The following is a 57,671-nucleotide window of genomic DNA, read 5'->3' as shown; positions in this document are numbered from 1 at the left end:
CGACTGGCGGCCCCCGGCCGACTCGGAGCCCGACGGCTACCGGTACGACCCCGGCGACCCGACCCCCGCTGTCGGCGGGGTCCGGCTGGCGCTCGGCGTCAAGGGCGGAGCCGTCGACCAGGCTCCCCTGGAGTCGCGGGCGGACGTCCTGACGTACACGACCGCCGTCCTGGACGAGGACGTCGAGATCGTCGGCGAGGTCAGCGCGGAGGTGTGGTTCCGCTCCAGCCTGCCGTACGCCGACGTCTTCGTGCGGCTGTGCGACGTGGACGGCAAGGGGCGCTCGGTCAACGTCTGCGACGGGCTGACGGGGCTGACCGGGGCCGATGAAGTGACCTGCGCGCAGGTGAAGTTGTGGCCGACGGCGTACCGGTTCAGGCGGGGGCACCGGATTCGGGTGCAGGTGTCCAGCGGGGCGTTCCCCCGGTACAACCGGAATCCGGGGACGGGCGAGCCCCGGGCCACGGCGACCGCCCTGCGCGCCGCCGACCAGCTCGTCTTCCACGATCCCGGGCGCCCGTCGGCGGTCGTCCTGCCGGTCCGCGCCCTTTCGCCCGGGTCCGCCCCCGGCTAGCGTTCACCGAGTGGATCAACAGCACGCGTCCGTACGGCGTTTCGACCACTGTCCCTGGCTGTTCGCGGCGGAGGCCGACGAGAGCGAGCGGGCCGCCCAGCGGGAGCGGCAGCGCGGGCTCGGCGGGGACAGTGCCGTCGGGGAGCGGTGCTACGTCGCCGAGTCGGCGGCCGTCTTCCCGGACCGGCTGCGGCTCGGGGACGACTCGTACATCGCCGCGCACGCCTACGTCACCGGCGAGCTGACGACCGGCACGGACTGCACCGTCAATCCGTTCACGACCGTGCGGGGGCGGGTCGTCCTCGGGGACGGGGTGCGGATCGGGGCGCACACGTCGCTGCTGGGGTTCAACCACGCCATGGCGCCCGACCGGCCGGTGTTCCGGCAGCCGTTGACGAGCCGGGGGATCACGGTCGGGGACGACGTGTGGATCGGGTCGCACGTCGTCGTGGTGGACGGGGTGCGGATCGGGGACCACTGCGTGGTGGGGGCCGGGGCGGTGGTGACGAAGGATCTGCCCGCGTGGTCGGTGGCGGCGGGGAATCCGGCGCGGGTGCTGCGGGACCGGCGGGGTGGAGGGGAGGCGGGGTCGCTTCCAGTGGAGGAGCGGGAGGTCGAGCGGCGTGCGCGGGAGGCGGCGGACGCCGGGCCGGATGTGCCGGGCGCGGGGCCGGAGGCGGGGCTGGACACGCCGGACGCGGAGGCGGACACGCCGTACGCCAGGCCGAATGCGGCAGGCGCGGGGCCGGGTACGCCGCACGCCGGGCCCGATACGACGGACGCGGAGGCGGACACGCCGCACGCCGGGGCGAGGTCACCCGCCCCGGGCCGCACCGTATCGCTCCCGCAGGATCGGCGGGACGCGCAGGATGCCGTGCGGCTCCGCCAAGGCGGCCCAGGCCCCGGAGGGGCACATGTCGATCCCCTCACCCGCTTCGCCGACACCGCCCGCGCCCAGGCCGCCGCTCTCCTCGCCCGGTCCTGGGACGGTGAGCGGTACGTGGACCGGCCCGGGGCGGCGCCGACCGTGCGGGCGCACTGCGACGCCGTGGAGATCGCGGACCTGCTGCTCGGCGAGGCGCCGGGGCAGATGACCGCCGGGGAGCACGTGGAGCGGTTGTCGGTGCTCCAGGACCCGGCGACGGGGTGGGTGCCCGAGGTCGGGGAGGCGGTGCCGGTGCCGGAGGGGGACGGGCTGCTCGGGGACGGGGCAGCGCTCTACCACGTCCTGTCCGTGGGGTACGCACTCGATCTGCTGGGCTCCTCGTTCCCCCGCCCGGTGCGGGGCGTCCAGGAGACGACGGCCGAGCAGCTCGTGGCGCGGCTGGAGGGGCTGCCGTGGCGGGACGGCGCGTGGGGAGCCGGTGCCTGGATCGACGCGTGGGCGACGGCGGCCCACTGGAACCTGCGGCAGGACGCGCTGCGCCCCGGCACCCTGGAGGCCCTCTTCGGCTGGCTCCTGACCCGGGCCGACCCGTGGACCGGCCTGTGGGGCACCCCCTCCCCCACCGAGGGCCGCCTCCAGGTCGTCAACGGCTACTACCGGCTGACCCGAGGCTCCTTCGCCCAGTTCGGTCTGCCGGTCCCGCATCCGCAGCGGGTCATCGACGCGGTCCTCGACCACGCCGGGGACCCCCGCCACTTCGGCCCCGCCCGGGACAACGCCTGCAACGTCCTGGACGTGGCCCACCCCCTGTGGCTGTGCGGCCGTCAGCTCCCCGGCCATCGCGCCTCGGACATCCACGCCTGGGCGGACCGCCAGCTCACGGCGGTCCTCCCCCGCTGGCGTCCCGGCGAGGGCTTCGCCTTCGGCCCCGGCCACGCCCCCGGCCTCCAGGGCACGGAGATGTGGCTCGCCATCGTCTGGTACCTCGCCGACCTCACGGGCCGCGCGGACGCCCTCGGCTACCGCCCTCGCGGCGTCCACCGCCCGGAAGCGGCCCGCCAGTTGTAGCGGCTCACCGGCACTCCCTGCCGTGCACCTCCACATCGCCCACCGGAACCGCGCAGCACAACAGCGCCTCGCCGGGACCGAGTTGAACGGCCGGTTCGCCGAGGTGGGCGACCGTCCCGGTGACACGGTGCCGACAGGTGCCGCAGGCACCGGCACGACAGGCGGAAGCAGGCCGCAGCCCGACCGCCTCGGCGGCGTCGAGAAGGGTGCCGCTGTCGGGGGTCCAGGTGATGCGCGTGCCGGTCTCCGTGTAGTGGACGGCGAAGGGGCCCGGGGACGGCGGGAGTTGTTCCGTCTCGGTGAGGGGCACCTCGCGCGGGGTGTAGAACCGTTCGTCGGTGATCGCGGAAGGAGGAACTCCGGCCGCCAGCAGTGTCGTGCGGACGAGATCGACGAACCCCTCGGGGCCGCAGAGATACGCCTCCCCCGTCGCCTGCGGGATCAGCGCGGTGAGCTGTTCAGGGTCGGGGCGTCCGACGATCAAGTGCGCCTCGGCGTGCGGGAGTTTGCCGACGAGGGTGATGACCTCGTCCCACAGGGGTGTCTCCGTCTCGTCGCGTACGACGTTCAGGACGGTGACCGGCCGTTCCGGCGGCAGGGCGCGCAGGAGGGAGAGGACCGGGGTGATACCGATTCCGGCAACAGCCAGCAGAAGAGGGCGTGTTGAGCCGAGGCGGGTCGGCTCCTCGCCGTAGGGGCCGGAGAGCAGGACGCGGGAGCCGGTCGGGAGGGTGTGCAGGGTGGCGGACATCCGGCCGCCCGGTGTCCGCTTGACGCTGACGGAGAGTTCGCCGCTGTCGGCGCCGGTGAGGGTGTAGCAGCGCCACAACGGGCCTTTCTCGTCGGTGAGATGGAGGCGGAGGTGCTGTCCGGGGCGGGTGGCGGCCGGGTCGCGGAAGGTGAAGGTGGTGACCGTGGGGCTCTCGTCGGTGCGCCGGATCAGTTCCGCGTACCGGGGGCGGCCGGGCGCGGCGAGGCGGGCGTCCGGGGTTCCGTCGCCGGGGCCCAGGTCGTGGAGGGCGTCGCCGCTCGCGATCCGTCCGCCGCGCACGACCTTCGCGTACACCCCGCAGTACAGGTGCCCGAAGCGGGTCGCGAGGAGTGCGGGGACGTTGAGGTCGCGCACCCCGGAGCCGGGGCGGACGGAGGTGGCCCGGCAGCGTTCCGTGGGGAAGGTGACCTCCAGTTCCGCCCCGCCGATCCGCAACCGGTGCCCGGGGAGGGCGAGTTCGCGCCAGGCGCCGAGTCCGGAGACGTACAGGTTGGCCCGGAAGCGGGCGGGGTCGAGGGGGACCCCGGCCGCTTCCGACAGTGCCCGGACCGTGTCGAGGTTGACGATCGACAGGGCGGCGTCGGGCCAGTCCCACAGGGCGGCGCCGGGCCGCACCAGCCGCGCGGAACCGAACGGCTCGCCCGGCCGGACGTGCAGTTCCCGCCCGCCGGGCGCGGTCAGCCGCACCCCGTCACCCTCCGACACGCCCCGGTAGAGGGAGAGTTCGGCGCTCTGCCGCAGCCGCATCAGCTCCTCGCTGGAGATCCACCCGGAGGTGACCGGCGCCGCGCCGAGGTGCAGCGCGAACGCCCGGTCCAGCGGCAGCCCCGCCCCCGGCGCGAGGACCGCCTCCGGCAGCTCCTCCCCCGTCATCCCCTTCACGGGATACCGGTGGAGCGACCTCAGAACCGCTCCCACGCCCCGGCCTCCCCCGCCGTGCACGGCCCGCCGTCGTGGCAGCGCAACTCCCCCCGGTCCAGGTCGAGTCCGACGGTCAGCAGGGTCCGCCACTGCTGGTGGAACGGCAGCCCCGGCAGCGGATGGCAGCAGACGGCCGCCCCCTCTCGGTCTCGTGGACGTCGAGCAGCGCGGTCCACCGCGCGGGGTCGGGAGAGGTGAGCAACTCCCGGTGCGCGACGAGGTGTGCGTACCGGACGTGCGTGCTTCCCGCTTCGGCGGCCGACTCCCCTTCGGCGAGGCGGGGATCGAGGAAGTGGTTGGTGTGCAGGAGGTAGCCGTCGGCGTCGGGCGGCAGGACGGCGGTCCCGGCGGGGCTCAGCTCGACGCAGGCGCCGTCGTTGTCGCGGCTCACGACGGTCAGGACCGTGGACGCCGAGACGCGGGCGGAGCGGGCGAGGTCGACGGCTTCGGCGAGCGTGGCGGCCTCGTCGAGAATCCTGCGGGCCACGACGTGCACGGGGACGCCGATGCCGTCGCCGTCCTCGGCGTGGCTGAGGATGTTGAAGTGCAGCCCGAGCCCTGCCGAGTTGACGCCGATCTTGCCGAGGATGCCGGCCTCGGTGAAGATCCGGGCCGTGGGGTGGCTCACGAGGGTCTTGCCGTCGGTGAACTCCTCGTGCCAGTCCCAGGTCTGGAGGGTGCGCGGGGTGTCGGCGCCCAGGTAGACGGCGGTCGAGCACTCCCCTTCGGCGGTCGCGCCGACGGTGGCGAGGATCTCGGTGCGCGCGTTGAGCATCCCGAGCTGCCACGGTTCGGCCCCGGCGGCGCGGGCTGTGGCGGCCAGCTCCGTGTACAGGTCGGGCGCCCAGCCGCGTATCGCCTCGACGGCCTGTTCGCCGTAGGGGCGCAGCAGTCCCGGCGGGACCGCGACGGCCTCGAACAGCCGCCGGTAGCCGGTGATGCCGGCGTGGATGCGGTCCCGGTCGGCGGTGCCGAGGGCGTGGCCGCGTGCCGTGGGGTCGGCGGTGTCGAGGTGGTGGCGGGCGATCACCGGACGCTGCTCAGGATCGCGTCCCACATGACCTCGCCGGCGACGGAGCCGAGGCCGACGACGTTCGCGGCGGGGTCGCTGGGCAGGTCGACCTCGTCGGTGGTGAGGGTGAAGAGGGTGTCGCCGTCGAGGCTGGTGTGGAAGGGCTGGATGCCCCGGTGCATCGAGCCGTGCACCTGTCTCCCGAACTGCTCCAGCTCCCGGTCCCCGAGCCGTGCGTTGGTGACGAGCACGGAGATCGTCGTGTTCCCGGCCCGCGTCCGCGGCCCCTTCCCGGCGAGCGCGGCCTCGTAGTCGTGGTGCGGCAGCCTGCGGGTGCCGGTGGCGGGGTCGTGGTTGCCGCGTACGACGGTGCCGTCCCGGTCGACGATGACGCCGACGGCGTTGACGACGGTCGCGGCGAGGATCTTGACGTCGCCGACCTGCCGGAACGCGGCGCCCTGGCCGGCGAATTCGCAGCGCTCCCAGTCGACCTTGCCGACGGAGGCGCTGATCCCGGCGCCCGCGCGGCCGACGGGGAAGCTGCCGTGCCCGGCGCCGCGCAGGGCGGCCCGGCCGAGGGCGGCGTCGGGGACGACGGCGCTGTCGCGGGCGGCGAAGTCGTAGATGATCGCGCCGGACACGCACTTGAGGTCGTTCCAGCCGACCCGGTTGTCCACGCGGGCGCGGAGTTCGTCGGCGACCCCGGCGCAGGCACCGAGCCCGTACAGGGAGCCGCCGGCGAGGCAGACGGCGTGCGCGTACTGCTTGTCGCCGTAGAACAGGCCGATGGCGCCGCCGCGTTCGTCGATGTGCATCCGGGCGCCGGCCGGGACGTGGACGACGGTCACGCCGGTGGGGCCTTCGGCGTACTCGGCGGTGCCGACCTCGACGCCGGGGAAGTCGAAGGCGACGCTCTCGCGGCCGGGGCTGGGCCGGGGGACGAGGTCGTGGTCGTCGTTGCTGAGGGCGGGGCCGAAGGAGGGGGTGGGGACGGTGTGGTTCACAGGGCCTCCAGGAGCTGTCGGGAGTAGGGGTGCTGCGGGGTGGTGTAGAAGCGGTGGGCGTCGGCGAGTTCGACGATCCGTCCGGCGCGCATGACGGCGACGCGGTGGGCGAGGTAGCGGACGGCGGCGAGGTCGTGGGAGATGAACAGGGCGCCGAAGCGGTGTTCCGTCTGGAGGTCGTGGATCAGGTTGAGGATCTGGGCCTGGACGGAGACGTCGAGGGCGCTGACCGCCTCGTCGAGGACGACGAACTTCGGGCGGGTGATCAACGCGCGGGCGATGGCGACGCGTTGGCGCTGGCCGCCGGAGAGTTCGTGGGGCAGGCGGCCGGCGTAGTCGGCGGGGAGGCCGACCTGGTCGAGGACGGCGAGGGCGGCGGGGCGGTGGGTGCGCAGGCGTCCGCCTCGGACGGCGCTGAGGGGTTCGGCGACCGAGTCGGCCACGGTGAGGCGGGGGTCGAGGGACCAGTGGGGGTTCTGGAGGACGGCCTGGATCTCTCCGACGCCGGTGGGCCTGTGCACGGTGCCGGAGGTCGGCTTGCGCAGGCCGAGGGCGACCGCTCCGGTGGTCGTCTTGCCGGAGCCGGACTCGCCGACGAGGCCGAGGGTCTCTCCGGGGTCGATGTGGAGGCTGACGCCGTCCATCGCGGTGACGGACCTGAACGCGACGCTGACGTCGGTGAGTCGCAGGACGGGTTCGGTCATCGGGCCGTCTCCTCGGGGTGGGCGGTGACCGGGTGGTGGCACAGCAGGGTGCGCCCGCCGGCCGTGCGGGTCTGCGGGCGGACGGCCTCGCAGTCGTCCTCCCGTGCCCCGCAGCGCGCGGCGAACACGCAGCCGGGCGGCTCCCCGGCGAGGACGGGTGGCGTCCCGGCGATGGTGTGCAGTCGTGTGCCGTCCTTCACGCGCGCCGGGTCGGCGGCCAGCAGGGCTTCGGTGTACGGGTGGCGGGGTGCGGCGAGGACGTCGGCGGTGGGCCCCTCCTCGACGATCCGTCCGCCGTACATGACCGCGACGCGCTCGCAGCGGCGGCCCACTCCGCCGAGGTCGTGGCTGAGCCAGAGCACGGTGGTGCCGTGCTCGGCGGCGAGGGTGAACAGCAGGGTGAGGATCTCCTCCCGGACCTGGCTGTCGAGGGCGGCGGTCGGCTCGTCGGCGACGAGCAGGGCGGGCTTGCGGGCCATGGCCATGGCGACGGCGACCCGCTGGGCCATGCCGCCGGAGATCTGATGGGGGTACAGGCGCAGGACGTGGGGGCCGAGGCGGACCTGGTCGAGGAGGGCGGCCGGGTCGGCGCCGGTGCCCCGCAGGGCGAGCCGGAGCTGGCGGCCGATCCTGAGGGTCGGGTTCAGGGCGCCGATCGGGTCCTGGGGGACGAACGCGAGGCGTTCGCGGCGCAGGGCGGCGATCTTGTCGTCGGCGAGTTCGAGGACCGGCTGTCCGTCGACGAGGACCCGGCCGCGCGGGCAGGTCGCCGTGCGGGGCAGGAGCCGTCCGGCGAGCAGGCCCAGGGTGGACTTGCCGGAGCCGGACTCCCCGACGATCCCGACGGTCTCCCCGGCGCCCACGGCGAGGCTCGCCCCGTCGAGGGCGCGGACGGTACGGCCGCCGGTGCGGTACTCGGTGACGACGTCCTCGATCAGCAGCAGACCGGTCATACCAGCGACCTCGTCTCTCGGGGTTCGAAGCGGTCGCGCAGGCTGTCCCCGACGAGGTTGATCGCCATGACGGCGGCGACGAGCACGACCCCGGGGGCGACGATCAGCCAGGGCGCGCCGACCATGTACAGCCCGCCCTCCTGGATGAGCAGCCCGAGCGAGGCGTCGGGGAGCTGGACGCCGTAGCCGAGGAAGCTGAGGCCGCCCTCGACGAGGATGCCGACGGACAGGGCGTAGGTGCCCTGGACGGCGATGGTGCCGGCGACGTTGGGCAGGATGTGCCGGACCATGATCGTCCGGGCGGGTACGCCGCTGATCCTGGCGGCGGTGACGAACTCGCGGCGGGCGACGGCGCGGGCGGCGACGCCGACCATGCGGGTCATGAGGGGGACGGTGACGAGGACGATCGCGGCGAGGGCGGTGCCCCGGCCGGGTCCGAGGACGGCGGCGACGAGGACGGCCAGCACGATCGCGGGGAACGCGTAGAGGACGTCCCCGATCCGCAGGATCAGCTCGGCGGTGCGCCCGCCCCGGTAGCCGGCGACGATCCCCAGCGTCGTACTGATGACGGCGGTGCCCGCGACGGCCAGGGAGGACAGCAGGAGGGTGGTGCCGATGCCCTCCAGGAGGCGGGGCAGGAGGGAGCGGCCGAGGTTGTCGGTGCCGAGGAGCCAGCCGGAGCCGGGCGGGGAGAGGCGGGGTCCGGCGATGGTGTCGGGGCGTCCGCCGATGCCCGTCGCCTGGCCCAGCAGGGAGGCGAGTACGAGTGCCACGAGCACCCCTACCGCGCCGCGCATCAGGCGGTCGTACGACTTCCACGTTTTCATGCCGCCCCCTTCGCGGCCGTGGCGAGGCGGGGGTCGAGCAGGCCGCTGAGGAGGTCCACGAGGAGGTTCGCGGTGATGAAGACGGTCGCGGCGAGGAGGACCCCGGCCTGGACGACGGCGTAGTCGCGGCGGTCGAGGCCGTCGACGAGGTAGGAGCCGAGGCCGGGGACGTCGAAGAGGCGCTCGACGATGACGGCGCCGCCGAGGAGGTAGGCGCTGAGGGTGGCGACGAGGGTGAGGACGGGCACCGACGCGTTGCGCAGGACGTGGTGGCGGACGATGAAGCCCTTCGGTTCGCCCCGGGCGACGGCGGCGGCGATGTGGGGTTCGACGAGGACGCCCAGGACGGCGTCGCGGGTGGTGCGGGCGGTCGCGGCCGTGCAGAACACGGCGAGGACGCAGGCGGGCAGGAAGAGGGAGCCGGCCGAGGCGAGGGGGCCTTCGGACCAGGGGGTGTAGGTGCCGACGCTCAGGCCGAGGCGGTAGCGGGTGAAGAGGAACACGACGAGGCTGCCGAGGACGAACTCGGGCAGGCTCATCCCGAAGGCGCTGAGGAGGCGGCCCGCCGCTCCCCCGCGTCCGCCGCCCGCCCGGGTCGCGGTGTACACGCCGAGCGGGACGCCGATCAGGAGGGTGAGGGCGAGGGCGAGGACGGTCAGGGTGACGGTGACCGGGAGGCGGTCGGCGAATTCGGAGGCGACCGGGGACCTGGTGACGAGGGAGGTGCCGAAGTCGCCGGTGACGGTGTTGCGCAGCCAGTGCCCGTACTGCTCGGCGACGGGCCGGTCGAGGCCGAAGCTCGCGGCGGCGGACGCCTTCTGTTCGGGGGTGGCGAGGGGGCCGAGGACGAGTTCGGTGTAGCTGCCGGGCATGGCGCGCAGGGCGGCGAAGATCAGCACCGAGACGCCGAGGAGGGTGAGCGCGGCGGCGGTGACCCGGCCGAGGAGCCGGCGGATGTGGTCCATGGCGGGCTACTTCGCGTCCGGGAGGGTGTAGCGGACGATGTCGCGCAGGACGTTGCCGTAGCCCTCGGCGGCGCGCAGGGTCGGGCTGACCTTGTCGGTGCGGTAGCCGATGACGGTGGGGCGGCTGACGAGGGGCAGCATCTGGGCGCCGGTGTCGACGCGGGCGCACAGCTCGGCGAGGGTCTTGGTGCGGGCGGTGCCTGCGGGTTCGGTGCCGGCCCGGTCGATGAGGGCGTCGAGGGTCTTGTCGTCGGTGAGGAAGGTGCTGGAGAAGCCCGCGAGGACGGGGTTCCACCAGCGGGAGACCATCGAGGCGTCGACGTATCCGGCGTACCAGCCGAGGGCGAGGTCGAAGTCGGGTTTCGCGCCGAACACCTTGCTGGTGTAGGTCGTGTCGTCGTACTTCTGGATCTTGACGGTGACGCCGGCCCTGCCGAGCTGCTGCTGGATCACCTGGGCGATCTGGCCGACGGCGGGCTCGGAGGTGTAGACGGCGAGCCGGAGCGTGCCCGCCTTCTTGAGCGCGGCGGTGTCGGGGGCCTTGGCGCTCGCTGCGGGCAGTGTCTTCGGGTCGCAGGCGCCGGGCAGCACGCTCGGTGTGACGCCGGTCGGTTCGGCCTGTCCGCCGAGCGCGACCGAGGCGATCTCCTCGCGGTCCAGGGCGCTGTTGAGGGCGAACCTGACCTTCTCGTCGGCGAGCGGCGACGCCGCGTTCTTGGAGTTCTGGATCAGGTAGTAGAAGTCGCTGTTGGTCTGCCCGACGACCTCGGCCTTCCCTGTGCCCTTCAACTGGCCGACGGAGTCGACGTTGTTGAAGTTCACCAGCCCCGCGCTCCCGCTGCGCAGCGCCGCGAGCCGCGCGGTCTCCTGGGGCACGATCTCGATCTTCAGCTCACTGACGTGGACGTTCCCGGCGTCGCGGTATCCGGTGTTGCGGGCGAAGTTCCAGTACTGGTCCTGCTTGTGGTCCTTGACGACGAACGGGCCGGTGCCGAGCATCTCCTTCGCCGGGTCGAGGGCGCCGCTGTCGATCTCCTTCATCGGCAGGACCGCCGCCGGGGTGTTGGCGAGCGCCGCGAGGAACGGCGTGTAGGGCTTGGCGAGTCGAACGGTCACCTCGGCGGGTCCGGACGCGGTCACGGACGTCACCGGGCCGAGCTGGGCGGCGTAGGCGGCCTTGGACTTCAGGAGGCGCTGGAGGCTGCCGACGACGTCGGCCGGGGTGACGGCGCGGCCGTTGGAGAACTTCACGCCCGGGCGGAGGGTGAAGACGTAGGTGGTGGCGCTGGGCTGCTTCCAGGAGCTGGCCAGCAGGGGCTGGACGTCGAACTTCGGACCGATGGTGACGAGCGGTTCGTAGACGAGGGACTCGATGGACCAGGAGCGGGCGGTGGCGGCGGTCTGCGGGTCGAGGCCGCCGGCCTCGACGGTGTCGTAGTCGAGCTGGACGGTGAGCGGGCCGCTGCCGGTGAGGGAGGTGTCGGACTCGGTGAGGTAGCCGGTCTTCGAGGCTCTGGCGGCGGTGCCCGGGTCGGTGGTGGCGGGGGCGGAACAGGATGTGAGGGCGGCCGAGAGGGCCGCGCAGCATCCGACGGCGATCGCTGATCTTCGCATGATCGTCTCCTCCTTTTGCCGGATCGTTCCGGCAACAGTGGTGAAACGGCCCGGACACCTTGGCGGTGTCCGGGAGCTCCGGGGGTCAGCCTCGGGTCGAGGCGCGGACGTTGAGTTCGATGGGGAGGGCGCGGACCGTGCCCTTCGGGGTGTCGCCGGCCAGGATCTCGCAGAGCAGGCGCCCGCATTCGGCGCCCATGGCCCGCGGCCGGAGGTCGACCGCGGTGATCGGGGGTTCCGCCGTGCGCATGGCGGAGCTGTCGACGCAGGAGGCGAGCAGCAGGTCGTGGCCCACGCGCCGCCCGGCCGCCCGGAGTTCGGGCAGGACGGCCGCCGCGGCTCCGTCGGCCGCGCACACGATGGCGTCGATGCCGGGCGTGTCGGCGAGCATCTCGCGTACGACGGCCTGGAGGACGTCGGGCGGTGAGCCGAAGGGGGCCTTGCGGACGAGGTGCGGCAGGCCGTGTTCCTCGGACCACCGGGCGTGGGTCGTCTGGAGGGTGGTGGACCAGTCGGAGGTGGTGTCGGAGGCGATGAACGCGGGGCGGCGGGCGCCGCTCGCGTGGAGGTGGTCGAGGAGTTCGGTCATCGACGTCTCGTGGTCGGACCAGATGACGCCGGTGGGCTGCCGGTCGCCGACGTAGCGTTCGGCGGTGACGACGGGCAGGCCGCTGTTCATGAGCTGGTCGACGACCGGGTCCTCGGCGACGGGGTCGCACAGGACGAGCCCGTCGACCTGCGGGACCGCGCCGCGTTGCGGGAGGTGGCCGGAGGACAGCAGGGTGACGTTCAGCCCGGCGCGGGCCGCCTGCTCCGCGACGCCGAACACGAACGACATGTAGTACTCGGCGCTGGTCAGGAACTCGGGGATGTGCAGGGCGATCGTCTCGGTGACCGAGGTGCGCAGGCTGCGCGCGCTGCGGTTCGGCGCGTACCCGAGGCGTTCGGCGGCGGCCAGCACCGCCCTGCGGGTGGGCTCGGAGACCCGGCCGTGTCCGCGCAGGGCGTCCGAGGCGGTCGTCTTGGAGACGCGCGCCTCGCGGGCGACGTCGGCGATGGTGGCGGCGGGCATCCTCGTCACCATCCGTGTGTGAGGGCGTCGTCGAGCGCCGCGACGAACACGTCCGCGTCGTCCCGGGTCAGACAGAGCGGCGGCTTGATCTTCAGCACGCACTGGCGGTCCGACGTCGGCTGCATGATCACCCCGAGCTCCCGCAGCCGCTCGCAGATCGCGGCGGTCTCCTCCGTGGCCGGCTCCAGCGTCGTACGGTCGCGCACGAACTCCACGCCCAGGTACAGCCCGGAGCCGTGGACGGCGCCGATCAGCTCGTGCCGGTCGGCGAGTCGCACGAGCCGCTCCTTCAAGTACCCGCCCACCTCAAGGGCGTTGGCCTGGAGCCCCTCGTCCCGCAGCGCGTCCAGGACGGCCAGCCCGACCACCGAGCTGACGGGGCTCCCGCCCGCCGAGGAGAAGAAGTACCCCTGCGTGCGGTAGGCGTCCGCGATCTCCCGGCGGGTGATCACCGCGCCCAGCGGATGCCCGTTCCCCATCGCCTTGGCGACGGTGACGATGTCCGGTACGACGCCCTGCTGCTCGAAGCCCCAGAAGTGGGTGCCGAGCCTGCCGTAGCCGACCTGGACCTCGTCGGCGATGCACAGGCCGCCGTGCTCGCGGACCGCCGCGTAGACCTGCTTCAAGTAGCCGTCGGGCAGGGGCATTCCGCCCGCGTTGCCGTAGAAGGGTTCGCAGATGAACGCGCCGGGGCGCAGGGCGGCGATGCGGGCGGCGGCCTCGGGCGCGTACCGGTGCGCCTCCGTCCCTCGGTGGCGGCCCCGGTAGGAGTTGGGGGCGGCGACCGTGTGCACCCAGCTCGGGCGTGAGGTGAGGGCGTTCGGGTTGTCGGCGACGGAGGTGGAGACGGCGTCACTGGCGAACGTCCAGCCGTGGTACGCCTCCTCGACGGCGACGGTGTCCTGTCTGCCGGTTGCCGCCCAGGCGAGCCTGAGGGCGAGGTCGACCGCTTCGGAGCCGCTGTTGACGAGGAACACGGTGTCGAGTTCCCCGGGGAGCAACTCCGTGACGCGTTCCGAGAGTTCGACGACGGAGGCGTAGTGGAAGCGGGAGTTGGTGTTGAGCTTGCGCCACTGCCGGTGGACCGCGTCGGCGAGGGCGGGGTGGCCGTGGCCCAGGATGGTGACGTTGTTGAGCATGTCGAGGTAGGGGCGGGCCTCGGTGTCGAAGAGGTGGTGGCGCCAGCCGCGTTCGATACGGGGCGGGTCGGCGTAGTAGTGCTCCTGGACGGCGGCGAAGGCGTCGCCGCGACGGGCGAGCAGCGTCGTGTCCGGCGCCTCGGTGTCGGGGGTGCCCAGGAGCGGGGTCGGGTCCGGGCACAACTCCAGCCAGCCGGGGGCGAGTTCGGCGGGGGCGAAGCGGGGCGGGCGGGTGCCGGGGAGGGTGCAGAGCTGGACGTGGAGGGTGCCGGAGGCGGTGCCGAGGGGCTGTCCGGCCTCGACGGGGCCGGGTTCGCCCCGGGCGCCGTCCAGGAAGAGGGCGGGGCCGTCGGCGGTGAGGGTGAGGCCGTCGGGTGTGACGGTGACGGTGCCGGCCCAGGGGGCGCGCAACTCCCGTTCGCTGTCGGTGTGGACCTCGACGCCGAGTGCGCAGGTGTCGCCGCCCGCGCGGGTCAGGCGGTGTTCGCCGTGCCGGGTGCGGGACGTGGGGTGCTCGGCCGCCAGTGCCTGTTCGATGCCGGGTTCGCTCCAGCGGCCGGAGTGGAGGACGTCGCTGTGCACCGACAGGTCGAGGACGTGCGGGTCGCCGGGGAGGAGGCGGTGCCCGGTCACGGCGGCCGGGGTCGCGGGACGGCCCAGCCGGGCCCGGAGCACCCCGGCCATCACCTCCGCCGGCACCGACACCGCCGCCTCGAACATCGCCCACTCCCGGTCGAGCGCGGCGGAGGCGTACGCGTTGTCCGGGTCCAGCGAGGCGTCGTACTGCCCGCTCACCACCAGCACGCCGGCCCGCAGCACGACCAGCGGCCACAGCACGGCCGACTCCGCGTCGGAGAGGGGCCGTACGGCGTGGAACGCCTCGACGGCGGGGAGCACCGACACCGGTCCGGCGCCGTGGTGGTGGAGCACGGACGTACAGGTCACAGCGAGTTCGGCCACCGCCCAGCCCGGGCCCAGGTCACCGAAGTCGATGACCCCGGACGCCATGGGACGGCCGTCCGCGCCCGGGTCGCAGACGACGTTGTTGTCCGTGAGGTCGCCGTGGATCAGCTGCACCGGCAGCCGGTCCGCATACGGTTCGACGAGCGCCCAGGCGGCCCGCGCGGCCCCCAACACCCTTGCGGCACGCGCCTGGTCGGCCATCTTCGGGGCCAGCGCCTCGATCACGGCGGGCGCGTACGACAGGTCCCACAGCCGCCCCGCCTCCGCCTCGACGGGCTCCGCGCCGACCAGCGCGGCGACGATCCGGCCGGCCAGCTCGCCCAGCCGGGCGACGACCGGCGGGGCGAGGTAGCGGCTGTCCATGATCGGCTCACCGGGGACGTACTCCAGGAGCCGGCAGGCGAGCCGGGTGTCCCCCGCGTCGAGCCACTGCACGACGTCCCCGTCGACGCCGGCGCGGGCCCGGGGCAGCCGCACATCGGGCAGCGCCCGCGCGAGCCGCTCGGTCACCGCGCACTGGGCGCGCAGCGCCCCGACCCCCGTCGCCGGGTTCGCGATCTTCAGGACGTGGTCACCGACCCGGACATTGCGGTCCTGCTGGCTCCCCAGGTCCCGGAGTTCACCGCGCACCCCGTACCGCTCGGCCAGCAGCGCCGTCACGGCGGACTCGTCGATCACCGGCATGGGCCGGACCAGCCAGTCCGCGTCGGGGAGGGCCATCGCGTGCTCCGATTCTGCGCCGAGGGTGTTGCCGGAACGTTCCGGCAACCGTAGGTCCGACGCCACCGGCCGTCAATATCCCCGGCCCCGGAAATCACCGGCTCTCACGCACGCACCACGCTATTCTTGCCCGGCAGTCCGCTCGGGCTGCCCGACCCGAGGCGGGCCGGCTCAACGTACTGTGGCGGCACGATGGGTGCGGTGTGAGCGAGCAGAACAGCGTCGAGGCGGAGCTGGCCGATCTCCGGGGCGTCGGCCCGGACGAGATCCTCACCCTGGACACCCCGGTCATGACGGCCTCGATGCGACGGCTGCTGCGCCGGATCGACGACCCCGCGAGCAGCATGGGCGGCTACAACCCGCAGCGCGCCGAGGACGGCTCGCCCTCCTGAACCGGCCCCCTCCTCAAGTGACGTACCTGGAACGGGAATCGCGCGTGGACACCCCACAGCACCGGCTGGACCGGACGGACCACCGCGCCCTGCTGCGCGGCGCGGGCGGCGCCGACTCGGTCGCCCCGCTCCTCGCGGGTGAGCGCAGTTGGCGGCTCCTGCTGCTGCGGGCCCTCGCGGACGCCACCGCCCGGCTGCCGCGCGAGCCCTACCCGAACCTCGGCCACGGCTGGGAGCTGCTGTGGCGGGCCTGGCGGGCGGCGCCCGACGAGGTGGAGCCGCTGCTGCTGTACCCGGCGGTCGGGACGTGGGCGGCCCACGCGCTGCGCCGGGTGCGCGGGTCGGTCGCGAGCGAGGCACCGTTGTGGGCGGACACCGCCCATCTGCACGCGGTGGCCGCGTCGGCCGCCGTGCTCGCCGGGCTCGACTTCAGCTGCCGGATCACCGTGCTGGACGGGTGGGCGGTGCTGCCGGGGATCGGCGGGGCGCGGGTCGCGGACTCCGTCGTCCGCGTGGCCGGCGAGGGGGGCGTGGTGCACGTGGGGCCCGTCCGGGTGGGCGGGGAGGGCTGGCACGGGCTGCGGGAGCTGCGGGCGGACGGCTGCGCGGTCACGCTCGACGACCTCGACCCGTACCGGGGGCTGCGCGGCCGTGGTGTCCCCGAGCCCGTGGCGTCCGCCGACCGGTGGGCGGAGCTGTTCACCGAGGCGTGGCACATCCTGGCCGCCGACGACCCGGAGGCGGCGCGCGCGATGGCGGCCGGCCTGCGCACCGTCGTCCCCCGGCCCCGCTCCGAGCCCTACCGCCCGCACAGCGCCTCCTCCGGCGACGCCTTCGGCGCGGTCGTCGCCTCCGAGCCCGACGACCCCGAACAGCTCGCCTGCACCCTGGTCCACGAGTTCCAGCACCACAAACTCAGCGCGTTCATGCACCTGTTCACGCTGTACGACGACGGCGGCACCGAACGCTTCTACGCCCCCTGGCGCGACGACCCCCGCCCCCTCGGCGGCCTCCTCCAGGGCGTCTACGCCTTCACCGGCGTCACCGCGTTCTGGCGCCGTCGCCCCGGGCTCGTCGCGGGGTTCGAGTACGCGCTCTGGCGGGAGCAGACCCTCACCGCCCTGGACGGCGTACGCGGCGCCGGGCGGCTCACGCCCCTCGGCCGGGATCTGCTCGCCGCGCTGACTGACCGGCTGACCGCCTGGTGGGACGAGCCAGTCGAGCCGCGCGCCGCTGAGGCCGCCGCCCTGGCCGCCGCGGACCACCGCGCGACCTGGCGCGCCCACCACGTACGGCCCCCCGCCGACGCGGTGGCCGAAGCCGCCCGTGTCCTCGCCGCGTCCCCCGGTGCCCGTCCCGGTCTCCCTCCCGACGAGGGCACCGTCGTCGCGGCGCCCCTGCCACGCGGCCTGGACACCCGTGCCGTCCTGCTCCGCAGGCTCCTCGCCGACGACCTCCCGGAGTCCCTGGAATCGGTCGAGGGGGCCCGCCCGGAGGATCTCGCCCTCGTCACGGGCGACCACCGCACCGCCCGCGCCCTCTTCACGGAACGCGTCCTGCGCGGCCCCGACCCCGACGCCTGGTCCGGGCTAGGGCTGGCGCTGCGGGGGCAGGGGCATCCGGCCGCCGACGTCCTGCTGAGCCGGCCGGAGGTCGTGCTGGCCGTCCACGCGCTGCTCGGGGGCGACGCGGACCCGGTGCGGGTGGCGGCGGCGTTCGGGAGCTGACCGCTCTCCCGGGGGCCGCCCCCGTCACAGCGGCAGCGGGTCGATGAAGCAGTTGGCCCGTTCCCGCTCCCCCAGCGCGGTCGTCGCCGGATGGTCGGGGCCGAGGCGTCCGCGCATCTCCCCGAGGACCTGGTCGTGGAGCCGTTCGCCCTCCTCCTCGCGGCCGAGGGCGGCGAGGTCGAGGGCCTGGTTGGCGGCGAGGCTCAGCGTGGAGGGGTGGGCCTCGCCCAGGACCTCCGCCGAGAGGGCGAGGGTGCGGGTGCCCAGGGCGAGGGCGTCGGCGTGGCGGCCGAGGGCGGCGAGGTCGCTGGCCAGGTTCGTCGCGACGACCATCGTCAGCGGGTGGCGTTCGCCGAGGTTGTCGACGAGGGTGGCGTGGGCGGCGCGGTCGAGTGCGTGGGCGGTGTCGCACTGGTCGTCCATGCGGGAGGTGATCGCGAGGTTCGCCTGGGCGGAGACCGTGTGGGGGTGGTGGTCGCCGAAGATGCGGCGGTAGTGGTCGTAGGACGCCTCGGCGAGTTCGCGGGCGCGGTCGAGGCGGCCGGTGTAGCGCAGGTCGACGGAGAGGCCGAGGGTGGCGGCGATGGTGTCGGGGTGGGTCTGCCCGAAGCGTTCCTCCATGACGGCCAGGACCTGTTCGGAGAGTTCGAGGGCGGCCTCGTGGTCACCGGCCTTGCGGCGGGCGACGGCGAGGACCCGGCGGGCGTGCAGGACGGCCGCGTTGTCCTCCCGGAGGTGGCGCAGGTACTGGCTGACGACCTCTTCCTGCCGGTTGCGGGCGTGCTGGTAGAGGCCGAGTTCGCGTTCGTCGATGGTGAGGCCGACCCGGGTGAGGAGGGTCTGTTCGTGTTCGGCGCCCAGGAGGGTCTGCTTCAGTTCCCAGGTGGTGCGGTCGAGGTCGTACGCCTCCTGGAACCTGCCGACGAGCCTGAGGGCGACCCCGAGGTTGTGGGCGGCGTTGAGGGTGCAGGCGTCGTCCTCGCCGAACGCCTCGGTCGCCGTCTCGAAGACGCGCCGGCTCAGCTCCAGTGCCTGGGCGAACTCCCCTTTGACGCGCAGGTCGGCGGCGACGGCGCCGATCGCGTCGAGGTGGTTCTCGTCGGCACCGGCGGCCCTGGTCGGTCCGGGCCGCTCCGCGCGCTCGTGGCCGTCGAGGGTCTCCCGGTTGATCTCGGCGGCCTCCGCGTAGCGGCCCATGCTGAAGAGAATCCAGCCGAGCCAGAAGGCGAGCAGGAGGGTCTTCTCGTCCTCGGCGCCGAAGAGTTCGGTGGCGGCGGTGTGCGCTTCGCGGGTGAACTCCAGGGCGCTGTCGTGGTCCCCGAACCGCTGGAGGTACTTGGCCGTGTTGTGGACGAGGTCGCGCACCCAGGGGTCGGCGGAGTGGATCGCGTCGGAGGCGACGACGTGCGGGTACAGCTCGGAGTAGCGGTACCACTGGGCGTTGGACTCGGGGTCGCGGGGGTCGGCGGAGGCCAGCAGGGACTGGGCGCCGAGCCGCATCTGCTCCTGTTCGCGCGGGGTCATCCGCTGGAGCAGGACGAGCTGGACCAGGCGGTGCATGAGGAGCGAGTTGTTGCGGGGGTCGATGCGGGCCAGGGAGAACCGCTTGATCTCGCGGATGGCGCGGCCGAGCCGCATCGGGTCGGCGAGGGCGGCGTCCAGCTCCTGGGTGATCACGCCGCGGTGGGCGCCGGAGAACAGGGAGCGCGGGATGGGTTCGGGCGCGAGGTAGGCGCAGACCTGGAGGAGGTGCAGGGCCTCGGGGTTGGTCTGCTCGATCCGGTCGAGGGAGACGTTCCAGGCGGTGGCGACGGACTCCTGGTAGAGGTTCGGGGCGCCCTCGAAGAGGAGGTCGCTGCGCTTCTCGTCGAACAGCCGCAGGTACTCCTGCACGGTCATGCCGGTCTGTGCCCGCCAGGCCGCCGCCTGTTCGACGGCCAGCGGCAGGTCGCCGAGGGCCTCGGCGAGCAGGTCGGCGTCCTCGGGGGTCAGCGCGGGCCCGCGTTTGTTGAGCAGGGCGATGCTCTCGGACCGTTCGAAGACGTTCACCTCGATACAGCCGGCGATGTCCTCCCACTGCGGGTTGCGGGAGGTGATGAGGACGGCGCCGTGCCGGGCGTTGGGCAGGAACGGCGCGAGGCTCTGGGCGTTCTCCGCGTTGTCGAAGACCAGCAGCCACCGCGTGTACGGCACGCCGCGCCGCAGCGCGTCGAGGGCCTGGGCGACGGTTGAGGCGGCGTCGCCGCTCTCCCCGACCCCTAATCGTCCGGCCAGGTGGGAGAGGGTGTTGACGATGCCGGAGGTGCGTTCGCTGGAGATCCAGCACACGAGGTCGTAGTCGGCCTGGTGGTTGTACACGTACTCGATGGCGAGCTGGGACTTGCCGATGCCGCCGAGCCCGTACATCGCCTCGGGCAGGACGGCGGTGGGGCTGCGGCTGTCGGTGAGCCGGTGGGCGAGTTCGGCGAGGAGTTCCCTGCGGCCGATGAAGTTGGGGTTGCGCGGCGGGACGTTCTCCCAGACGGCCGGGGACGACTTCTGCGGGGTGTGCCTCGCCGGGTCACTGGCGGCCATGGGGTCCCCCTCCGTCGCGGCGGACTCGACGCGGTGTCATGACGCCTCGCCGTAGACGAGGCCGGGCAGGTTCTCCGGGGTGTCGAAGATGACGACGAACTGGCGGTTCCAGACGGACTCCGCGGCTGCCGGGCCGTCGGCGTCGTCCTGGTGGAAGTGGCGTACGTCGAGGCGCCCTTCGGCCATGATGCGCCGGGACAGGGCGGTGAAGTCGGGCTGCGCGCGGGGGTCGTGGCGCCACATGACGAGCGGTACGCCGTGCCGCAGGGCCATGCTGACCTCGTGGCGGCCGGTGTCGGAGCCGGGTTTCTGGGTCAGCAGGACCCCGGCGACGGGTTCGGCCGCGCCTCGGCCCTGCTGGTCCAGTGCGGTGATCTGGCACAGCAGGCGGCCCGAGCTGCGCCGGGTGCGCCGCCAGTGGTCCTGCCACACGGCCCGCCAGGTGCTGTTGTGGAGGCGGTCCAGGCTGTGCACGACGAGCGGGAACGAGGCCGCGGCCGGGGGCAGCGCGCCGTGGCCGATGAGTTTGTCGGGGTGGTCGATGAGGTCCAGCGGGAGGATGTACTCGACCTCGATCCGGTCGAGCGGGACGCCGTGGCCGTCGCGGAGCATCCGGCACGACATCTCGACCCGGTCGAACAACTGGCCCAGGGCGATGACCCGTTCGGCGAGCGGCATCGCCAGCCGCTGCCAGGCGCCGGGGTGCGGCCAGCACTGGAAGTAGAACGACACCGTCCAGCCGTCGGGGTCGCTGTTCGGGTCGGGGGTCAGCTCGACGAGGAGCCGGGCGGAGGTGGCGCGCTGCACGGGCGCGCTGATCAGCCGGGCGCGCAGCTCGTCCACCTGCCGGGCGTACCCGCTGTCGTCGTGCTCCGCCTCGGGGTCGTCCGGGGAGCGCCGGGCGATGTCCAGGCGCAGCGCCCAGTGCCGGTTGCAGGCGCGTACGGTGTCGGCGGTGGTGCCGCCGACGGCGCTGGCGAGGAGTTCCAGGAAGCGCAGGGCGGGCGGAAGTTCGGGGGTGTTCTCGCGGGTGCAGACGAGGTGGACGAACGCCTTCCAGGGGTCGTCGCAGTGGGCGGGCGGGGTGGGGGCCACGGTGTCGGTGCCGGTGACGGCGCGGGCGTAGAGGGCGGGGACGGGGACGCCGCCGAGGTCGGCGTGGACGAGTTTCTGGAGAGCCTCGCGCAGTCCGCACCAGGTGTGGACGCCGGTGAGGTCCAGGGCGTGCAGCTCCTCGGCGAGGTGGGTGAGTTCGGCGGCGGTGGACTCGTCGTGCGGGGCGCAGAGGCCGGTGTAGGCGGCGGCCAGGTCCGCACAGCCGTCGGGGCGGGTGGCGAGGTGGTCGACGAGGGCCGGGAGGAGGGCGGCGGTGTCGAGGTGGGCGGTCTCGGGGCCGTCCGGCAGCAGGCGGTCCAGGAGGGTGCGGCGGGCCGCCGGGGTCGCGAGGGGTTCGGCGTGTTCGAGGCGGGACAGGATCGCCGCGAGGACCTTGCGCCGGTTGTGGGGTGCGCCGTAGCGGTGGTCGCGGTGGCGGAGGCGGAACCCGGGGTGTTCGGTGAGGCGGGCGACGGGCAGGACGGTGAGGCGGCGGGCGTTGCCCTGGTCGGCGCCGACGACGACACCGACCAGCGCGCGTTGTCCCTCCACGAGGACGGCGGCGCCGGAGACGCCCTGCCAGCCGGCCGGGGACTCGGGGGCGTCCTCGGCGTCGACCTCGATCGTGCGCAGGTCCGAGCGGTTCAGGTTGGCCGGGCGCAGCCGTCCCCCGCACTGGTGGACGTCGTAGGCGGTGCGGTCGGTGTGGAAGAACGCGGGGAAGCCGAAGACCTCGAACTCGACGATGCGCGTGCCCTCTCCGCCGAGGCGGGGCCGGTGCCGGGGGTCGGGCGGCTGCCAGCCGGCGCCGGTGACGGCGAGGAGGGCGGCGTCCGGTCCCGAGTCGGGGTCGGCGGGTCCGGGCCGCCCGCTCCACACGAGGTCGCAGCGGTGCCAGCGCGCGTACGGGGGGACGTTTCCGCGGCGGACCTCCACGACGGCGTCGGGGGCGGTTTCGTCTTCGGCGGGCCACAGGACGTGTGCCGCGGTCAGGATCAGGTCGTCGTCGAGGAGCCAGCCGGAGCCGTGTCCGAGCTGCCGGCCGTACGGGTCGCGGACGCTGATCTCGACGAGCCGGTCCGGGGTGGTCGCGGAGCCGGCGGGATAGGGCTCGCCGTCCTCCGCCGACGCCGGGAAGACGCCGCTCACGCGTTCACCGTGCCGAGTCGCCGGGGCGCGGCGGCGGGGCGCTGCGCGGCAGGCCGGTGGGGTCCGTGACGTTGAGGGAGCCGCGGGGTTTCAGCGACACCACGAGGCGGGTCGCGGTGCGCCGCGTCCACGAGCGCCCAGCCTTGGCGGTGACGTACCAGGCCACCCCGCCCTCGGCGCTGTCGCTGCGTTCCGCCTCTACGTCGAGTTCCACGCTGATGTCCTGGACGCTGAACCCGAGTGTCCTGCCCACCCCTTGCCGCTGCGCCGCCTCCAGGTCCGTGCGCAGCGACTCGATGGCCTCGGTCAGCGTCAGCCGGTGTACGTCCCGCCCCATCCGGTCCCCCTCCGGTTCACCCGCGCGGTGTGTCCGGGACACAGAATCCCGTCCTTGGTCATACCCATGCGGCGGGCTCCTGACGCCCTGTCGGATCGGGCGAGGGGGGCGTCGGAACCGGGCCGTGCGGCTTCCGGCCCGGGGCCGTACCGGGTCCGCCGTCCGGTGTCTCACCCCGCCGCGGCCCCCGCCCGCACCTCCCGCACCACCTGCGACTCCGTGAACGCCCGGCTCACCCGCGCCAGCCAGGCCGCCTCGTCCTCGACGGTCTCCAGCGCGGCCGTCGGAGCCGGATAGCCGGGCACCCCCACCGGCGGCTGCCCGGTGCGCTTGGCCTCCAGGGCCGCCGCGAGGACCGCCGCCTCGAAGACCGCCTCCCGGTCGTCGAGGGACGACACCGCCTCGGCGGCCCGGACCAGCACCTCGGGCCGGTGGTACGGGCGCAGCGCGAGGCTGCCGTCGCGGATCTCGATGACCCGGCGGTAGAGGGCGAACTCGGCCTGCCGCAGGGGGGTGCGGTGGTGCGGGGCGAGGGCGATCTCGGGGAGTTCGGCGTAGAGCGCGGACCACAGCGGGTCGAGGGCGCGATGGGCCCGGCGGGCGCGCCACCAGCGGACCGGCGCCGACCACAGGGTGGCGGTGGCGCCCGCCGTGGCGAGGACGGCGGTGATCATGCCGAGGGTGGTGGAGACGAGGTCCTCGCCGGTCGCCTGGCTGCCCCGGACGAGGTTCGCGGCGACGTCGTCGAGGGTCCACAGCGCCCACAGCGCGGCGGTGGCCGTGGCGAGCGTCGCGAGGACGAAGCCGGTGCGCAGGGAGCCCGCGCGCATGCCGCGGGTGCGGCGCAGGAGGGCGCGGGCCATGACGTACAGGCACCAGCAGACGTATCCGGCGAAGAGCGTGTTGTAGGAGGCGAGGACCCAGCCCCGGCCGGGGGCGGCGGTGACCGCCGTGTCGGTGACGGTGACGCCGGCGCCGAGGAACAGGCTCACGGCGAGGAGCTGGAAGAGGAGGGCGGCGTGGACGCGGCGGCGGCGCAGGGCCGGCCGGGGGGCCGTCGGGCCGAGGCCGGGGGCGATGAGGGCGAGGAACGCGGCTGCGGCGGCGTTGAGCTGGTAGGGCAGGAGGATCTCGGCGGCCGGCCGGTCGAGCAGGGCGCTGACGGCGGGGGCGTTGAGGAGCATCGCCGTGCCCGCGCAGAGCGCGAAGCCGGCGGTGTCGCGCTGGGTGGGGTCGGTCCGGCCGCCGCGTGTGGTGAGGAGGCGGTGGGCGGCGAAGGTGAGGAAGAGGAGGGCCGCGAGCCAGGCGGTGAGGTCGCTCATCGGGCGGGGCCGAACAGGGAGCGCAGGCGGGTCTGTTCGGGGTCGGCGAGGGCGGCGCGGCTCAGGATGAGGGAGGCGACGAGTTCGGCCTCCTCCTCCTGCGGCTCGGTGTAGACGGTGCGGCCGAGGACGCGTCGGACGAGGGCGGGCGGGAGGTGCGGGAGGAGGACCGCGACGGCGGAGGTGGCCGCGCCGGACGTCTCGTGGTGGCCGCACAGGAGGTGGGCGACTTCGTGGAGCTGTATGTGCTGCTGGTGCAGGGGGGTGGTGTCGGCGGGGTAGAGGATGCGGTCGGCCCGGTCGGTGGTGACGAGGAGTCCGCAGGGCAGATGGGGGCGGGCGGAGACGGGGACGAGTTCGATGGGCCGGTCCCGGTCCTCGGCGAGCCGTGCGATGAACTCGGCGGTGTCGAAGGGTCTGGGCAGGTCGAGGCCGTCCACCAGCCGCCGACAGCGTTGCCACAGGCGCTTGTCGCTGCGCACGTCGTCCCCCGGTCAGTCGTCGCTGCGGCTCTCGCGGCGGGCTAGTACGTCGATCATGTCGCTGATCGTGTTCACGCCCTCCGGTGAGAGGTTCACCGCGCGCAGGGCGACGCTGCGTACCTTCGCGTCCCTGAGCGCGCCGAGCAGTTCGAGTTCCTTGGCGATGGCGGCGCCCTGGTCGTCGTCGAAGAAGTAGGCGACGGGGACGTCGAAGAACTGGGCGAGCGCTTCGAGGTGACGTTTCGTCGGGTTGTCGCGGCGGCCGGTCCGCAGCTGCCACAGGTAGGTGGCGGAGAAGGTCTCACCGGTGGCCTCGCGGCAGGCGCGGGCGACCTCCTCGTGGCTGAACTGCTCCCGGTTGGGGCGCCGGACGATGCGGAAGAGGGCCTCGATCTTCTCCGCGAGGGTCGTCGCGGTGTCGCTCACGTTCCGCCTCCTCAGCCTGCGTGGGTCCGCCGTGGACCGGCCTTCACGATAGCTGACGCCGCGACGCACACCGAGTTATTAGCAGACATGGATGGTTCATATCTTCCATGAGCTGATATGAATGACAGGCATCACCCGAAACCGAAGGGAGCCCCTCATGCCCAGGAGCCGTCTCATCCGGACCGCCGGTTCGGCCCTCGCCACGGCGGCGCTCGTGACCGGCGTGTCGGTGGCCGTCGCGGCGCCCGCCTCCGCCGAGAAGGCGGTCTGCATCTACTACAACCCGTACACCGGGGAGTACAGCAACGCGCCGTTCTCCGGAGTCGTCAACCAGACCTACTACGACCCCACCACCGGCACGTACAGCAACTCCTGCTGACCCCGGCACCCCGAAGGGGCGCCACCCTCACCGGGGTGGCGCCCCTTCGGCATTCACGGGTCACGAACCCTTTACGCCATTGTCATGCGCAGGTAATTTCAGTCGTTGCAACCGCTTGCAGGAACTTCCAGAAACCCCTTGCGGCCCGGTACCGGAGACGCTCATGAGACGCACACCCCCACGCTTTCTCGCGGTGTTCACAGCGGCGGCAGGACTGTTCGGCCTGCTCACCGCCACCCCCGCCCCCGCCCGGCCCCTCGCCGAGGCGGCCAATTCGGCGACCGTCTTCTACTACACGAAGACCAAGAACTGGCCCGCCACCTACCTGCACTACGCCCCCGACGGCGGTTCCTGGACAACCGTCCCGGGCCTGCGGATGACGGCCGCCTGCACGGACTGGGTGAAACTCACCGTCGACCTCGGCTCCGCCGCCGGCCTCCAGGCCACCTTCAACAACGGCAGCGGCACCTGGGACAACAACGGCGGCAGGAACTACGCCCTCGGCACCGGCACGATCACCGTCAAGGACGGCGTCGTCGCCCACAGCGACCCCTGTACGACGACCCCGCCGACGCCCGGCAACCAGGCCACCGTCTACTACTCGACCGCCTCCCTCGGCTGGACGACCGCCAACATCCACTACGCCCCGAACGGCGGCGCCTGGACGACGGTCCCCGGCATCGGCATGGACCCGGCCTGCACGGGCTGGTGGAAGAAGACCCTCGACCTCGGCACCGCCACCGGCATGCAGGTCACCTTCAACAACGGCAACGGCGTCTGGGACAACAACGACAGCCGCAACTACGCGCTGCCGACCGGCGTCTCGACGGTCAAGGACAAGACCGTCACGACGAACGCCACCGACCCCTGCGCGGCGCAGCCCCCGGACACGCAGGCCCCGAGCGTCCCCGCGAAGGTCACCGCGACCGCCACGAACACCTCGGTCGTCGTCTCCTGGGACCCCGCCACGGACGACCGGGGCGTCACCAAGTACCAGGTCACCCGCACGGGCGGCACGAAGAGCACGACGGTCACGGACGTGACGTCGACGGTCCTGTCCGACACGGGACTTGAGGAGCGCACGGCGTACACGTACACCGTGAAGGCGCTCGACGCGGCGGGCAACGCGTCGGCCGCCTCCGCCGCCGTGTCCGTGACCACCGGCGACAAGCCGCCCACCCCTCAGACGGGCCGCCCTCTCGGCACCGATCCGCGCGAGGACCCCATCTACTTCGTCCTCACCGCCCGGTTCTACGACGGCGACACCTCCAACGACCGGGGCGGCAGCCAGCACACGAAGTCCGGGAACGCGGCGAACGACGACCCCATGTTCCGGGGTGACTTCAAGGGGCTCGTCGAGAAACTCGACTACATCAAGGGCCTCGGCTTCTCCGCCGTGTGGATCACGCCCGTCGTCCTCAACCGCTCGGACTACGACTACCACGGCTACCACGGCTACGACTTCTACAAGGTGGACCCCCGTCTGGAGTCGGCGGGCGCCTCCTACCAGGACCTGATCAACGCCGCGCACGCCAAGGGCATGAAGATCTACCAGGACGTCGTCTACAACCACTCCTCCCGCTGGGGCGCCAAGGGCCTGTTCACGCCGAAGGTGTACGGGGTCCGGGACGCGCAGTGGAGCTGGTACCACGACGAGCCGAACTCGGCCTTCGAGTACGACGGGCTGACCGTCGAGACGAAGTCCGGGAAGTCGTACTACAACGGCGACCTGTGGTCGACGGCCGAGCCGACCGGCAACACCTGCGTCAACTGGGGGAAGCCGACCGGCGGGAAGAGCGCCGAGGGGTACACCCTCTACAACTGCCAGTGGCCGAACCCGACTTCGGGCATGTTCCCCAAGGCGTACTACCACAACTGCTGGATCGGGAACTGGGAGGGCGAGGACGCCCGTTCCTGCTGGCTGCACGAGGACCTGGCCGACTTCGACACCGAGTCGGCGCCCGTGCAGAACTACCTGATCGGCGCGTACGACAAGTACATCGACATGGGCGTCGACGGGTTCCGGGTCGACACGGCCGTCCACATCCCGCGCGTGACCTGGAACCGGCGGTTCCTTCCCGCGATCCAGGAGCGGGTGACGCAGCGGTTCGGGGCCGATGCCGCGCGGAACTTCTTCGTGTTCGGGGAGGTCGCCGCGTTCGTCAACGACAAGTGGAACCGTGGGTCGGTCAACCACTCCGCGCAGTTCTACACGTGGAAGGAGCGCAAGGAGTACAGCGCGGACGACGAGAAGGCGGCGATCGAGCAGTTCGACTACGAGAACGGGCAGGGCACCGGGAACCAGCCGACGTCCACGAACGCGTTCCTGAACGGGAACGCGTACCACGCGCCGGACCGGTCGCGGTTCTCCGGGATGAACATCATCGACATGCGGATGCACATGAACTTCGGTGACGCGTCCAACGCCTTCCACAACGGGAAGGACTCGGACGACAGCGTCAACGACGCGACGTACAACGTCGTCTATGTCGACAGCCACGACTACGGGCCGAACAAGTCGTCCGAGCGGTACACGGGCGGGACCGACGCGTGGGCCGAGAACATGGCGCTGATGTGGACGTTCCGCGGGATTCCGACGCTGTACTACGGGTCGGAGACCGAGTTCCAGAAGGGGAAGAAGATCGACTGCGGGCCGACGTGCCCGCTGGCGACGACCGGGCGCGCGTACTACGGCGACCGTCTCCAGGGGAGCGTCACCGCCTCCGGGTTCGGGACGGTGTCCAGCGCGTCCGGCGCCGTCGCGACGACGCTGGAGGCGCCGCTCGTCAAGCAGCTCCAGCGGCTCAACCAGATCCGGCGGGCGGTCCCGGCGCTCCAGAAGGGGCAGTACTCGACGGAGGGCGTCTCGGGGAACATGGCGTTCAAACGCCGGTACACCGAGGGCGGGGTGGACAGCTTCGCGCTGGTGACGGTGACCGACGGGGCGACGTTCTCGGGGGTGCCGAACGGGACGTACAAGGACGCGGTCACGGGTGACACGCGGGTCGTCGGGGACGGGAAGCTGAGCGTCGGGGCGCCCGGGAAGGGGAACGCGCGGGTGTACGTGCTCGACCTGGGCGGGGCCAACTCGGCGCCCGGGAAGGTGGGGACGGCGGGGCCGTACCTCAAGTAGCGCGCCGGTGCGGGCGGGCGGAGTGGGATTCACGCGGTTGTGCGATCATGCGCCGGTGAACACGGACAACGGCCCTTCCCAGGGCATTCCCCCCACTCCGTCCGCCCCGTCCGCTCCGTCCACCGCCGGGTCCTCGGGCTTCGCGGCGGAGTTCAAGGACGCCGTCACGCTGCGCGCGTTCGGTCTCGTCCTCGGCGGGCTGGTGGTCCAGCTCGCCTTCATCGTGTCGTACATCGGCGCGTTCCACTCCCCCACCCCCCACCGCATCCCCGTCGCGGTCGCCGCCCCCCAGCAGGTGTCCGCGAAGATCGTCGCCCAGCTCAACGCGCTGGACGGCGATCCCGTGAAGGCCGAGGCCGTGGCCGACGCCGACGCGGCCCGCGAGCGGGTCCTCAAGCGCGAGACGGACGCCGCGTTCCTGTTCGACGCGACCGGCACGAAGGACACACTGCTCGTCGCCTCCGCCGGCGGCCCGTCGGTGTCGCAGACGGCGACGCAGATCGCGCAGAAGATCGAGGCGGCGCAGAAGCGGCAGATCACCGTCACGGACATCCGGCCACCCAACTCCGGTGACGGGCGCGGCATGACGTCGTTCTATCTCGTCCTCGGCTGGGTCATCGGCGGCTATCTCACCGCGACCATCATGGGCATGGCCGCCGGTTCCCGGCCCGCGAACCGGCACCGGACGCTGATCCGCCTCGGTGTGCTGGTGCTGTACGCGCTGGTGTCGGGGCTCGCCGGGGCGGCGATCGTCGGTCCCGGGTTCGACGCGCTCGGCGGGCACTTCTGGGCGCTGACCGGGATCGGGACGCTGGTGGTGCTGGCCGCCGCGACGACCGCGCTCGGCCTCCAGACCCTGTTCGGGCTGATCGGCACCGGCGTGGTCATCCTGTTGTTCGTCGTGCTGGGCAACCCGAGTTCGGGCGGGGTGTACCCGGCGCCGCTCCTCCCCTCCTTCTGGAGCGCGATCGGGCAGGCGCTGCCGCCGGGCGCGGGGACGACCGTCGTGCGCAACACCGTGTACTTCGCGGGGCACGCGACCTCGGGGGCGGTGTGGGTGCTGAGCGCGTACGCGGTGGGCGGGGCCCTGCTCGCCGTCGGGGCGTCGTGGTGGCGGGAGGACAAGGCGGCGCGGGCGGTCTGAGGCCGGCCGTGCCGCCTGCGGCCCCGGTGGTCCTCGGTGGCCCCGGGGCCGCCGCGTGTCCTTCGCCGGGTGCCCGCTTGGCCGCGCCCCCATCGCGATATAGCGTTAGTCTTCCTGCCTCGCGACGCCGCGCGGGAGAACGGGGAGGGAAGCGATGCCGGAAGAGATCTCGGCCAGCGACAAGCTGCGGGCCTCGCACGCGGACCGGGACCGGGTGGTGGACGTCCTGCGCATCTCGGCCGGGGACGGCTGCCTGACCTCGGCCGAGCTGGACGACCGTATCGAACTGGCCCTCTCCGCGCGCACGGTCGGCGAACTGACCGTCCTGACCGCCGACCTGCCCCCGGTCTCCACCTCCTCGGGCACGACCGTCGCTGACGTCAAGGACGTCCTGCGCATCGAGCAGACGTTCAGCAAGGTCGAGCGGGTCGGCCGCTGGATCGTCCCCCGCCGCCTCGAACTCGTCACGCAGTGGTGCGACGTGACCCTCGACTTCACCCAGGCGGAGATCACCCAGCCGACCCTCCACATCGACATGACCATGTACGGCAAGACCCTCACCCTCATCACCCGCCCCGGCATCGTCGTCGACGCCGACGCCCTCCGCGTCCAGCACGCCAAGATCACCTACCCCCGCCACCCCACCCACCCCTCCCCCACCACCCTCCGCATCGAACTCACCGGCGACAAGGCGTTCGGCCGGGTACGGGTGCGGCCGGCACGGAGGTCGGTGGGGCAGTGGCTGCTGCGCAGGCCCGCCTGACGTCACGCGTCCAGTTCTTCGGACGGGAGGAGCACGAGAGCCTGCGCCACTCGTTCGGCCTGGGTGTCGCGGCCCTGCATGCGGTAGAGCGCGAGGGCTTGGCGCAGGGTGGCGCGGGCCTCGGAGGTTTCGCCGAGGGCGGTGTACGTGCCTCCTAGGTGTTCGAGCGCGGTGGCTTCGTCGTACCGGTTGCCATTGTCGCGGAACCTCGCGAGGGACTGTTCATATCGGTGCCGTGCGACACGGTGGTTGCCGGTGTGGTGCGCGATGTAGCCGAGGCTGTGCAGGGTGTCCGCTTCGACAGCCACATTCCGGTGGCGCCGTGCCAGAGCGAGCGCCCTGAGGCAGTACTTCTCGGCCGGTCCGTAGTGGCCCATCATGGCGTGCGCCTCCCCCACGTGACCGAGAGCGTGAGCCACCTTCCCCGGGTAGCCGAGTCGTTCGAAGAGGCCTAGAGCCCTCAGTGAGTGATCCAGGAAGCCCGGGAAGTCGTTGTGTTCCCCGCAGAGGCAACTCAAACTGATGTGTGTGAGCGCCAGGTTCAGCAGATCGCCGGAGCTCTCCGCGAGATCGAGGGCGCGCTGCGCCCAGACCATGCCCTCCGCATGATCATCCATGCGGGAGGCGGCGTTCGCGAGACGGCGGCACGCCTCGATCTCGTAGCCGGGCTCGCCGAGCCACCGAGCCGCGACCAGTCCCGACCGCCAGGTCGAGAGCAGGTCCCGTACGTGATGGCGGCGCTCCTGGAACGTGTCGAGCGACCAGGTCAGTCGGTACAGATAGAGGTGCCATTTCCTCCGGAGGGCGAAGCGGTGCGCGGCGAGCAGGCAGGGTTGCTCCGTGTCGAACCAGTGCAATGCCGCCGCGACGTTCTCCAGGGGCATGCGGTGCGTCCCCGGCGGAGAGGCGTCGAGCTCGATCTCCGGCAATTTGTGCGGATGAATGAGCAACGAACCCTCGTGAGCGGTACGGAGGTAGAAGTCGAACAGCCTCTCCCATGCCTCGTCCCGCATCTCATCCGTGAGTTTCTCCTCACCCCTCTCCGCACCGAACAACCGCACCAGATCATGCAGCCGATAGCGATCAGGCAGGTACTGCTGCACCAGATGCGCGTTCTCCAACACCCCTAGCAGTCGCCGGGCCCGGGCGGGTGGTGCCGCCAGGAGGGACGCCGCCGCGGGAAGCCCGATGTCCGGTCCGGGCGCGAGTGCGAGGAGGAGGAACGCCGTCTCGGCGTCCCGGTCGAGTGACCGGAGGGAACAGGACATGACGGCCCGCAGATCGGTGCTCAGGTCTCCTCCGCTGAGCGCGTCGAGCCGTGTCGCACTGTCGCGCAGTTCCTCTGCGAGCACGGCCAGCGGAAAGCCGGGCCGAAAGGCGACGTGCGCGGCGGCGATGCCGAGCGCGAGCGGCAGACCGGCTCAGTAGACCAGCAACTCGGCGACGGCGCGGGGCTCTTGGGTGAGCCTTGGTTCGCCGAGCCGACGGCTGAGCAGCAGCCGTGCCTCGTCCTCGGCCAGTGGGCGCAGCCCGATCAGACGGGCCCCGCGCGCGACCAGCCCGGCAAGGCGGTCGCGACTGGTGACCAGGACCGTGCAGGTGCCGGTACCGGGCAGCAGCGGCTCGACCTGGCGGCTGTCCCGCGCGTTGTCCAGCACGATCAGCATCCGCTTGCCGGCGATCAGTGTGCGGTACAGCGCGATCTGGGCCTCCAGGTCGAGGGGGATCGCGCCGGGGTCGATGCCGAGGGCGTCGAGGAAGACCCGGACGGCGACGCCCGGCGGCATCGGTTCGTCGACCGGGTCGAATCCGCGCAGGTCCACATGGAGTTGTCCGTCGGGGAACAGGTCGAGCCGCCGGTGTGCCCAGTGCAGCGTCAGTGCGGTCTTGCCCACTCCTCCGGCGCCGCCGATCGCGGAGACGACCACCGTGGCCCCGCTCTCCGGTGCCGCGCCGAGCCGGTCCAGTTCGCCGGTCCTGCCGACGAATCCCACCGGCGGAGCGGGCAGTTGGCGCGGGATCACTGTCGGCCGCCTGGAGCCGTGCAGATGGACCTCACCCGTCACGGAATGCGCCTGTATCACCCCGCCGGGGAAATTCCCGCCCTGAATTCTGTTGTCCGTGACCGCTTCTGTTTCCTTGCGCTTTTCTTCTGCCCGACGTTCTTCCACGCGCAGCCGCCCACCGTCGACGCGAGCCCGAGAATTCATCATTGCCGAGAGAAAGGGCAGCGCACAGTGTTTTCTCTCTTTTCCTTCCCGGGCCCGCGTTCCTGGGTCAGTGGTCCGTACGCCGTGCGTGCGCCTCCGCCAGCACCAGATAAGCCGAGGCCGTCCAGGTGTAGGCCCGGTCACGGAGTCCCGTTCCGGTCAATGCGTCGAAGTTCTCGGCGAAGCCGTGGGTTTCGCAGAGGGCTCGGAAGCGGGCGTTGACGTCGTCGGCGAGGCGGTGGTGGCCGGCGCGGCGGAGGCCGTCCTCGACGAGGACGGTGGCGGGGGCCCAGATGGGGCCGCGCCAGTAGCCGTCGGAGAGGTAGTGGGGGGAGTCGGTGAGTTCGGTGGCGAGGCCGTAGGGGGTGAGGTGGGATTTGAGGCGGTCGGCGAGGGTGCCGGCGATGTCCGGCGGGAGGTGTTCGCCCAGCACGATCGGCATGAGGTCGAGGAGGCTCGCGCTGGTCCAGCTCTCGCCGGTGGCGGCGGAGCGGGCGGTGAAGCGGTCGCCGGTCCACAGCTGGTCCAGGAGGGCCGCCTGCGTGTCGGCGGCCAGGGCGGTCCAGCGGGCCGCTTCGGCGGGCTTGGCCAACTCCTCGGCCAGCGAAGCCAGTTCGTGGAGTTGCAGGATCAGGAACGCGGCGAGGTCGGCGGTGACGACGACCCGCTCGGGGTCGAAGGTCGTCGCGTTGTCCCAGCCGCTGTCGTTGCCGTGCTGGTAGTGGGGCAGGTCGGCGCCGGGTGCCCGGCGTGCGGTGAGCCAGAACCCCGTCCAGCGCTCCAGCCGGCCGTACACCTCGGCGAGCGCGTCCCGCCCGGGCGGCTCCGGCAGCCGGCGGCGCAGCAGGCCGAACGCCCAGCCGTGGATGGGGGGTTTGACGAAGTTGCGCAGCACCTCGGAGTGCGTGACCGAGTCCGGCAGCGCACCGCTCGCGTCCTGGTGGTCGAAGGGCAGCGCGAACTGGTCCCACGCCAGCTCCGGGCGGCCGGGCGCCAGGGCGAGGGCGTTGAAGCAGTGGTCCCAGCTCCACACCTTGTCCATCCAGTGCTTGGACATCAGCACGCCGGGCCGCGTGACGAGCCCGGTGGGCGCGACGGTCGCCGACCACAGGACGTACGCGGCGAGTTCGGCGGCGGGTGTGTCGTCCGACCGCCAGGGCGCGACCGCGTCGGCGAACGCGGCGAACTCCCCCCGGGCCCGTGCCACGACCTCCTCGAAGGGGCCGGAGGACGCGTAGGGCGGGCGGGCGGTGTCGATCTCCTCGATCGCGATCTCCCAGTCCCCGGTGACGGCGACCCCCCGTTCCGCCGCCCCGAGCGCCTGCGCGCCGACGACCTCGGTGAGGGTGCCGGACAGGACGGTGACGCGGTAGCGGCGCCCGGTCTCGTAGGACGTGAAGACGTGCGCGCCGGCCGCCGGGTCGTGGAAGAAGTACGTGCCGCTGAACGGGGTGAGGGTCGGCGCGGCGGCGAACACCCCGGCGTCCAGGCCGTGTCCGCGCAGCCGCAGCGTGTCCGGCGTCTCGTAGGCGAGTTCGACGCGCCCGACCCCGCCGGTCCAGGTGAGGAGTCCGGGGACGGCCTCGACGCGGGTCTCGGCGCGGGCCCCGGTGACGGGGTCGAGGGGGACGAGGCGCAGGACGCCGTGCATGCCGTTCTGGTGCGAGACGAGATGGAGGTCGTCGGCGTACGTCTTCTCCGCGACGACGGGCGAGACGTCGAACCAGGAGCCGGAGTGGCTGAACGGGATGTCGTGGACGGAGAAGGCCGGACCGGAGGGGACAGCGGTCATGGGGGGAGACTCGTTTCTGGAACTGGGTTCGGGCATGGCGGTGTTCAGTCCTTGACCGCACCGGCGGTGACTCCGGCGGCGACGTAGCGCTGGGCGAGCACGAGGATCACCGCGGCGGGGAGCGAGGCGACGACGGCGGTGGCCATCACCGCGTTCCACTCCTGGTTGTTGTTGCCGATGTAGTGGTAGATGCCGAGGGTGATCGGCTCGTGGGCGCCGCCGTTCACGAGCGTGCTCGCGAAGACGAAGTCGGACCAGGACCACAGGAACGCGAACAGGGACACGGTGACGACGGCGTTGCGGCTCATCGGCAGGACGACCGACCAGAACGTGCGCAGGGTCCCGGCCCCGTCGGTCTTCGCGGCCTGGAGCAGCTCGCCGGGGATGCCGGACATGAACGCGGTGAAGATGAGCACCCCGAACGGCACGGCGAGCGTGGAGTCCGCGACGATCAGACCGGGCACCGACTGGAGGAGCCCGAGCTGGAGGTAGATCGCGTAGAACCCCATCGCCATGATGATCCCGGGGATCATCTGCGCGGCGAGCAGGACGAAGCTGAGCACTCCCCCGCCGCGCGGCCTCAGTTTGGCGAGCGCGTACCCGGCGGGCGCGGACAGCGCGACGGTGAGCAGGACCGTGCCGAGTCCGATCACGAGGCTCGTGCCGAGGTAGGGGAGCTGGTCGTCGAGGACGGTCCGGTACCCGGCGAGCGTGCCGTGCACGGGGAACAGGTCGGGCGGGCTCTTGCGCATGTCCTGGTCCCGGGTGAACGAGACGTTGACCATCCAGTAGACCGGGAAGAGCATCACCCCGGTCAGCAGCAGCCCGATCGCGGTCTTCCAGCGGCTTCTCATGCCATCGCCTGCTTCCGCTGCACTCTGAGGTAGACGAACCCGAAGACCAGCGCGGCGACGACGAGGAGGTTCCCGACGGCCGCGCCCGGCCCGAACGCGGGCAGCAGGTTGCCGAACCCGAGCTGGTAGGACCAGGTCGCGAACGTCGTCGACGAGTCCGCCGGTCCCCCCTTGGTCATGATCCAGATGATGTCGAACACCTTGAGGGTGTAGATCAGCCCGAGCAGCAGGGTGATCGCGGACACCGGCCGCAGCAGCGGGAAGGTGATCGACCAGAACCGCTGCCAGGAGTTCGCCCCGTCCAGCGACGCCGCCTCGTACAGGCTCCCCGGGATGGACTGGAGCCCGCTGTACAGCACGACGAGGTTGAAGGGGACGCCGATCCAGATGTTCGCGAGGATCACCGAGACCAGCGACCAGGACGGTGACGTCAGCCAGTTGACCGAGCCGAGCCCGACGGCCTTGAGCGCCGCGTTGACGATCCCGGAGTCGCTGTTGAGCATCCACGACCAGGTCGACGCGGACACGATCAGCGGCAGCAGCCACGGGACGAGGAACAGGGCGCGCAGGGTCGCGGAGAGCCGGAAGTGCTGGTGGAAGAAGACCGCGAGGGCGAGTCCGATGGCGTACTGGAAGGCCAGGGAGACGAAGGTGAAGACGGCGGTGTGGACGAGCGCGGGCAGGAAGGTCGGGTCGTCGAGGACGGTCCGGTAGTTGTCGAGCCCGGTGAAGGGGGCGTCGCCGTTCACGAAGGAGCGGACGGTGTAGTGCCTGAGGCTCAGGTCGAGGTTGCGGTAGAGGGGGTAGGCGTAGAAGAGGACGAGGTAGAGGGTGACCGGGGTGAGGAAGGCCCAGGCCGCCCACTGGCCGGAGGATGGCCGCCGCCGCTTCTCGACGGCCGCCTTCCCCGACACCCGGTCACGGGTCATCTGCATCGTCACTTGACCGCGCCCTGCGCCGAGGACAGCGCGTCCTTCGGCGACTTGGAGCCGCTCAGCGCGGACTGGACGGCCTTCCAGAGCTGCTCGGAGATCTTCGGGTACTTGGTGCCGAGGTCGTCACTGGTGCGGCCCTTGGCGGACTTGACGGCCTCAACCCACGGCTTGAGCGCGGGGTTCGCGGCGACCTGCTTGGTCTGGACGGCCGCGGTGGGGGCGACGTAGGAGAGCGCGGAGTCCGTGTCGTACAGGCCCTGTTCGCTGGTCAGGCAGGTCGCGAGCTTCTGGGAGGTGGCGTAGCGGCCGGTGTCGTCCTGGACGGGGAGGGTGACGAACTCGCCGCCGGTCGGGGCGGGCGCGGAGGCGCTGTTCGCGCCGGGGATCGGGAGCACGCCGTACTCGAAGCCGGCCTTCTCGGCGTTGGCGAGCTGCCAGGTGCCGTTCTCGGCGAAGGCGTAGTCGCCGGTGGCGAACTCCTGCCAGCTGGTGGTCTGGGTGTTGTTGAGGACGGAGTTGGGGGCGTAGCCGTTCTTCAGCCAGTCCTTCCAGAGGGTGAGCGCGGACTCGGCCTGCGCGGAGTCGAGTTGGGTGAGCTGGGCGCCCGATCCCCAGTACCAGGGCAGGAACTGGAAGCTGCCTTCCTCGGTGCCGATCGCGGAGAAGGTGATGCCCTTCTTGCCGGCCTTCTTGACCTTGTCGAGGGCGGCCGTGAGGGAGGCCCAGTCCTTGATGCCCGCGACGTCGACGCCGGCCGCCTTGAGGACGGTCTTGTTGTAGTAGAGGGCGAGGGTGTTGGCGCCGATGGGGGTGCCGTAGGTCTTGCCGCCGGACTGGCCGGCCGCGAGGAGGTTGGGGTCGACCTTCGAGGTGTCGAGCTTGTTCTCGGCGGTCGTGGTGAGGACGCCGGCCTCGGCGAGGGTGGAGACGACGGGGTTGTCGACGACGAGGAGGTCGGGGGAGTTGCCCTGCTGGGCGGCGAGGAGCGTCTTGTTGGCGAGGTCGCTCGTGTCGAAGCCGGTCCGCTTGACCTGCACCCCGGCCTCGCTGCCGCACCGGTCGAGGAGCTTCACCCACGCCGAGTCCTTCGCGAACTGCGGGTAGGGGTCCCAGACGGTGTACGTGCCGCCGTCGGAGCCCTTGCTTCCGGTGCTGTCCGATCCGGAGGAGCAGGCGGTGGCGGCGCCCGCCACGGCGAGGGCGGTCAGGGCGGCGGCGGTCAGACGGCGCTGTCTGGAGGAACTGTTCATCGCGGGGGTTCCTTCGGTGAAGTCGGTGGAGGTGCCTGGGTGTGTGTCTGCGAGGGCGGCTACGGCGTAGCCGGCCCGGTGCTGGCCCGCAGCGAGATCGGCGGCGTCAGGAGGTGGTGGCGGGGTGGCGCGTCCGGCTGGTCGAGCCGTTCCACCAGGAGGTCGACGGCGCGCCGGCCCATCTCCTCGGCGGGCACGTCGGCCGCCGTGAGCCGCGGGGTGACCGTCTCGGCCCAGCGGGCGGCGACGACCCCGGTGACGGAGAAGTCGCGCGGGACATGGCGTCCGGCGTGCGCGAGGCCCCGGTAGACGCCGCCCAGCGACGCCTCGTTCAGGGTGACGAGCGCGCTGGTGCCGGGGTCGTCGTGCAGCATCCGCTCCACGCACGCCTGCCCTGACGGCGCGTCGTCCCCGCAGGGGTACGCCCTGACGGTCAGCCCGCGTTCGGCGGCGGCCTTGGTGAAGCCGTCCAGGCCCCGGTGGGCCGACTCGTAGCCGGCGCGCAGGAGTTGTTCGGGGCGGTTGACGAGGGCGATCCGGCGGTGGCCGAGGTCCGCGAGGTGGTGGACGCAGGCGGCGGCGAGCGCGGTGTGGTCGAGGCCGACCCACCAGCTGGTCTCGGGGTGCGCGATCCGGCCGATGGTGACGGCGGGGAAACCGAGGTCGGCGAGGTGGTCGACCCGGTCGTCCGCCAGCTTGATCTCCATGAGGATCGCGCCGTCCACGCGCCGCTCGCCCAGCAGGCGCTGGAAGGAGCGGTCGCTGTCGACGCCGCTCGGGGAGAGGAGGACGTCGTAGTCGTAGGAGGCGCCCGCCTCGACGACGCTGCCGATGAAGTCGAGCTGCATGCCGGTGTAGTGGTCGCCGGCGGGCGGGAAGACCAGGCCGATGGTGCTGGTGCGGCCGTTGGCGAGGGCGCGGGCGGAGGCGTTCGGGCGGTAGCCCAGGTCGTCGATGACCCGTTGGATCTTGTGGCGGGTCTCGTCGGAGACGGGGCGTTTCCCGCTGAGGGCGTAGGAGACGGTGCTCCGGGAGACACCGGCCCGCCGAGCGATCTCACCGATGTTCACGGGGCTCCTTCGTCGAACCGGTTCGGCCACGTCCCGGCTTGTCGAACCGGTTCGCGTGAAGTGAAGGTAGGAACCCTCCGAGCCGCTGTCAACACCCCTGACACGACTTCCTCGATGCCGGAAACAACCCTTGTCGAGGGGATTGCCGGGCCCTCTCACCGGTGCTAGCTTCCCGAACCGGTTCGATGAACTGATCCTTCCGCCGTCCCGGGCCCTCCCGGCCCGCTCACCACCACCGCCCACCTCATCGAACCGGTTCGACGTATGACGACCCCCAGGATTGAGGACGCGATCCATGCCATCCCCTGAGAGATCCGCCCGGCGCCGCGCCCCGGCCGCCGGCCGCGCCCCCGCCTCCCGACGCGCCCCGGCCGCCGTGGCGCTGGCGCTCGGCGCCGGCCTGCTGGCCGTACCCGCCGTCCCCGCGCAGGCCGCGGACACCCCGGCACCCGTCGCCCACTACACGTTCGACCAGGACGACACCGCCTCCGGCCGGATCACCGACACCTCCGGCAACAACCTCACCGCGACCCTGGTCAACCCCGCCACCGCCGCCTCCGTCACGGGCGCCGACGGCGGCAAGGCCCTCGCCCTGCCCGGCGGCGCGTCCACCTCGAACGGCGCGTACGTCCGCCTGCCCCGCGAAGTCCTCGGCGACGCCAGTGACCTCACGGTCTCGGCCCGCGTGAAGTGGGGCGACGACGCGTCCGCCTGGCAGCGGATCTTCGACCTCGGCACCGACACCTCCAGGTACCTGTTCACGACCCCGTCGAACGGCGGCGTCCTGCGCACGGCCGTCACCACCGGCGGCGGAGGCGCGGAGGCCCAGGTCTCCGGGTACGCCCCGCTCCCCGCCGGCCAGTGGCGCACCGTCACCGTCACCCTGGACACCGCCGCCGGCCGGGTCACCACCTACCTCGACGGCGTCGCGGTCTCCTCGGCGGCGACGAGCGTCAAGGCGAAGGACCTGCTGGCAAGTTCGGCGACGACGGCCGGCTACATCGGCAAGTCCCTCTACCCGGACCCCCTCCTCAAGGGCTCCATCGACGACTTCGCCGTCTGGCACACCGCCCTCAGCCCCGCGCAGGTCGCGGGCCAGGCCGGCACGCTCCCCACGCTCACCGGGCTCTCGCAGACGGCCTTCACCGTCCGCACGACGACCGGCACGGCCCCGGCCCTGCCCGCCTCGGCCCGCGCCTCCTACTCCGACGATTACGACCGCGACGCCCCGATCACCTGGGACGCCGTCCCCGCCGACAAGTACGCGAAACCCGGCACGTTCACCGTCGCCGGAACCGCCGCCGGCCGCGCCGTCACCGCGACCGTCACCGTCGTCCGCGAAGGCCAGCTCACCGTCGACCTCACCTCGAACACCGGCGCGTTCCACGGCGGCGCCTCGGGGACGCTGTACGGCGTGTACGGACCGGACGTGCCCACGAACAACCTCATCGAGGGCATGGGTCTGCGGACGGTCTCGACCAAGGCGCAGGACGGGCCGCAGCATCCGGGCGCGGACGCGCTGGAGGTGGTGAAGCCCCTCGCCGACTCCACGGACGGCGACGTCTACATCTACATGACGGACATCCACCGGGGCTTCCCGTACCAGTGGCCGGGCAGCACTCCGGCGGAGAAGCTGAAGCTGTACGAGGAGAAGATCGCGGCCCAGGTCGACCAGGTCCTGCGGCTGCCGAAGCAGTACCAGGACAACATCGTCTTCGTGCCGTTCAACGAGCCCGAGGGCAACATGTTCGGGACCGGCGAGTGGAGTTACAACAAGGTCAGCTGGCTGACGAACCCGGCGGACTACTTCGCCGCGTGGGACTCCGCGTACAAGCTGATCAAGGGCAAGATGCCGAGCGCGCGGATCGCCGGGCCCAACACCAGTGTCCTCTACGACCAGGTGAAGGGCTTCCTCACGCACGCGAAAGCCGCGGGGACGCTGCCCGAGGTCGTCACCTGGCACGAGCTGAGCCATCCGGAGGCGGTGCGGCAGAGCGTCGCCAAGTACCGGGGCTGGGAGAAGGAGCTGGGGATCGGCCCGCTGCCGGTCAACATCAACGAGTACGCGTTCAACTACCACACCTCGGTGCCGGGCCAGATGATCCAGTGGGTCTCCGCGATCGAGGAGTCGAAGGTCGACGCGGACATCGCGTACTGGAACATCGACGGCAACCTCTCCGACTCGGCGGTGCAGTCGAACCGGGGCAACGGGCAGTGGTGGCTGCTGAACTCGTACGCCTCGATGAGCGGGCACACCGTCTCGGTGACCCCGCCGTTCCCGGGCCAGAACTACACGATGCAGGGCGTCGCCACGCTCGACGAGGGCAAGAAGCAGGCGCGGCTGCTCTTCGGCGGGTCGAACGGCAAGGGCCACATCACGTTCTCCGGTGTCCCCAAGAAGCTGTTCGGCTCCCAGGTGCACGCCTGGGTGCGGGAGATCGACTGGAGCGGGCAGGTCGGCGACAACTCCGGCCCGAAGCTCCTCACGGAGAAGAACCTGAAGGTCGAGGCGGACGGCACGGTCTCCGTCGACTTCGGTGACGGCACCCTGCCGGCGCTCAAGGAGTCCTCGGCGTACGAGATCGTCCTCACCCCGGCCGGGAAGGCGCTCGCCACCCAGTCGGCGCCGGTGCGCTGGCAGGGCTCGTACGAGGCGGAGGACGCGGCCCACACCGGGTCCGGGTACTCCAAGAACGGGCCCGAGGGGTCGACGTCCGACGTGTCGAAGTTCTACACCTCGGGCGGGTACGACGTCGGCGGGCTGCGCACCGGCTCGGACGTCACCCTCGGCTTCCCGGTCGACGTGCCCGAGGACGGCACCTACGACCTGAGCGTCTTCGCCAACTCCCTCAACACCTACGACAAGGTGCAGGAGCAGGGGCCCACGAACGTGTTCCTGCGCGTGGACGGCGCCGCCGAGCAGGAGATGTACCTGCCGCTCGGCTACAAGTGGGTCGTCTGGGACCACGCCGACACCAAGGTGAAGCTCACCAAGGGCCGGCACATCCTGACGCTCGCCGCGAAGAGCCTCGACGGCAAGCGGGCCACGAAGGGCGACGCGATCGTCGACCGCCTCACCCTGTCCCTCCCGTCGAAGTCCGCCGGCACCCAGGTGTACGAGGGTGAGCTGGCGTGGCTCGGCGGCGGGGCGCGTCCCGTGTACGGGCCCGCGCGCACGGGGTCCGGGGCGGCGCAGGTCGGCCGGGGCCAGACGGCGACGTTCTGGGTGTACTCCCCCGCCGACCGCGAGGCGACCCTCAAGGTCGACGCCCTCGGCGGCATCGGCGCCCGGCTGTCCGTCAACGGCAACGACGTCCTGCGCCTCACCCCCGGCAAGGACGAGGTCGCGGTCTCCCTCTCCGGCGGCGTCAACAAGGTGACGCTGACCGGGAGTTCGATCCCGGCGCTCGTCGACCGGATCACGGTCACGCCCACCGAGGGCAGGCTCCCGGTCCGGACGTACGAAGCGGGATCGGCCGTCCTCACCGGGACCGCCGCCCTCGCCTCCCTGCCCCTCGCGACCGACGGCACGGCGATCACCGGTGTCGGCGGGGACCCGGGGAACAACAACACGGCGACGTTCACCGTCACCGCGGACAAGCCGGGCCTGTACGCCCTGCGCATCCGCTACTCCAACCCCGAGCAGTCCCCCGCCACCCACTACAACCCCGACCCGCTCGCCCGCCACGCCGACCTCAGCGTCAACGGCGCCGCGGCACGCCGGGTGACCTTCCCGCACAGCTTCCACCAGGACAACTTCTGGGAGCTGACGGTCCCGGTCCAGCTCAGGAAGGGGACCAACACCCTGTCGTTCCGCTCGCAGGAGCTGCCGAACTTCGACGGCACGACGTACGCCTCGGACACCTTCCCCGGAGTCCTGCTGCGTTCCCGGTACGCCCCGCTGATCGACCGGATCGCGGTGGCACCCTACTCACGAGAGGTGCGCTGACCCTGTTCCCGGCCGGCCCAGGGCGACGGTGCACAGCCGCTTCGTCGCCCGGGTCAGCCCGACGTACAGATCCCGTTCCCCGCAGCTCCGCTCGGCCGTGATGCCGTCGGGGTCGACGACGAGAACGCCGTCGAACTCCAGGCCGCGCGCCTCGGAGGCGGGGACGATCTGGGCCCAGCGGCCCACCCCGGCGGCGTGCAGTGCGCCGACGCGGCTGTCGGCGCAGATGACGCCGAGGAGTTCGCCGGGGTGGGCCGCGTGCTGGGCGCGGAGTTCCGCCGTGAGGGCGGCGGGGAGGGCTGCCGGGGTGGTGACGAGGGTGCGGGGCTCGTCGCCGTGGCGGATGGCGCTGCTCAGCCGCTGGGCGGGGGCGATGCGGGTGAGGAGATCGCGGGTGGTGGCGAGGATCTCGACCGTGGTGCGGTAGCTGACCGTGAGGGTGTGCAGGTCGAAGCGGGGGCCGACGTGCGGTGTCAGCGCCTCGGCCCAGTCGCGTGCCCGCGTCGCCGGGCCCGCCTGGGCGAAGTCGCCGACGAGAGTCATCGAACGGGCGGGACAGCGCCGTACGACCATCCGCCACCGCATGTCGGTGAGTTCCTGCGCCTCGTCGACGACGACATGGCCGTAGGTCCGGGCGGGCGGGCCGTCGAGCAGGCTCGACGCCTCGTCCAGCAGGGGCACGTCCGCGTCGGTCCAGAGGTCGCCGGGGGCCCGGGCCAGCAACGCGCGTTCGTGGTCGGTGAGTTGGGGGAGGTAGGTGTCGAGGGCGGCGAACAGGGTGTGGAGGACGTCCTCGGGAGTGAGCGTCGGCCACAGGGCCTCGATCGCGCGGTCGACGGAGGGGTCGTCGAGGAGTCCCTCGCGTACGGCGTCGGCGTCGAACTCGTCGGCCGCGCTGCCGGCGGGTTCGTCGTCGTATCCGAGTCTGCGCAGGTCGGCGGCGGCGACCCGGTCGAGGTCGAGGCCGGTCGCCTCGGCGAACTCGGCGTCGAGGCGGTCGAGGGTCTCCAGGGCGTCGCGTTCGAGGGCGTCGGTGACGGCGTCCGCGAGGAGTTCCTTGAAGACCTGCCGGGCGCGGTTGTGACCGAGTCCGGTCGCGACGGCGGCGTCCCGGGCCCGCGCGACATCGCGCTCCGGGAGGCGGACCCCCCGCGCGGCGAAGCCCCCGCCGACGGCCTGCCGGCTCCGGACGACGGCGGCCAGCGCGTCCGCCGGCGCCGAACTCCCCTTGATCCGCGCCGACTCGGCCGGTTCCACCGCCCCCGGGACGACCCCGGCCAGCTCCTCGCAGGTCGCGAGGACGACATCGTTCTCCCCGAGCGAGGGCAGCACCTGCGACACGTAGTCGAGGAAGCGGGTGTTCGGTCCGAGGACCAGCACCCCGCGTTCGGCGGCGCGCGGGAACGCGTACAGCGCGTACGCCGCCCGGTGCAGCGCGACGACCGTCTTCCCGGTGCCGGGGCCGCCCTGGACGACGGTCACGCCCCGGTTGACCGAGCGGACGATGGCGTGCTGCTCGGCCTGGAGCGTGGCGACCGCCGTGCCCATCCGGCCCGTGCGGCGTGCCTGGAGGACCTCGGTCAGCGGGTTGTCGCCGACGACGTCGTCCGGTCCGGCCTCGGAGCCGTCGAGGAGTTCGTCGTTGACGGCGCTCACCGCGCGTCCGTCGAGCCGCAGATGGCGGCGGCGTCGCAGGCCCATGGGGCTGACGGCGGTCGCCTCGTAGAAGGGGCGGGCGGCCTCCGCGCGCCAGTCGACGAGGAGGGGCAGGTCGTGGTCGTCGGCGTGCAGGCCGAGGCGGCCGATGTGCAGGGCCGTGCCGTCGGCGCCGTCGATGCGGCCGAAGACCATGCCGGTCTCGGCGGCCTCCAGCCGGTGGATCTCCCCGCTGAGCCGGACGGCGGCGAGGTCCCGTTCGTACACCTCGCGTCCGCCGTCGGCCGGTGTGCCGAGGACGGCGGTCAGTTGGGCCCGGGAGGCGGCGACGCGCTCGTCGAGCAGTCCGTACATGGTGGAGACGTGAGCCTGCTGCGCCGTCACCTGACGCGTGGAACCGTCGCTGATCTGCGACAACGGTGGGCCTCCTCTGGGTGCGGCTCACCACTATGAGCGCGCTCGCCCGCAAAGGTAAGTCTTGACTTACCCCACCCGCCGCGCCTCCTCAGCCCTCGATCATGTCGGGCGCGCGCAGCAGGCGCAGGAACGCCTTCACGCCGGCGATGATCTCCTTGTTGTCGGTGAGGCGGTGGACCGTCGCCTCGAACTCGCGGCCGAGTGCGGTGATCCGGCGGTCGGTCTCCTCGGCGCGCTGGTGGGCGGCCATGGTCGAGGCGTCGAGGGTGTGGCGCAGTTCGGCGAGGGCCCGGTACTGTTCCTCGGCCTTCTCGGAGAGGACCTTGTGGGCGGCTTCCGTGCGGGCGAGACGGGTGCGCAGGTCGACGACGTCGTCGCGGGGGTGGGTGACTTCCCTGAGCAGGGTCCGCAGCCGGTTCCTGAGCTGGCCGAAGTAGGCGCCGGCGGGGCGGAAGAGGGTGCTCAGGAGGAAGAACGCGGCGAACCAGTAGCCGGTGAAGCCGCCGGTCGCCCAGGTGACCGCGAGGACGACCGCCGCCGTGAGGAGGTGACCGGCGACGGCCGTGCGGAGCATCATGCGGGCGATGCGGGCGGCCTCGGTGTCGCGCGCCGGGGAGACCTCGATGCCTTTCTCCCGGCTGACGGCGATCTCGGCGAGGACCGTGTGGGCGCGGAAGTACAGGTTCCAGGGCAGGGTCAGCAGGAGCGTCAGCCACAGCAGGCTCAGCACCCCCGCGCCGACGGTGAAGACGACCTCGCTCGACGCGCCCGCCACGTACGCGAACACCAGTGCCGCGACGGCCGCCGCGACCGCCGCGACCCCGCCCAGGAATCTGCCCATGTCCTCGGTCTCCCCCGCTCATGTCGTCCTGCGCCCATCGTCCTCGGCGCGGGGCGGGGCGGCATGAGTAGGCGTACTCACCTCACGACTCGTCGATCACCAGCCCCTTCGCCGCCCACCGCGCCTCAAGCCCGCACATCTCGACGACGCTCTTCCCCTCCCGGTACGCCGCGATGTACCCGGCCTCGTCGTCGATCCGCTCCTGCGAGGCGACCGCCACCGCCTCGGCGTCCTCGCGCCGGATCACGACGACCCCGTCCGCGTCGGCCCGGACGACGTCCCCCGGCCGCACCAACTGCCCCCCGACCGTGACCGGTTCGCACATCGGCCCGACGGTCTCCTTCACCGTCCCCTTGATGCAGACGCTGTAGGAGAAGACGGGGAACCCGAGCGCCCGCAGATCCTCGGTGTCCCGGACCCCCGTGTCGGTGACGAGCCCGCCGAGCCCCTTGGCCTGACAGGCGTTGGCCAGGACGTCCCCGAAGGACCCCGCCTCGCTGTACTCCCCGGCGGACACCACGATCACGTCCCCGGGCCGCGCGTACGCGATCGCCGTCTGGAGCATGAGGTTGTCGCGCGGCGCGCACTGGACCGTGAACGCCGGTCCGCACAGCGACATCCGGCGGTCGACGGGTTTGATCGACGAGTCCAGCGCGCCCAGCCTGCCCTGCGCTTCGTGGATCGTCGCCGAGGAGTAGCCGGCGAGGCGTTCCACGAGTCCGGCGTCGGGGCGCTCGAACTTCGTGCTGACGCGGATCATGAGGGCCTTTCGGACAGGGCCGCGCAGGCTTTCGCGATGCGCGCGCACGCTTCGGTGAGGGCTTCGGTGGAGGTGGCGAAGGAGATCCGGACATAGCCGGGGGCGCCGTAGGCGGAGCCGTGGATCACGGCGACCTGCTGGCTGTCCAGGAGGTGGCGGGTGAACTCCTCGTCGGTGTCGACGCGTTCACCGGAGGGCGTGTACCGGCCCAGGTACGCCCGGCAGTCGACGAGGAGGTAGAAGCCGCCGCTGGGCGGTGTGCAGGTCAGCTCCGTGGAGCGCGTGAGGAGTTCGACGGTCGTGTCGCGCCGGGCGCGGTACACCTCGACGGTCTCCCGGACGAATTCCTGGGGTCCCGTGAGCGCGGCAGCCGCTGCCGCCTGGCTGACCGAGGAGGGGCAGGAGGAGATCTGGGACTGGAGGGTGTTGATCGCGGCGACGAGGTCGGCGGGGCCGGCGCCGTAGCCGATGCGCCAGCCGGTCATGGCGTACGTCTTGGAGACGCCGTTGGTGAGGAACACCCGGTCGGCGAGGCGGGGTTCGGCCGCCGCGAGGGAGGGGTGCGCGCCGGCGTCGTACCAGATCTCGTCGTAGATCTCGTCGGTGAGGACGCCGACGTGCGGGTGGTCGAGCAGGACCGCCGCGAGGGCGCGGAGTTCGTCCGGGGTGTAGGCCGAACCGGTGGGGTTTCCGGGGGTGTTGAGGATGAGCCAGCGGGTGCGGGCGGTGAGGGCGGCGCGCAGGCGGGCGGGGGTGAGCTTGAAGGCGTCCCGCTCGGGGCAGTCGACGATGACGGGGGTGCCGTCGTTGGCGCGGACCATGTCGGGGTAGGAGACCCAGTAGGGGGCTGGGATCACGACCTCGTCGCCCTCGTCCAGCGTCGCGGTGAGGGCGAGGTAGATGACCTGCTTCGCGCCGCCGCCGACGGCGATCCGGTCGTCGGTGTACTCCAGGCCGTGGCGGCGCCGGAGCCGGTCGCGGATCGCGGCGCGCAGGGCCGCAGTGCCGTTGACGGGCGTGTACTTGGTGTCGCCGGCCTCGATGGCCCGGATCGCGGCGGCCTTGACGTGGGCGGGGGTGTCGAAGTCCGGTTCGCCGATGGTGAGGTCGTGGATCTCCAGGCCGCGGCCCTTGAGTTCCCTGACCCGCCCGGCCGCCGCCGTGCTCGGCGAGGGCTTGATCCGGCGGACGCGTGCCGCGGTGTCCATCAGCCCTCCCGGCGCTCGAAGTTGAGGCCGCCGGGGACCTGGAAGGTGGGCAGGATCTCGATGTGCCCGATGTTGACGTGCCGGGGCGAGTCGACGGCGAACTCGATGGCGTCCGCGATGTCCTCGGGCTTCAGCGACTCGTACCCGTCGTAGTACGTGCGCCGCGCCTCCTCCATGTCGCCGAGGAGCCGGCCGAAGATCTCCGTCTCGACGCGGCCGGGGCAGATCTCGGTGACGCGGACGCGCTTGCCGTAGCCGTCGACGCGCAGTTGCCGGGAGAGGGTGTGCACGGCCGCCTTGGTGGCGTGGTAGACCGTGTTGCCGCCGAAGTTGTAGACCCCGGCGATGGAGCTGATGTTGACGATGTGCCCGAGGTCGCGTTCGACCATGCCGGGCATGAGGAGCCGGACGAGGTGCAGCACGGCCCGGATGTTGACGTCGACCTGCTCGTCGACCGCGAAGTCGTCGGCGGTGAGGATGTTGCCGGTGCGCGAGACGCCGGCGTTGTTGACGAGGACGTCGATCTCCAGGCCGGCCAGGGTCTCGGTGAGCGCCTCGGTGTCGGTGACGTCGACGGCGTGCGGGGTGCAGCCGGTGGCCTCGGCGAGGGCGTCGAGGCGTTCGGCGTTGCGGGCGAGGGCGTGGACGTGGAGACCGCTCTTGGCGAGCCGCTCGACGACCACTGCTCCGATGCCGGTGGACGCCCCGGTGACGAGAGCGGTGCGGTAGTCGGAGATGGGCATGCGGGTGTACTCCTAGTTCAGAGTGGTGATCAGGCGTCGCGCAGCGGCAGGTGGGCCCGGTCCTCGACCCGGGACACGGCGATCAGCGTGCCGAGGGCGGTGAGGACGGCGTAGTAGGCGGGCATGTGGATGTCGCCGGTGGTGTCGATGAGGTAGGTCATGAGCAGGGGTGCCGTCCCGCCGAACAGCGCGGCGGAGACGTTGTAGCCGAGCCCGTAGGCGGAGTACCGCACCCGCGTCGGGAACAGTTCGACGAGGAGGATGTGGATGACCCCGGTGTGCCCGGCGAAGACGACCGCCATCAGACACGCGCCGACGACGGCGAGGGCCACGTTCCCGGTCCCGATCAGCAGGTAACAGGGAATCCCGACGACGGCCATGGCGATCGCCGCCCCCGCGATGACCTTCTTGCGCCCGACCCGGTCCGACAGCCGCCCCATGTACGGGATGGCCAGGCAGATCGCGACCAGGCTGGAGGCGGTGACCAGCAGTCCCTGGACCTTGCTGAAGTCCAGTTCGCTGCTCATGAACGTCGGCATGTAGCTGAACAGGACGTAGTACCCGGACCCGTTCATCAGCGGGATGAACAGGGCGAGGAGCATCGCGCGCCGGTGCTCGGCGGAGCTGAACGCCTCTTTGAGCGGGTTCTTCGACAGTCCGCCCGCCTCCCGCAGCCGCGTGAAGTTGGGGGTGTCGCTGATGCGCTTGCGGATGTAGATCCCGGTGATCCCGAGGGGCACGGCGAGCAGGAACGGAATCCGCCATCCCCAGGACTCCATGCGCTCGGAGCCGAGTCCGCTGGTCATCCCGGCGGCGATGAGCGTGCCGGTGAGCAGCGACAGGAACGAGGCGATCTGCGCGTAGCTCGTATAGAGGCCGCGTTTGCCCGCGGGGGCGTGTTCGGCGAGGAAGCTCATCGCGCCGGACGCCTCGCCGCCGACGGAGAAGCCCTGGGCGACGCGCAGCAGGATCAGCAGGACGGGCGCGGCGACGCCGATCGCGGCGTAGGTCGGCAGCAGTCCGATGGCGGCGGTGGCGACGCTGATCAGCAGGATGACGAAGACGAGCATCCGCTGGCGTCCGATGCGGTCGCCGAGGTGGCCGCAGATGATGCCGCCGAGCGGGCGGAAGAAGAAGGAGACGGCGTAGCCGAGGAAGACGAGCTGGACGGCGTTCTCGGAGCCGGGGAAGAAGACGACGGCGAGGGTGCCGGCCATGAAGCCGAAGATGCCGTTGTCGTAGAGCTCGGCGAAGATCCCGACGCAGCCGGCGAGGGTGATCTTCCGGGCGGTTCTCGGGTCGACGGTGCCTGGGACGGGTTGAGCGGCGACGGTGCTCATGGCGTCTCCTGGTGGAGGGGGAGGCTGAGGGCGTGGAAGGCGGTGCGGACGCGGGTTCTGAGGGCCTCGACGGCGGCACGCCGTGCGCGGTGTTCGACGACGGCCTCGGGGAGGGTGCGGTGGCGGAAGCGGACGCTCTGGCCGGGGCGGACCTGTCCGAGGACGTCGAGTCCGGTGGTGGTGGCGACGGCGAGGACGGGGTAGCCGGCGGTGACGCCGCGCCCTCGGTGCAGGACGAGGAGTTCGTCCCCGGCGGGCACCTCGACCGCGCCGACGGGCACTCCTCGTGAGAGGACCTCGCCGGTGGCGGTACGCCGGGGCAGCGGGCCGTCGGTGCGCAGGCGCAGCCCGATGTGGTTGCTCTGCGGGGTGACGGTGAAGCGGCGGCCGAACAGGCGGGCGTGGGTGTCGCCGAACTCGGCCCGGTCGGGGCCGTCGGTGACGTCCACGGTCCACTCCGCCGGGAAGCGTGCGGCGGGGGCGCTCAGCCGGAAGAAGGGGAGGTGGCCGAGGGGCGGGCAGGCGGTGCGGAGGGTGAGTACGTCCCCGGCGCGCAGGGTGCGGCCGAAGCCGAGGACGGTGTCGGGGGCGCAGCTCCCTTGCAGGTACTCGGCGTCGAAGGAGCCGAGGACGGCGAGGTAGGCCCGCAGGCCGACGTGGATTCCGGTGACGCGGAGGGTCTCTCCGGCGCGCACCGGGACCGGTTCCCACCGGGGGCGGGCGGTGCCGTCGACGGTCAGGTCGGCGGGGGCTCCGGTGACGGCTATGAGGATGTCGGCGGAGGGCGTGCAGGCGAGGTCGAGGGCGGTGATCTCCAGGAGGGGGGCGTGTTCGTCGTTGCCGCACAGGACGTTGGCGACGCGTGCGGAGTGCTGGTCGAGGGCGCCGCCCGGGGGGAGGCCGTGGCGGGAGCGGCCGAGGCGGCCGAGGTCCTGGACGGTGGTGAGGCCGGGGGTGGTGACGGTGAGGGTGTCAGCCATGGCAGTCCGCCAGGGTCCGGCCGGTGTGGTCGTCCCACTCGCCGGGCGCGATGGGCACGAACCGGAAGGTGTCGCCGGGCCGGTACGGCGTGAGCGGGTCGGCGTCCAGGTCGAGGACCCGGACGGGCGTCCGCCCCAGCAGGGGCCAGCCGCCGGGCGAGGGCATCGGGCAGATCACGGCCTGCCGTCCCGCGACGGCGACCGCGCCGGGTTCGACGCGGGTCCGGGGCGAGGCGAGCCTCGGCACCGGCCTCGGGAACGGCGGCCCGTCCATCATCGGCGCCCCGGCGGGCGCCCCGAGACACCGCACGGTGAGATCGGCCCCGGAGTGCAGCGCGACCACCTCGTCCTCGCCGATCCCCAACTGCCCGGCGACCACGCCGAGATCGGGCCCGAACTCGCCTCCGTAGACGACGGGGACGACGAACCGGCGCGGCTGCGGCGGCGGCTCGGCCCCGATCCGGTCGGCCTCGCGGCGCAGGACCCGGCGGACGGTGGCGTGGTCGGTGGCGGCGCAGTCGAACTCGACGAGGAGGGCGTCGTAGGCGGGCACCAGGCCGTGCACGCCGGGGAGTTCGACGGCGTCGAGGGCGTCGGCGAGGGCGTGGACGAGGTGCCAGGCGTCCTCGGGGGCGAGGCCGGCGGCCTTGGCGACGAGCGCGGAGTCGCCGCAGTCGGTGAGGGTGAGGGTGCCGGTCAACAGGGGGCCTCCTCGCCGCTCGTCACGACCTGGTCCTTGCCGTTCAGCACGTCGTCGAGGGAGGTGATCTCGACGCCCGCCGCGAGGAGCCGCTCGCGGATGCGGCGGGCCAGCGCGAGCGCGCCCGGGGTGTCGCCGTGCAGGAGGACGGTGTCGCAGGCGACCGGGATGTCCTTGCCGGAGGCGCTCACGATCACCCCTTCGGTGACCATCCGCAGGGTGCGCCGCGCGATCTCCTCCGGGTCGTGGACGACGGCCCCGGGTTCTGAGCGGGGGACGAGCGTCCCGTCGTCCCGGTAGGCCCGGTCGGCGATGCCGACGATGCCCACCCGCAGCCCGCGTTCCCGCGCGGCGTCGGCGAGTTCGCCGTCCTGGGCGAGGACGGTCATCGACGGGTCGAGGGCGGCGACGGCGTCCACGACGGCCCGCGCGTAGTCCGGGCGGACGGCGACGAGGTTGCCGAGGCGGCCGTGCGGGGCGACGTGCCGTACCCGGGTGCCGTGCGCGACGGCGAACGCCTGCAACGCGCCCACCTGGTAGAGGACGTCGGTGCGGACCTCGTCCGGCGTCAGGTCCATCGCCCGGCGCCCGAACCCGGCGAGGTCGGGGAAGCTGGGGTGGGCGCCGACCGCGACCCCCTCCTCGACGCAGGTCCGGACGGTGGCGTCCATGATGCGCGGGTCGCCGGCGTGGAACCCGCAGGCGACGTTCGCCGAGGTGAGCAGGGAGAGAAGGGCCGCGTCGTCCCCCATCGTGTACGCGCCGAATCCCTCGCCGAGATCGGCCACGAGATCGACCTTGAGCGTCATGGAGCCCTCCGAGGGAATGGGAGCAGCGGGGTGTAGGGAGGATTGTGGGGGCTGTGTTCGCCGGGCGACCAATACGCGTTCACTGTGGCGTTATCGCGTACCGCTATGACCCGGCTCACATGCGGCGATCCCTACGATGAGGCTTCGCACACCGGGAGGGCCCGCGCATGGACACCAGACGTCTCTACTCCTTCATCAAGATCGTCGATGCGGGGAGCATCACGCGCGCGGCCGACATCCTGCACATCGCGCAGCCCGCGCTGAGCCAGCAGCTCTCGGCGCTGGAGGCCCAGTTCGGGCAGCAGCTCCTGATCCGCAGCAAGCGCGGGGTCGCCCCGACCGAGGCGGGCCGCGCCCTGTACCGGCACGCGCAGCTGATCCTGCGCCAGGTCGATCTGGCGCACGCGGCCGTCGAGGTGGGCGGGCGGGCTCCGGCGGGCGGCGTGTCGGTGGGGCTCGCCCCCTACAGCATGGGCGCGGCCCTCGCGCTGCCTCTCCTGAAGAGCGTGCGGGAGCGGTACCCGGACATCCTGCTGCACATCAACGAGAACTTCGGCGGGGTGATCAGCGAGGCGATCATGACGGGCCGGATGGACATGGCGTTCATCTACGGCGCCGGTCCGCTGCGGGGTGTGCAGTTCGAGCCGGTGCGCTCGGAGGACCTGTATCTGATCGGGGCGCCGGGCGGGGAGGGTGAGGTGGCGCTGGAGGAGCTGGCGGAGGTGCCGTTGCTGCTGCCGAGCCGTATCCACACGATCCGGCAGGTCGTCGAGTCGGCGTTCCGGCAGGCGGCGCTGCGGCCCCGGGTGGTGGGTGAGGTGGAGTCGGCGCTGACGCTGGTGAACGCGGTGGACGCGGGGCTCGGGGCGACGGTCCTGCCGTGGTCGGCGGCGCGTGCGATCCTCGATCTGCGGTCGGTGGCGGTGCGCCGGATCGTGAGCCCGGTGATCGAGGTGCAGCTGTCGCTGGTGACGTCGGACGGCCAGCCCCTGTCCGAGCCGGCGCTCGCGGTGCACGACCTGTTCCTGGAGCTGGTCACCGCCTTCGATAAGGACCGGCAATAGCGTCAGACCGAACCGCTATTTGTCCCGCCGCCGCGCGCTCCCTACGGTCCCCCTATGAGAAAGCGCGTGCTGACGACCCGTCGAACCCTGCCCGGCAGCGCCCTGGACCGTCTCGCGGAGGCGGCGGACGTGGTGTCCTGGCCCGGCACGGACAAGCCGTCCCCCGCCGACCTGGCCGCCCTCGCCCCGGGCGTCACCGCGATCCTGGCCCTGGGCAACGACACCGTGGACGCCGCCCTCCTGGACGCCGCCGGTCCCTCCCTGCGCGTGGTGGCGCTGGCGAGCATGGGGTACGACAACGTCGACCGCGTCGCCGCAGCCGCGCGCGGCGTCACCGTCACGCACACCCCGGGCACCCTCGCGGAGACGACCGCCGACCTGGCCTTCGCCCTGATCCTCAGCGCCCGGCGCCGCCTGGGCGCCGCCAACGCGAGCCTCGTGTCGGGCGGTTGGGACACCTTCCGCATGCACGACTATCTCGGTCTGGACGTCCACGGTGCGACCCTCGGCCTGGTCGGGTACGGCCAGATCGCCCAGGCGGTCGCCCGCCGGGCCCGGGGTTTCGACATGCGGGTCCTGCACCACAGCCGCAGCTCCCCCGGCTCGGTGAGCCTGCGCACGCTCCTCGCCGAGTCCGACATCGTCTCCCTGCACGTCCCGTCGACCCCCGAGACCCGGCATCTCATCGGCGCCCCGGAGCTGGCCGCGATGAAGCCGACGGCCACCCTCGTCAACACCGCGCGCGGCGGCGTCGTCGACGAACAGGCCCTCCTGGACGCCGTCCGCGCGGGCCGTCTGCACTCCGCCGGGCTCGACGTCTTCGCCCGCGAGCCGATGGGCGCCGACCTGTCCCCGCTGGTGAAGGAGGAGCACATCGTGACGACCCCGCACATCGGCTCGGCCACCGAGGCGACCCGCGCGGCGATGGCCGACCTGGCGGCGGCGAACATCCTGGACGTCCTCGCGGGCCGGCCCGCGCGCACGCCGATCCCTGGTTAGTGGCAGCAGCCGTTCCCCTCACGTGTCCCCACGGGGCCCGCTCCGGGGCGGGTCCACTGCGGGACGGGGCGGCCCGTCGGGCCCCAGGTCGAGGCGCCGTCCGCGTCCGTGCTCCAGAACCAGCAGGCGTCGCGGCCCTCGGGCCAGCCTTCGGGGGTGTCCTCCCATGACTCGCCCCGGCCGTAGGGGGTGAGGTCGAGGAGGCCGAGGGCGGGGTTGACGCGTTCGTTGCCCCGGCCCGTCGTGGAGTACGTGAGGTACGTGCGGTCGCCGTCGCGCAGGAAGCAGGTGAGGCGTCCCATGTCGAAGAAGGGGTGCGCGTCGGTGCCGTGCACCGAGTACCAGGGTTCGGTGTAGCCCATGAACGCGACATAGGGGGCGACCTCCGCCCAGCGTCCCTCGGTCAGGACGGCGTAGGAGACGCCGCGCGCGTTGAGGTAGACGGCGTCCTTGAGGTGCCAGGCGGTGGTGGTGCAGCCCGGGCACTGGCCCTCGTGCGGGGCGCCGTCGTGCCACATGTGCTGGTAGACGACGAGTTCGTCCCGGCCCTGGAAGAGGTCGAGGAAGGGGACCGGCCCGGCGGCTCCGACGACCTCGGTCGTCCCGTCGAACTCGACCATCGGGAGCCGTCTGCGGGCCGCCGCGATCGCGTCGCCCTCGCGGGTGTGGGCCTTCTCGCGGACGAGCAGTGCGTCCCGGGCGGTCTGCCAGGTGGCGAGGTCGACGACGGGCGGGCGTCCGGTGGGCTGCGGCACGGTGTCCTCCATGAGGTGAGCGCGGTCGCCTGAAGAGACTCCCGCCCCGCCCGGAACTCATCGCTCCCGGGGCGGCGTACGGATGTGGGGCCCGTTCCCGGGGGCGAGTGGCGCTCAGGGGGAGGATTCTGGGATCAGGGATGTCTCAGGGTCTTCCCCGATCTTCCGGGGGACGGGCGTCCCTATGCTGAAGGGGAATCGCACGCGGCAGGGAGTATCCGGGTGATCGAGCAGTACGTCGCCGAGTTGGACAGGGCGTTGCGCGGCCCGCGGGCGGTCAAGGCGGACATGCTCGCGGAGGCGCGTGACGGCTTGACCGACGCGGCCGAGGCATACGAGGAGAGCGGTCTCGACCGTGCGAGCGCGGAGCGGTGCGCGGTGGCCGACTTCGGGGCGGTGGAGCGGATAGCGCCGGAGTTCCAGGCCGAGCTGGCGCTCGCGCAGGGGCGGCGTACGGCGCTGCTGATCTGCGGGGTGCTGCTGGCGCAGCCGGTGGTGTGGTGGCTGCTGAGTCTGGCGGGGCAGAACGCGAAGGGCGGCGCCGGCGGGGTCTACGGCACGGCGGACGCCGTCGTGGGGTGGGCCGGGGGCGGTGCGATCGTGCTGGCGCTGACGATCGTGGTGGCGACGGGCCTGCGGGGGCTGAGCGCGTACCGGCGGCTGGTGCGGGCGGCCGGCTTCTTCGCGTTCGCCGTCTGCGGGGTGTTCGCCGTGCTGGGCGGGCTGCTGACGGTGTACAATCCGGCGGCGCACTCGCTGCTGGGTCCGGCGGGGCTGCCGACGACGGCTCTGCTGCTCGGTGTGCCGCTGGCGGCCGTCGCCGTCGCGGGCCGCCGCTGCCTGACCGCCGCCTGAGCGGCCCTCGGGTATACGGCGCTCAGGCCGTCCCGGGCCGCAGGATGCCCTCGACCATGGTCGAGAAGTCCCGCCACTCCGTGCGCTCCTTGGCCAGCGCGCGACTGCCCGTGGCCGTGAGCTGGTAGGTGCGGCGGCGCCGGCCGCCGACGGTGCTCCACTCGCTCTCCACGAGCCCGGCGCGCTCCAGTCTGCGCAGGGCGGGATAGAGCGAGCCCGTCGGCAGGTCGAGGGCGCCTCCGCTGCTCACCTGGAGGGCCTCCATCACGGCGTATCCGTGCAGGGGCTCTTTTTCGAGGACCGCGAGGATCAGCGCGTCCAGATGACCCCGTAGCGCTTCTGACATCACGTAGACAATCTACATGACGTGTTAGCGTTGAGTGTCTACATGTAGGCGTTCTATCTATCGCGTTCGTTTTTCTTCAGGTGATCAGGGGAGGTCGGGCTGATGGCAGCGCCCGAGCAGAGTCGGACCGAGGCGTCGGAGCAGCGGAGTGTCTTCGAGCGTCTGGCGCAGGTGTCCTACCGCCGTCGGTGGTGGGCCCTGGTGGGGTGGGTCGTCGTCCTGGTGGCGGTGAGCCTGGGGTCGCAGGCGGTCGGCGACGCGTATCGCAACGACTTCAGCCTCCCGGGCACGGAGTCGCAGAAGGCGCTGGACCTCCTGGAGAAGCGGGCGCCGTCGCAGGCGGGCGCGTCGGTGACGATCGTGGTGGAGGCGAAGGACGGCCTGAGCGGGGCCCGGGCGCGCGTCGAGTCGATGCTCGCCGCCGTCGGCGAACAGCCGCATGTCGTCGGCGTCGTCGGCCCCTTCGACAACGCGGAGGCGGTGTCGAAGGACGGCACGATCGGGTACGCGACGGTCGCGCTGGACAAGCAGGCCGAGGAGATCCCGCCCGCCGACACCCGCAAAATCATCGACACCGCGCAGAAGGCGGACGGCGACGGCCTGAAGGTGGAGCTGGCGGGCGACGCCGTGCGGGACGCGCAGGGGGAGGACGGCGGGGCCGCCGAGGGCATCGGCATCATGGCCGCGCTGGTGATCCTGGTCCTGCTCTTCGGCTCGTTCCTCGCCGCCGTCCTGCCGGTCGCGATCGCCCTCTTCGCCGTGGGCACGACCCTCGGCCTGATCATCCTCGCCTCGCACGTCGCGACGATCGCCGACTTCACCGCGCCGCTGATGATGCTGGTCGGCCTCGGGGTCGGGATCGACTACGCGCTGCTGGTGTTCTCGCGCTTCCGGGGCGAGCTGTCCGCCGGGGCCGACCGGGAGTCCGCGGCGGTCAAGGCGATCGACACCGCCGGGCGTACGGTCTTCTTCGCCGGGTGCACGGTCATCGTGGCGCTCCTCGGGCTCGTCGTCCTCGGGCTCGGCTCGCTCCAGGGCGTGGCCGTGGCGGTCGCGCTGACCGTGCTGCTCACGATGGTCGCGTCGCTGACCCTGCTGCCGGCCCTCCTCGGGATGTTCGGCGCCCGCGTCGAGAAGCAGGTCCGCCGGCGTGCGGAGAAGAACGCGGCCAGGGCGTCCGTCGGCGGGGACCGCTGGAGCCGCTGGACCGGTGCCGTCCAGCGGCGTGCCTGGGCCGCCGCCCTCGTCCCGACCGCGCTCCTCGCGGCCCTCTCGCTGCCCGCGCTGGACATGCGCCTGGGCTTCGCCGACGCGGGCACGGACGGCGCGTCGACGACCAGCCGCCAGGCGTACGACCTGCTGGCGAAGGGTTTCGGCCCCGGGTTCAACGGGCCGCTGATCGTGGTCGCCGAGGGCGACGCGACGGCCGCCGGGCGGGCGCGGACGACGCTCGCGGAGACCGAGGGCGTGGCCGCCGCGCTGCCCCCGCAGTCCGCGGGCGACGGGCTCTCGACGATCATCGTCTTCCCCGACTCCGCGCCGCAGGCCGCCGCGACGAGCGACCTCGTGAACCGGCTGCGGGACGACGTCCTGCCGTCCGTCGCGCGGGACACCGACGCGACGTTCCTGGTGGGCGGCTCCACGGCCGCGACCGAGGACTTCTCCGCCGCCGTCGCCGACCGGCTGCCCGCGTTCGTCGCGCTGGTCGTGGGCCTGTCGATGCTCCTGCTGCTGCTCGTGTTCCGTTCGCTGCTCATCCCGCTGAAGGCCGCCGCTCTCAACCTGCTGAGCGTGGGGGTCGCCATGGGGGTGATGACGCTGGTCTTCCAGAACGGCGCGCTGGGCGTGGAGAAGGGCCCGATCGAGGCGTACGTCCCGGTCATGATCTTCGCGATCGTCTTCGGGCTGTCCATGGACTACGAGGTGTTCCTGCTGTCGCGGATGCACGAGGAGTGGGAGCGCGGGAAGGACGCCGCGCAGGCCGTCCGGCACGGTCTCGCGACGACCGGGCAGGTGGTCAC

Annotated in this window: 47 protein-coding genes (2 of these 47 only partly in view); 13 read left to right on the top strand and 34 right to left on the bottom strand. The window is 72.4% G+C overall.

Annotation, left to right across the window (positions count from 1 at the left end; translation table 11 throughout):
* Both ABZX85_RS15700 and ABZX85_RS15695 read left to right on the top strand, forming a co-directional pair.
* Nucleotides 1-574, top strand: partial view of a CocE/NonD family hydrolase gene (locus ABZX85_RS15700; protein WP_355867574.1) — the final stretch only. 1,064 nt of this gene lie to the left of the window's left edge; 574 of the gene's 1,638 nt are visible here — the last part of the coding sequence; its start codon lies beyond the left edge, outside the window; the stop codon is at nucleotides 572-574.
* A 10-nt stretch (nucleotides 575-584) separates the two neighbouring features.
* The gene (locus ABZX85_RS15695) at nucleotides 585-2,528 is read left to right on the top strand and encodes an acyltransferase (protein WP_355867572.1); all 1,944 of its coding nucleotides are present in this window, start codon (nucleotides 585-587) and stop codon (nucleotides 2,526-2,528) included.
* Between the two features lie 4 nt (nucleotides 2,529-2,532).
* On the opposite strand, the gene ABZX85_RS15690 is transcribed toward ABZX85_RS15695, so the two are convergent.
* From ABZX85_RS15690 to ABZX85_RS15645, 10 genes are all read right to left on the bottom strand, one after another.
* A complete protein-coding gene (locus ABZX85_RS15690) occupies nucleotides 2,533-4,218 on the bottom strand; it encodes an MOSC domain-containing protein (protein WP_355867569.1) in 1,686 nt (561 codons plus the stop codon).
* Nucleotides 4,219-4,294: 76 nt separating this feature from the next.
* A complete protein-coding gene (locus tag ABZX85_RS15685; protein WP_355867566.1) occupies nucleotides 4,295-5,278 on the bottom strand; it encodes a C45 family peptidase in 984 nt (327 codons plus the stop codon).
* Nucleotides 5,248-6,237, bottom strand: a complete 990-nt coding sequence (locus ABZX85_RS15680; RefSeq protein ID WP_355867563.1) for a P1 family peptidase — start codon at nucleotides 6,235-6,237, stop codon at nucleotides 5,248-5,250. Before ABZX85_RS15680 ends, ABZX85_RS15685 begins: the two co-directional genes overlap by 31 nt.
* On the bottom strand, nucleotides 6,234-6,941 hold the full coding sequence (locus ABZX85_RS15675) for an ATP-binding cassette domain-containing protein (protein ID WP_355867560.1): 708 nt from the start codon (nucleotides 6,939-6,941) through the stop codon (nucleotides 6,234-6,236). Before ABZX85_RS15675 ends, ABZX85_RS15680 begins: the two co-directional genes overlap by 4 nt.
* Nucleotides 6,938-7,894: an ABC transporter ATP-binding protein gene (locus tag ABZX85_RS15670; RefSeq protein WP_355867557.1), complete on the bottom strand. Its 957-nt coding sequence runs from the start codon at nucleotides 7,892-7,894 to the stop codon at nucleotides 6,938-6,940. The genes ABZX85_RS15675 and ABZX85_RS15670 overlap by 4 nt, the downstream gene beginning before the upstream one ends.
* Nucleotides 7,891-8,721: an ABC transporter permease gene (locus ABZX85_RS15665; RefSeq protein WP_355867554.1), complete on the bottom strand. Its 831-nt coding sequence runs from the start codon at nucleotides 8,719-8,721 to the stop codon at nucleotides 7,891-7,893. The genes ABZX85_RS15670 and ABZX85_RS15665 overlap by 4 nt, the downstream gene beginning before the upstream one ends.
* Complete coding sequence (locus tag ABZX85_RS15660) at nucleotides 8,718-9,686, bottom strand: ABC transporter permease (RefSeq protein WP_355867551.1); 969 nt, start codon at nucleotides 9,684-9,686, stop codon at nucleotides 8,718-8,720. Before ABZX85_RS15660 ends, ABZX85_RS15665 begins: the two co-directional genes overlap by 4 nt.
* Nucleotides 9,687-9,692: 6 nt before the next feature.
* A complete protein-coding gene (locus tag ABZX85_RS15655) occupies nucleotides 9,693-11,300 on the bottom strand; it encodes an ABC transporter substrate-binding protein (RefSeq protein WP_355867548.1) in 1,608 nt (535 codons plus the stop codon).
* Between the two features lie 85 nt (nucleotides 11,301-11,385).
* Nucleotides 11,386-12,372 carry a LacI family DNA-binding transcriptional regulator gene (locus tag ABZX85_RS15650; RefSeq protein ID WP_355867545.1) on the bottom strand — a complete coding sequence of 329 codons (987 nt, stop codon included), beginning with the start codon at nucleotides 12,370-12,372 and terminating at the stop codon, nucleotides 11,386-11,388.
* A 5-nt stretch (nucleotides 12,373-12,377) separates the two neighbouring features.
* A complete protein-coding gene (locus tag ABZX85_RS15645; protein WP_355867542.1) occupies nucleotides 12,378-15,242 on the bottom strand; it encodes an aminotransferase in 2,865 nt (954 codons plus the stop codon).
* A 155-nt stretch (nucleotides 15,243-15,397) separates the two neighbouring features.
* On the opposite strand from ABZX85_RS15645, the gene ABZX85_RS15640 reads away from it, so the two are divergent.
* On the top strand, nucleotides 15,398-15,586 hold the full coding sequence (locus ABZX85_RS15640) for a hypothetical protein (protein ID WP_355867539.1): 189 nt from the start codon (nucleotides 15,398-15,400) through the stop codon (nucleotides 15,584-15,586).
* Nucleotides 15,587-15,630: 44 nt separating this feature from the next.
* The gene (locus ABZX85_RS15635; RefSeq protein WP_355867535.1) at nucleotides 15,631-17,313 is read left to right on the top strand and encodes an HEXXH motif domain-containing protein; all 1,683 of its coding nucleotides are present in this window, start codon (nucleotides 15,631-15,633) and stop codon (nucleotides 17,311-17,313) included.
* A 24-nt stretch (nucleotides 17,314-17,337) separates the two neighbouring features.
* Here ABZX85_RS15635 and fxsT read toward each other — a convergent pair whose 3' ends face one another.
* From fxsT to ABZX85_RS15605, 6 genes are all read right to left on the bottom strand, one after another.
* Nucleotides 17,338-19,887, bottom strand: a complete 2,550-nt coding sequence (fxsT, locus tag ABZX85_RS15630) for an FxSxx-COOH system tetratricopeptide repeat protein (protein WP_355867532.1) — start codon at nucleotides 19,885-19,887, stop codon at nucleotides 17,338-17,340.
* A gap of 36 nt (nucleotides 19,888-19,923) precedes the next feature.
* The gene (locus ABZX85_RS15625) at nucleotides 19,924-22,131 is read right to left on the bottom strand and encodes a hypothetical protein (protein WP_355867529.1); all 2,208 of its coding nucleotides are present in this window, start codon (nucleotides 22,129-22,131) and stop codon (nucleotides 19,924-19,926) included.
* A 4-nt stretch (nucleotides 22,132-22,135) separates the two neighbouring features.
* A complete protein-coding gene (locus ABZX85_RS15620; RefSeq protein WP_355867526.1) occupies nucleotides 22,136-22,510 on the bottom strand; it encodes a trypco2 family protein in 375 nt (124 codons plus the stop codon).
* Nucleotides 22,511-22,638: 128 nt separating this feature from the next.
* Nucleotides 22,639-23,790: an MAB_1171c family putative transporter gene (locus ABZX85_RS15615; RefSeq protein WP_355867523.1), complete on the bottom strand. Its 1,152-nt coding sequence runs from the start codon at nucleotides 23,788-23,790 to the stop codon at nucleotides 22,639-22,641.
* Complete coding sequence (locus ABZX85_RS15610) at nucleotides 23,787-24,272, bottom strand: ParH-like protein (RefSeq protein WP_355867520.1); 486 nt, start codon at nucleotides 24,270-24,272, stop codon at nucleotides 23,787-23,789. The genes ABZX85_RS15615 and ABZX85_RS15610 overlap by 4 nt, the downstream gene beginning before the upstream one ends.
* Before the next feature lie 12 nt (nucleotides 24,273-24,284).
* Nucleotides 24,285-24,698, bottom strand: a complete 414-nt coding sequence (locus ABZX85_RS15605) for an XRE family transcriptional regulator (RefSeq protein ID WP_355867518.1) — start codon at nucleotides 24,696-24,698, stop codon at nucleotides 24,285-24,287.
* A 157-nt stretch (nucleotides 24,699-24,855) separates the two neighbouring features.
* On the opposite strand from ABZX85_RS15605, the gene ABZX85_RS15600 reads away from it, so the two are divergent.
* The 4 genes from ABZX85_RS15600 (at nucleotide 24,856) to ABZX85_RS15585 (ending at nucleotide 30,117) form a co-directional block, all read left to right on the top strand.
* Complete coding sequence (locus tag ABZX85_RS15600) at nucleotides 24,856-25,077, top strand: hypothetical protein (protein WP_355867515.1); 222 nt, start codon at nucleotides 24,856-24,858, stop codon at nucleotides 25,075-25,077.
* A 163-nt stretch (nucleotides 25,078-25,240) separates the two neighbouring features.
* A complete protein-coding gene (locus tag ABZX85_RS15595; protein WP_355867512.1) occupies nucleotides 25,241-28,210 on the top strand; it encodes a carbohydrate binding domain-containing protein in 2,970 nt (989 codons plus the stop codon).
* Nucleotides 28,211-28,265: 55 nt separating this feature from the next.
* Entirely contained in the window at nucleotides 28,266-29,354 is a 1,089-nt protein-coding gene (locus ABZX85_RS15590; RefSeq protein WP_355867509.1) for a DUF3533 domain-containing protein, read from the top strand.
* A gap of 154 nt (nucleotides 29,355-29,508) precedes the next feature.
* Complete coding sequence (locus ABZX85_RS15585) at nucleotides 29,509-30,117, top strand: DUF1707 domain-containing protein (RefSeq protein ID WP_355867506.1); 609 nt, start codon at nucleotides 29,509-29,511, stop codon at nucleotides 30,115-30,117.
* A gap of 2 nt (nucleotides 30,118-30,119) precedes the next feature.
* Here ABZX85_RS15585 and ABZX85_RS15580 read toward each other — a convergent pair whose 3' ends face one another.
* The 7 genes from ABZX85_RS15580 to ABZX85_RS15550 form a co-directional block, all read right to left on the bottom strand.
* On the bottom strand, nucleotides 30,120-31,469 hold the full coding sequence (locus tag ABZX85_RS15580) for a tetratricopeptide repeat protein (RefSeq protein WP_355867503.1): 1,350 nt from the start codon (nucleotides 31,467-31,469) through the stop codon (nucleotides 30,120-30,122).
* 69 nt (nucleotides 31,470-31,538) lie between these two features.
* Nucleotides 31,539-32,183, bottom strand: a complete 645-nt coding sequence (locus ABZX85_RS15575) for a hypothetical protein (RefSeq protein WP_355867500.1) — start codon at nucleotides 32,181-32,183, stop codon at nucleotides 31,539-31,541.
* A gap of 211 nt (nucleotides 32,184-32,394) precedes the next feature.
* A complete protein-coding gene (locus ABZX85_RS15570) occupies nucleotides 32,395-34,119 on the bottom strand; it encodes a trehalase family glycosidase (protein WP_355867497.1) in 1,725 nt (574 codons plus the stop codon).
* A 44-nt stretch (nucleotides 34,120-34,163) separates the two neighbouring features.
* Entirely contained in the window at nucleotides 34,164-34,973 is an 810-nt protein-coding gene (locus ABZX85_RS15565; RefSeq protein ID WP_355867494.1) for a carbohydrate ABC transporter permease, read from the bottom strand.
* Complete coding sequence (locus ABZX85_RS15560; protein WP_355867929.1) at nucleotides 34,970-35,908, bottom strand: sugar ABC transporter permease; 939 nt, start codon at nucleotides 35,906-35,908, stop codon at nucleotides 34,970-34,972. Before ABZX85_RS15560 ends, ABZX85_RS15565 begins: the two co-directional genes overlap by 4 nt.
* Nucleotides 35,909-35,910: 2 nt before the next feature.
* Nucleotides 35,911-37,158, bottom strand: a complete 1,248-nt coding sequence (locus ABZX85_RS15555) for an extracellular solute-binding protein (protein ID WP_355867491.1) — start codon at nucleotides 37,156-37,158, stop codon at nucleotides 35,911-35,913.
* A 59-nt stretch (nucleotides 37,159-37,217) separates the two neighbouring features.
* Nucleotides 37,218-38,228, bottom strand: a complete 1,011-nt coding sequence (locus ABZX85_RS15550) for a LacI family DNA-binding transcriptional regulator (RefSeq protein ID WP_355867488.1) — start codon at nucleotides 38,226-38,228, stop codon at nucleotides 37,218-37,220.
* 376 nt (nucleotides 38,229-38,604) lie between these two features.
* On the opposite strand from ABZX85_RS15550, the gene ABZX85_RS15545 reads away from it, so the two are divergent.
* Nucleotides 38,605-42,177, top strand: a complete 3,573-nt coding sequence (locus ABZX85_RS15545; RefSeq protein WP_355867926.1) for a LamG-like jellyroll fold domain-containing protein — start codon at nucleotides 38,605-38,607, stop codon at nucleotides 42,175-42,177.
* Here the strand turns inward: ABZX85_RS15545 and ABZX85_RS15540 are convergent.
* The 9 genes from ABZX85_RS15540 to ABZX85_RS15500 form a co-directional block, all read right to left on the bottom strand.
* Nucleotides 42,160-44,187 carry an AAA family ATPase gene (locus ABZX85_RS15540; protein ID WP_355867923.1) on the bottom strand — a complete coding sequence of 676 codons (2,028 nt, stop codon included), beginning with the start codon at nucleotides 44,185-44,187 and terminating at the stop codon, nucleotides 42,160-42,162. The two genes, ABZX85_RS15545 and ABZX85_RS15540, sit on opposite strands and share 18 nt — an antisense overlap.
* 151 nt (nucleotides 44,188-44,338) lie before the next feature.
* Nucleotides 44,339-45,091, bottom strand: coding sequence for a hypothetical protein (locus ABZX85_RS15535; protein WP_355867486.1), 753 nt, complete (start codon nucleotides 45,089-45,091; stop codon nucleotides 44,339-44,341).
* A gap of 82 nt (nucleotides 45,092-45,173) precedes the next feature.
* Nucleotides 45,174-45,851, bottom strand: a complete 678-nt coding sequence (locus ABZX85_RS15530) for a 4-carboxy-4-hydroxy-2-oxoadipate aldolase/oxaloacetate decarboxylase (RefSeq protein WP_355867483.1) — start codon at nucleotides 45,849-45,851, stop codon at nucleotides 45,174-45,176.
* A complete protein-coding gene (locus tag ABZX85_RS15525) occupies nucleotides 45,848-47,059 on the bottom strand; it encodes an aspartate transaminase (protein ID WP_355867480.1) in 1,212 nt (403 codons plus the stop codon). The genes ABZX85_RS15530 and ABZX85_RS15525 overlap by 4 nt, the downstream gene beginning before the upstream one ends.
* The gene (locus ABZX85_RS15520) at nucleotides 47,059-47,802 is read right to left on the bottom strand and encodes an SDR family oxidoreductase (RefSeq protein ID WP_355867477.1); all 744 of its coding nucleotides are present in this window, start codon (nucleotides 47,800-47,802) and stop codon (nucleotides 47,059-47,061) included. Before ABZX85_RS15520 ends, ABZX85_RS15525 begins: the two co-directional genes overlap by 1 nt.
* 29 nt (nucleotides 47,803-47,831) lie before the next feature.
* On the bottom strand, nucleotides 47,832-49,142 hold the full coding sequence (locus ABZX85_RS15515) for an MFS transporter (RefSeq protein ID WP_355867474.1): 1,311 nt from the start codon (nucleotides 49,140-49,142) through the stop codon (nucleotides 47,832-47,834).
* Nucleotides 49,139-50,122, bottom strand: coding sequence for a biotin-dependent carboxyltransferase family protein (locus ABZX85_RS15510; protein WP_355867471.1), 984 nt, complete (start codon nucleotides 50,120-50,122; stop codon nucleotides 49,139-49,141). The genes ABZX85_RS15515 and ABZX85_RS15510 overlap by 4 nt, the downstream gene beginning before the upstream one ends.
* Nucleotides 50,115-50,822, bottom strand: a complete 708-nt coding sequence (locus ABZX85_RS15505; RefSeq protein ID WP_355867469.1) for an allophanate hydrolase subunit 1 — start codon at nucleotides 50,820-50,822, stop codon at nucleotides 50,115-50,117. Before ABZX85_RS15505 ends, ABZX85_RS15510 begins: the two co-directional genes overlap by 8 nt.
* Nucleotides 50,819-51,631 carry a 5-oxoprolinase subunit PxpA gene (locus ABZX85_RS15500; RefSeq protein ID WP_355867466.1) on the bottom strand — a complete coding sequence of 271 codons (813 nt, stop codon included), beginning with the start codon at nucleotides 51,629-51,631 and terminating at the stop codon, nucleotides 50,819-50,821. The genes ABZX85_RS15505 and ABZX85_RS15500 overlap by 4 nt, the downstream gene beginning before the upstream one ends.
* Before the next feature lie 167 nt (nucleotides 51,632-51,798).
* On the opposite strand from ABZX85_RS15500, the gene nac reads away from it, so the two are divergent.
* Nucleotides 51,799-52,695 carry a nitrogen assimilation transcriptional regulator NAC gene (gene nac / locus ABZX85_RS15495; protein ID WP_355867463.1) on the top strand — a complete coding sequence of 299 codons (897 nt, stop codon included), beginning with the start codon at nucleotides 51,799-51,801 and terminating at the stop codon, nucleotides 52,693-52,695.
* A 54-nt stretch (nucleotides 52,696-52,749) separates the two neighbouring features.
* Nucleotides 52,750-53,694 carry a D-glycerate dehydrogenase gene (locus ABZX85_RS15490; RefSeq protein ID WP_355867460.1) on the top strand — a complete coding sequence of 315 codons (945 nt, stop codon included), beginning with the start codon at nucleotides 52,750-52,752 and terminating at the stop codon, nucleotides 53,692-53,694.
* On the opposite strand, the gene ABZX85_RS15485 is transcribed toward ABZX85_RS15490, so the two are convergent.
* On the bottom strand, nucleotides 53,691-54,449 hold the full coding sequence (locus ABZX85_RS15485) for a DUF899 family protein (RefSeq protein WP_355867457.1): 759 nt from the start codon (nucleotides 54,447-54,449) through the stop codon (nucleotides 53,691-53,693). The two genes, ABZX85_RS15490 and ABZX85_RS15485, sit on opposite strands and share 4 nt — an antisense overlap.
* 222 nt (nucleotides 54,450-54,671) lie before the next feature.
* Between ABZX85_RS15485 and ABZX85_RS15480 the strand changes: the two genes are divergently transcribed.
* The gene (locus ABZX85_RS15480) at nucleotides 54,672-55,304 is read left to right on the top strand and encodes a permease prefix domain 1-containing protein (protein ID WP_355867454.1); all 633 of its coding nucleotides are present in this window, start codon (nucleotides 54,672-54,674) and stop codon (nucleotides 55,302-55,304) included.
* Between the two features lie 22 nt (nucleotides 55,305-55,326).
* Here ABZX85_RS15480 and ABZX85_RS15475 read toward each other — a convergent pair whose 3' ends face one another.
* Entirely contained in the window at nucleotides 55,327-55,653 is a 327-nt protein-coding gene (locus ABZX85_RS15475; RefSeq protein ID WP_355867451.1) for a helix-turn-helix transcriptional regulator, read from the bottom strand.
* Between the two features lie 99 nt (nucleotides 55,654-55,752).
* Between ABZX85_RS15475 and ABZX85_RS15470 the strand changes: the two genes are divergently transcribed.
* Nucleotides 55,753-57,671 carry the 5' portion of an MMPL family transporter gene (locus tag ABZX85_RS15470; protein WP_355867449.1) on the top strand. 226 nt of this gene lie beyond the right edge of the window, so the window shows 1,919 of its 2,145 coding nt (coding positions 1-1,919); its start codon is at nucleotides 55,753-55,755; its stop codon lies off the right edge, out of view.

The organism is Streptomyces sp. NPDC004539 (assembly GCF_040610055.1).
GTDB lineage: Bacteria > Actinomycetota > Actinomycetes > Streptomycetales > Streptomycetaceae > Streptomyces.
This window is presented reverse-complemented; position numbering and strand designations above follow the sequence as displayed.

Excerpts from the sequence above, each read along its gene's own strand:
- ABZX85_RS15555 (WP_355867491.1), bottom strand. The coding sequence starts at position 37,158 with ATGAACAGTTCCTCCAGACAGCGCCGTCTGACCGCCGCCGCCCTGACC.
- ABZX85_RS15530 (WP_355867483.1), bottom strand. The coding sequence starts at position 45,851 with ATGATCCGCGTCAGCACGAAGTTCGAGCGCCCCGACGCCGGACTCGTG.
- nac (WP_355867463.1), top strand. The coding sequence starts at position 51,799 with ATGGACACCAGACGTCTCTACTCCTTCATCAAGATCGTCGATGCGGGG.
- ABZX85_RS15655 (WP_355867548.1), bottom strand. The coding sequence starts at position 11,300 with ATGCGAAGATCAGCGATCGCCGTCGGATGCTGCGCGGCCCTCTCGGCC.
- ABZX85_RS15520 (WP_355867477.1), bottom strand. The coding sequence starts at position 47,802 with ATGCCCATCTCCGACTACCGCACCGCTCTCGTCACCGGGGCGTCCACC.
- ABZX85_RS15670 (WP_355867557.1), bottom strand. The coding sequence starts at position 7,894 with ATGACCGGTCTGCTGCTGATCGAGGACGTCGTCACCGAGTACCGCACC.
- ABZX85_RS15615 (WP_355867523.1), bottom strand. The coding sequence starts at position 23,790 with ATGAGCGACCTCACCGCCTGGCTCGCGGCCCTCCTCTTCCTCACCTTC.
- ABZX85_RS15675 (WP_355867560.1), bottom strand. The coding sequence starts at position 6,941 with ATGACCGAACCCGTCCTGCGACTCACCGACGTCAGCGTCGCGTTCAGG.
- ABZX85_RS15600 (WP_355867515.1), top strand. The coding sequence starts at position 24,856 with ATGCCCAGGAGCCGTCTCATCCGGACCGCCGGTTCGGCCCTCGCCACG.
- ABZX85_RS15500 (WP_355867466.1), bottom strand. The coding sequence starts at position 51,631 with ATGACGCTCAAGGTCGATCTCGTGGCCGATCTCGGCGAGGGATTCGGC.
- ABZX85_RS15585 (WP_355867506.1), top strand. The coding sequence starts at position 29,509 with ATGCCGGAAGAGATCTCGGCCAGCGACAAGCTGCGGGCCTCGCACGCG.
- ABZX85_RS15525 (WP_355867480.1), bottom strand. The coding sequence starts at position 47,059 with ATGGACACCGCGGCACGCGTCCGCCGGATCAAGCCCTCGCCGAGCACG.
- ABZX85_RS15660 (WP_355867551.1), bottom strand. The coding sequence starts at position 9,686 with ATGGACCACATCCGCCGGCTCCTCGGCCGGGTCACCGCCGCCGCGCTC.
- ABZX85_RS15570 (WP_355867497.1), bottom strand. The coding sequence starts at position 34,119 with ATGACCGCTGTCCCCTCCGGTCCGGCCTTCTCCGTCCACGACATCCCG.
- ABZX85_RS15565 (WP_355867494.1), bottom strand. The coding sequence starts at position 34,973 with ATGAGAAGCCGCTGGAAGACCGCGATCGGGCTGCTGCTGACCGGGGTG.
- ABZX85_RS15535 (WP_355867486.1), bottom strand. The coding sequence starts at position 45,091 with ATGGGCAGATTCCTGGGCGGGGTCGCGGCGGTCGCGGCGGCCGTCGCG.
- ABZX85_RS15515 (WP_355867474.1), bottom strand. The coding sequence starts at position 49,142 with ATGAGCACCGTCGCCGCTCAACCCGTCCCAGGCACCGTCGACCCGAGA.
- ABZX85_RS15650 (WP_355867545.1), bottom strand. The coding sequence starts at position 12,372 with ATGCCCGCCGCCACCATCGCCGACGTCGCCCGCGAGGCGCGCGTCTCC.
- ABZX85_RS15490 (WP_355867460.1), top strand. The coding sequence starts at position 52,750 with ATGAGAAAGCGCGTGCTGACGACCCGTCGAACCCTGCCCGGCAGCGCC.
- ABZX85_RS15510 (WP_355867471.1), bottom strand. The coding sequence starts at position 50,122 with ATGGCTGACACCCTCACCGTCACCACCCCCGGCCTCACCACCGTCCAG.
- ABZX85_RS15540 (WP_355867923.1), bottom strand. The coding sequence starts at position 44,187 with ATGTACGGACTGCTCGACGAGCGCGTCGCCGCCTCCCGGGCCCAACTG.
- ABZX85_RS15665 (WP_355867554.1), bottom strand. The coding sequence starts at position 8,721 with ATGAAAACGTGGAAGTCGTACGACCGCCTGATGCGCGGCGCGGTAGGG.
- ABZX85_RS15595 (WP_355867512.1), top strand. The coding sequence starts at position 25,241 with ATGAGACGCACACCCCCACGCTTTCTCGCGGTGTTCACAGCGGCGGCA.
- ABZX85_RS15560 (WP_355867929.1), bottom strand. The coding sequence starts at position 35,908 with ATGCAGATGACCCGTGACCGGGTGTCGGGGAAGGCGGCCGTCGAGAAG.
- fxsT (WP_355867532.1), bottom strand. The coding sequence starts at position 19,887 with ATGGCCGCCAGTGACCCGGCGAGGCACACCCCGCAGAAGTCGTCCCCG.